This is a genomic window from Methylobacterium sp. E-005, assembly GCF_022829725.1.
Lineage (GTDB): Bacteria > Pseudomonadota > Alphaproteobacteria > Rhizobiales > Beijerinckiaceae > Methylobacterium.
Genome location: NZ_JAKSYG010000073.1, coordinates 56,183 through 110,558, shown reverse-complemented (window position 1 = coordinate 110,558; position 54,376 = coordinate 56,183). Strand labels below are relative to the sequence as shown.

Here is a 54,376-nt window from a genome sequence, read left to right as displayed (position 1 = left end):
CGATGGCCCAGGATGTGCGCGCCTGCGCCCGATACCCGTGGCGTGACCCAATCCTCCATGCGACTTTCGATGAGCGACCGAAATCCCGTTGCCGAACGCGTCCGGGATCGCATCCCACTGGTCGCCGGGCATTGCAGGGACGGTGTTCTCGCGGCGCAGCCGGCGATAAGCTGAGGACCGGCCGATGACGCGATCCGAGCCGTTGCCCCCATACGCGTTCCCCGAGGATGAGGCGGCCGTGCTGGCCCTGGCACGCGCCGTGCGCGAGACCGGCTACACGTTCACCACGGTGACGCCGGCCACCCACGCCCATGTCAACGCGCGGCCCCGCAATGCCGGGGCGAAAAGCCTGCGCGACGTGTTCGGCTGGAGCCGGCCGTTCCAGGCCGATCTGCTGCCCGAGCCGATTCTGCGCCTGATGCGCGAGGCCGGCGCCGTGGCAGAGGACGGGCCGCTCCTGCGGCCCACGATTCGGTTCTCAAGCCTGGACGGTGAGCTCTTCGCCCATTCCGCCTACCCGCCGAGCGCCGCCGATGCGGTGTTCTTCGGACCCGACACGATGCGCTTTGCCAACGCGGTGATCGCCCATCTTGAGAATCGAACCGCGCCGGTGCGCAGGGCCGTCGATCTGGGTTGCGGCTCGGGTGCCGCCGGGATCTGTGTGGCCAAGCGTGCCCCAGGGGCCGAGATCGTGCTCGTCGACATCAACCCCGCCGCCATGCGGGCGTCCCGGGTCAATGCCCGGCTCGCCGGGACCGACGGGGTCACCGTCCGCCGCAGCGACATGCTGCGCGCCGTCGAGGGCCAATTCGATCTCATCGTCTCGAACCCACCCTTCATGGTCGACACCGCCGGACGGGCCTACCGGCACGGCGGAGGCCCGCTCGGGGCCGGCCTGTCACTTGCGGTCGCCGAGCAGGCGGTGGAACGCCTCGCCTCGGGGGGCGGCCTCCTCCTGTTCACCGGCGCCGCCATCGTCGAGGGCGAGGATCCGTTCCGCGACGCCATCGCCGACCTCTGCACCCGCGCCGGGCTGGACTGGACTTACCGCGAGTTCGACCCGGACGAGTATGGTGAGGAGCTGGCGACCGGGGCCTATGACGCGGTTGAACGCCTCGCCCTGGTGGTCCTCACGGTCACACGGCCATGAGCGATGCGTTTCTCCGCGACGCCCTCGTGGGCCTGACCGCCGCGCCGAAGACGCTGCCTGGAAAGTATCTCTGGGACGAGACCGGCTCGGATCTGTTCGACCGGATCTGCCACAGCGCCGACTACTACCCGACCGCCCAGGAGATGACGCTCCTGCCCCGGGCCGCCGCCGAGGTGGCGTGCCACGTCGGTTCGGGCGTGACCGTGGTGGAATTCGGCAGCGGCGCCAGCCGCAAGATCCGCACGCTCCTCGACGCGCTGCCCGCGCCCGCCGCCTACGTGGCCATCGACATCTCGGGCCCGTATCTGGAGGCGGCGATCCGGCGGCTCGCACCGGATTATCCGGGCATCGCCATGGTGCCGGTCTGCGCCGATTATTCGAAGCCGGTCACGCTGCCGATCCAGGCCGGTCCGGGCGGGATCCTGGGCTTCTATCCAGGCACGAGCATCGGCAATTTCGACCCCCGCGAGGCCGGCCAGTTCCTGGAGCGGGCGCGCACGACGCTGGGACCCAGCCTGTTCCTCGTGGGGGCCGACGGGACGACCGATCCCGAGCGCCTGCAACGGGCCTACGGCGCCGCCGACGGGCTGATGGCGGCGTTCCACCGCAACATCCTGACCCGGCTCAACCGCGAATGCGGGGCGGACTTCGACGGCGACAATTTCCGGCACGAGATCCGGCTGCTGCCGGATCCGTTCCGCGTCGAGGCGCATCTGGTGGCGATCCGGCCCGGCACCTACCGGCTGGGCGGGCAGACGATCGGGTTCGCGGCCTCCGAGAGCATCCGGACCGACACCTCGCACAAATACACGGCCGAAGCGTTCCAGGCGCTCGCCCGCGACGCCGGCTGGCGGCCGCGCGCCCTCTGGCAGGCCGAGGGCGGAAGCTTCAACCTGCACCTGTTCCAGGCCGAGGACTGATCCCGACGAGGGATGCCGGCGTCAGGCCATCTCGATCGGCGCGTGCTTGCCGTCGTGGGCCGAGCCGGATTCGAGGCTGCGCGTCTCTGCGGCATGCTGCTGATCGCGCGCCGGCGGCGGGTAATCCGTGAGCGGACGCCACGGTGCCGATGGGACGCCCTGGCGGAAGCCCCCGGGCCTCAGGAACAACCAGGCGGCGACGGCCATCCAGGGGATCACGAAGAAGGCGAAAGCGGCGAGTCCCACGGTGGGCCTCCGGGCTGGGGTGGCGATCCGATAAAACGCCGTAGCGTCGGAGACGGATCCCGCCGCTGGGACTGCCGTCAGAACCGGGCGACGAGACCGACGCCGCCGATCATCAGGGCGCCGCCGAGGATGCGCCACAGGCTCGCCGGGTGGACCTTGAAGCCGACGAGTCCAAAGTTGTCGAGCAGGATCGAGGTGACCACCCCCGCGGTGACGATCAGGCCGAGAAAGGCCGCGGCGCCGATCCGTTTGGAGAGGTAGAGCTGCGCCGCCGTCAGGCCCGCGCTCATCAGGCCGCCCAGCCATGCCCACCAGGGGACCTGGGCGAGGCGGTCCATCCCGGGAAGCCCGAACGCACCGCTCACCACCATGATTACCGCGATGGTGGCGATGCTGACCAGGAGGCTGACGACGCCCGCCCAGAGCGGCCGTCCGAAGGACTTGGCGAGACCCGCGTTCTGGCCCGGCTCGACCGCGCTGGCGAGGCCGGCCAGCAACGCGAACCCATAGAGGAACAGCATGCTGCGATCCTGATCGAACGGGGAGGGGCGTGCGGGCCGTCAGAATGCCGCCACGAGGGCGACGCCGGCGATCATCAGGACACCGCCCGCGATGCGCCAGCGGCCGGCGGGATGGCGCTCGAAGCCCACGAGGCCGTAGTGATCGAGGGCGATCGAGCCGATCACGCCCACCGTGATCACGCAGCCCAGGAAGGGCGCGGCGCCGATCTGCTCCGAGACGTAGAGCTGCGCCAACACGACGAGGGCGCCGAGGATGCCCCCGGGCCAAGCCCACCAGGGGACGGGGGTGGCCTGTTCGGTGGTCGACGGGCTCCGCAGCCGGGCGACCACCATGACACCGAAGAGGCAGACCATCGCCAGGGCGAAGCAGAAGATCCCGGCCAGCATCGGCTGCCCCGTGGCCTTCGCCAGCGTCGCGTTCTGGCCGGGCTCGATGGCGTTCGCGACGCCGGCCAGAAGGGCGAGGCCGTAGAGGTACCACATGGCGGCGTCCGGGTTGTTGCGGGGGAGCCGCCGGCACGGACGGTCTTCTGGCAAACCCACCGGGCCGGCGGATGTCTGCATCACTTCGGTCGCACAACCCAGGACAGATCGCCTCAGGCAGTCTACGACTGCTGATAGAGGCCTCGAAGACCTGTCTCGGGAAAGGTTTGGAGCCTCACGCTGTTTGCGTACGACAGCCAGGGGACCGGATGGACGCCCGCAGCCCGACGACGTCGCCGAAGGCGCAGGATTATCCGGCGGAATTGACCCTGCGCGGCATCGCCCTCGGCGCGGCCATCACGGTCATCTTCATGGCCGCCAACCTGTACATGGGGTTGAAGACCGGGATGACGTTCTCGTCGTCGATCCCGGCCGCCATGATCTCGATGGGCGCGTTCCGGCTGATGGGCGGGGCCGGCATCCTCGAGAACAACAGCGTGCAGACGCAGGCCTCGGCCGCCGGCACGCTGTGCAACGTCATCCTGGCGCTGCCCGGTCTCGTCCTCGTCGGACACTGGCACGGCTTCCCGTTCTGGCAGACCACCGCAGTGTGTCTGCTCGGCGGCCTGCTCGGCGTCGCCTTCTCGATCCCCCTGCGCCGCGCCCTCGTGGCGGGCAGCGACCTCCCCTATCCGGAGGGGATCGCCGCCGCCGAGGTGCTCCGGACCGGCCAGGAGGAGGAGGGCGGCCACGGCCTGCGCGACCTCCTGGCCGCCGCGGGCGTTGCCGGGACGATCGGGTTCGCCACCACCGGGCTGAAGGTTTTGGGCGAGGGCCTCAACGGCGCGATCAGCCTCGGCGGGGCGGCGTTCCGCACCGGCACAGGCTTCTCGCTGGCCCTGGTCGGCGTCGGCTACCTCGTGGGCATCGGCGCCTGCCTCGCGCTGCTGACGGGCGTCGTGATCGCCTGGGGGATCGCGGTGCCCGTGCTGACCGCCCTTTCGCCCGACCCCGCCAAGTCGGCCGGGGCGGCGGCCGAGGCGGTCTGGTCCGATCAGGTCCGGCTGATGGGGGCCGGCATCATCGCGGTGGGCGGCCTGTGGACGGTGGGATCGCTCGCCAAGCCCATCCTGGGAAGCATCCGCGCGGCCCTCTCCGGGGCCGGCGGCCTCGGCAAGGACCATCCCCGCGAGGAGCGCGACCTGCCGATCACCTGGGTCGCCGCCGCGACGCTGGCGCTCGGCGTGCCGCTGGCGGGTCTGTTCTGGGTCTTCGCCAAGCCCGCCGATCTCGGCGGCCTGCTGATCGTGCTGGCGGTCGCCGCGACCCTGTTCACGGTGCTGTTCGGCTTCCTGATGGCGGCAGCCTGCGGCTACCTCGCCGGGCTCCTCGGCTCGTCGTCGAGCCCGATCTCCGGGATCGGGATCCTGACCACGATGGCGACCGCTCTGCTGCTGCCGCTGATCCTCGGCCATTCCGCCGGGCCGGAGGGCGACCGGTTCGTCACCGGTATGACCCTGCTCCTGACCTCCGTCATCGTGACGACCTCCTCGATCGCCAACGACAACCTGCAGGACCTGAAGACCGGGCAGGTTCTGGGTGCCACGCCCTGGCACCAGCAGGTCGCGCTGATCCTCGGCGTCGGGATCGGGGCCGTGGTGATCGCCCCGATCCTGTCGCTGCTGTACGAGGCCTACGGCTTCGTCGGCGCGCCTTTGCGTGAGGGGCAAGATGCGGCGAGCGCCATGCCGGCGCCACAGGCCGCACTGATCACCCAGATCGCCAGCGGCATCGTTCACGGCGAACTGCCCTGGCGCATGGTGATGATCGGGGCGGGGCTCGGTGTGGTGCTGGTCGCCGCCGAGACGTGGCTGAAGCGGCGCAAGCTCACCTTCCCGGCGCTGACGGTCGGGATCGGCATGTACCTGCCGCTCTCCGTGGAGATGACGATCGCCATCGGCGGCGTGCTCGGCTGGGTGGCCGAGCGCCGGCTGCGCGCCCGGGTCGGCGGCAAGGGCGACAAGAACGCCGACAAGGCGGTCGGCGCCGCCCGTCGCCGCGGCGTCCTCCTGGCCTCGGGTTTCCTCGTCGGTGAAAGCTGTGTCGGCGTGCTGCTCGCCGGTGCCGATCTCCTGGCCGGGCACAGCGCGGCGCTCGCCATCGCGGGTCAGGATTTCGCGCCCTACGCGACCGGGCTCGGACTCGTGGTGTTCCTGGCGAGCCTTGCGGTCTACCTGTGGCTGGTCTCGACCCCCGGCCGTCCTGAATCCGGGCCGTGAGCATGGCGCCCCAAAACGCAACGTTTCCACTGAGCGCCGGCATCCTGTTCGGGCTCGGGCTCGGCGGCTTCTTCGACGGGATCGTGCTGCATCAGGTGCTGCAATGGCACCACATGGTGAGCAGCTGGTACCCGATCGACTCGATCGCCAATCTCGAACTCAATACCCTGTGGGACGGCATCTTCCACAGCACGACCTACGTGTTCGTGGTGCTCGGGCTGTTCATCCTGTGGCGCGCGGCGCATCGCGGGCATCTGTTCTGGTCGAGCAGGCTGCTCGCCGGGTCGCTGCTGATCGGCTGGGGCCTGTTCAACACGGTCGAGGGCCTGATCGACCACGAGATCCTGGGCGTCCACCACGTCAACGAGCCGATGCCGCGGGACCAGTGGATCTACTGGGACCTCGGCTTCCTGCTCTGGGGCGCCGCCATGCTGGCCGGCGGCTGGCTGCTGGTCCGGTCCGGCCGGGTGGAACAGGGCGCCGCGCGGATCCCGGCGTGAGGTCGGGCACGGGTCTGCGCCCGGTCCTGCCCTGGCTGGTCCTGGCGGCCGGCCTGATCTGCGCCACCCTGCCGGCCTGGCGGCCGCTGATCTTCGGCACCGCCCTGACGCTCGACGATCTCCTCAGCCTGCGCTGCCGGCCCTGGTGACGGGCGCGGCTGCCGGACCGGCAAGACCGTAGCGCGCCGCAAAGGCTTCGGCGGCCATCGGCCGGCCGAACAGGTAGCCCTGCGCCTCCTGGCAGCCCTTGGCGAGCAGCCGACGCTGCTGCTCCTGCGTCTCGACGCCCTCGGCGATCACGGTCAGGCCGAAGCTGCGGCTGAGGGCGATCACCGCCCGCACGATCGCCGCGTCCCGCCGGTTCTCGCACAAGCCGTTCACGAAGCCCCGGTCGATCTTGAGCCGCGTCAGGGGAAAGCTCTTGAGCAGACTGAGCGAGGCGTAGCCCGTGCCGTAATCGTCGAAGGCGATGCCCACCCCCATGGCCCGCAGCGTCTGGAGGGTGGCATCGACCTGCGGATCGTGGCGCAGGATGATGGTCTCGGTGATCTCGAGCTCCAGGGCGTCTGCCGGCAGCCCGGTCTGGGCGAGGGCGGCGGCGACCCGGGCGGCGAGATCCCCGCCGCGGAACTGTGCCGCGAACAGGTTCACGCCGATCCGGAACGGGTGCAGGCCGCCGGCCCGCCACGCCTGGGCCTGGGCACAGGCCGTGCGCAGGACCCAGTCGCCGATCCCGGCCGCGTCGGGGCTGTTGTCGAGCACGTCCAGGAACGCGGCCGGCGGCAGCAACCCGTGCTCGGGATGCTGCCAGCGGATCAGCGCCTCGGCCCCCACGAGCGCGCCGTCGGAGAGGCGCACCTGCGGCTGGTAGTGGAGGACGAACTCCCCCCGCAGGACCGCACGGCGCAGCCCCTCGCGGCAGGTGCGCTCGCGCTGGAGGGCCTCGCGCAGCTCCGGGGTGAACAGGCGGTGCTGCCCCCGCCCGCGGGCCTTGGCGTCGTAGAGGGCGGCGTCGGCGCAGGCCAGGAGCTCGCTCTCCTCGGTCGCGTGCGACGGGCTGAGCGCGATACCGGTGCTGGCGCCGAGATTCAGGACCAGCCCGTCGACCCGGTAGGGCTCGGCCAGGGCGCGCAGCGCCGCCTCGGCCGCCGCGACCGCCACGAGCGGGTCGCCGAGGCCGGGCAGCACGATGGCGAACTCGTCGCCCCCGAGCCGGGCCGCGGTCCCGTCCGGACCGGCGCAGGCGCGCAGGCGCTCCGCCGTCACCTTGAGCACCGCGTCGCCCACGGCGTGGCCGTGCGCGTCGTTGACCTCCTTGAAGCCGTCGAGATCGAACATCAGCACGGCCGCCGGCTCGGCCTGCGCCAGGGCCGCCTCGATCCGACCGCGCAGCACCAGCCGGTTGGGCAGTTCGGTCAGCGGGTCGAGATGGGCGAGGCGGAACAGCCGCTCCTCGATGGCCCAGCGCTGGCTGACGTCGCGCATGATCGCGCCGTAGGTCGGGGTGCCGTTCTCCTGCCACGTGGACAGGGATAGCTCCACCGGGAATTCCCGGCCGTCGCGATGGGCGCCGGTCATCTCGACGGTGCGCCCGGTCAGGCGCTCCGCCGATCCCTGGGCGAGCCGGCGCAGCAGGCCTTCGCTGCCCCCGGCCATGCGGTCGGGGATCAGCGTGGTGATGGGCCGATTGAGGATCTGCGCGGCGGTATGGCCGAACATCCGCTCGGCGCCCGCGCTCCAGAAGCTGACGAGGCCCTGTGAGTCCGCGCAGACGATGGCGTCGGGGGAGGTGTCGGCGATGTGCGCGAACCGGGCCTGGGAAGCGCGTCGCGCAGCCTCGGCGCGGCGCAGCTCCAGTCGGTCACTCACGAAGCGGGCGAAATCGATGAGGATCTGCCGGTCGAGGTCGGTGAAGGCCTCCCGCGGCTCGGATGCGATGACGCAGAGCGTGCCGACGGCATGACCTTCGTGCGTACGGAGCGCGATCCCCGCATAGAAGCGAACGAATGGCGGCCCGCAGACGAGGGGATTGTCGCAAAAACGCGCGTCGCGATGGGCGTCGCGCACCAGGAGGAGGTCATCCTGCGCGATCGTCGCGTTGCAGAGCGCGAGCGCGCGGGGAATCTCGTCCAGATCCAGTCCGACCTGGGCGTGAAAGACTTGGCGCTCGCAATCGATGAAGGAGGCGAATGCGGTCGGTACGCCGAGCAGGCCGGCGACGATCTCCACGATGTAGGAAATGGTCGCGTCGGGCTCGGCCCCGACCATGTCGAGTTCGGCCAGCGCGTGAAGCCGGGCCTCCTCGTCGGGGTTCACGGGCAAGATCGGCACGCGGCACCTCCCGGTCCGGCGTTTTGGCAGGGGAGACGCTGGGCGGCGCCCCGATGGCGGACGCGGCGATCCGATCCAGACGCTTGCTGTCGGCGACGGCGAAGGCAGTCTTGAGGCCCGCGGAAGCGCATGAGGCGAAATGACACGGCAATTGTGGGGTTTGGCCGAAGACTGTTCGCTCGGCCGATTTCTCCTAGATTTGCCGCGGCAACTTACTGAAAGGCTAATTTCAATTGATGGGTTAGGCGGCGAACAGACGCACGGACGGCCTATTGTCCCGGATCACGGCGGGGCGGCGCCGTCAGGGTCTGACCGAATTCCATCTTCGCCAAGCAGGGTCCGGGTAAAGCGCCGGGTCCGCGGATCCTCCGGCCGGCCGAACAGATCGGCGGGCGTTCCCCGCTCCACGATCGTGCCCCCTTCCAGGAACACCACGGTGTCGGCGACGCGGCGCGCGAGGCGCAGGTCGTGGGTGGCCATCAGCATGGTCATGCCCTCGCCCGCGAGACCGGCCAGCACGTCCACCACCTCGGCGGCGAGTTCCGGATCGAGGGCCGAGGTCGGCTCGTCGCAGAGCAGCAGGCGCGGGGACGGTGCGAGCGCCCAGGCGATGGCCACCCGCTGCTGCTGGCCGCCCGACAGGCTGGCGGGCCAGTCCGCCGCCTTGTGGGCGAGGCCGACGCGCTCCAGCAGGTCCAGGGCCCGGGTGCGTGCCTTGGCCTGCGGCCATTTGGCTACGGTAACGAGCCCCTCCATGACGTTCTCGATCACGGTGCGGTGGGGGAAGAGCTGGAAGTTCTGGAACACCATCCCGGTCTGGCGGCGCACGGCGAGCACGTCCCGCCGGGCAGGCGGATGTCCCGGTCGAAAGGTGAGGGTGGTCTCACCGAGGGTGAGCGTGCCGCCTTGTGGGATCTCCAGGAGGTTCGCGCAGCGCAGGAGCGTCGACTTGCCCGAGCCCGATGGGCCGATCAGCGCCGTCACCTGCCCCTCCGGAATGGCGAGATCGACCCCGCGCAGGACCGGGTTGGCGCCGAAGCTCTTCACGATGGCCGACAGGGCGATCACGCGCGCGCCTCCAGATAGCCGCCGTAGCGCCCGAGGCGCCGTTCCAGGAGCGTCTGGAGTCCGGACAGGAGTGTGGACAGGACGAGGTAGATCAGGGCGGCCTCGGTGTAGAGGATCAGCGGCTCGTAGGTGACCGCGACGATGCGTTGGGCCGCCTGGAACAGCTCGGGCACCGTGATGGCGGCGGCGAGCGAGGTGTCCTTCACGAGGGCGATGAAGGTGTTGGCCAGCGACGGCACCGCCACCCGCGCCGCCTGCGGCAGGATCGTGCGGCGCAGGGTCTGGGCCGGGTCCATGCCGATCGCGTAGGAGGCCTCCCACTGGCCCTTCGGAATGGAGGCGATGGCAGCGCGGATGATCTCCGACGTGTAGGCGCCGACATTCAGCGTGAACCCGATCACCGCGGCCGGGAAGGCGTCGATCAGGATCCCGGCGCTCGGCAGGCCGTAGAAGATCACGAAGAGCTGCACGAGGAGCGGGGTGCCCCGGAAGATCCACACGTAGAGCCACGCGAGCGCCGCCACGGGGCGGGGGGCGAACAAGCGCACGAGGGCGGTCCCGAGCCCCAGGCTAAGCCCCAGTGCGAAGGCGATCAGCGTCAGCGGAACGGTGAAGCGCAAGCCTGCGACGAGCAGCGGCCCGAGCGACTGAAGCATGAGGTCGAGCCAATGCGGCACGGGGCGGTGATTCCTTCCGGGGGGATGCGGTTCTTCACACGGCTGTGTCGGAGAAGGGGCCGGAACCGCGCGTCCGCCATCCCGCCTCTGCAGGCTCGCGAACTCACATGTTCCGGCCGAGCACCAAGGTTCTGAGAAACAAGCGCGTCTCCCGCCCCTTGCGGGGCGGGGTCAGGGGTGGGGGTGGTTCAGGATTGGGCGCAACGGTGCCTTCTGTGCCACCCCCACCTCCAACTCCTCCCCACAAGGGGGAGGAGAGCGCGTCGCGGCTCGCGCGACGTGGATCATGTGGCCCGCAGATGAGAAACCTGGACGAACCTACTTCGACACGTCCGTCCCGAAATACTTCTGCGCGATCGCCGCGTAGCTGCCATCGGCCTTGATGTCCGCCAGCGCCTTGTCGAGGGCGGCCTTCAGCGCGGGGTTGTTCTTGCGCAGGATGATCCCGGAGGCGTCCGCGTCGGCCTGTTCGGCGGCGATCTTCACCGGGGCGTTCGGCTTCTGCTTGCGGAAGTCGAGGAACGACAGGCTGTCATTGACCGTAGCGTCGGCCCGCCCGGTGATGACCAATTGGACCGACTGGTCGAACCCGTCGGTGCCGATGAGCTGCGCCCCGGACTGCTCGGCGAGGCGGGCGAAGTTGCTGGTCAGGCTCTGGGCGGCCTTCTTGCCCTTCAGGTCGGCGAAGGATTGGATGTCGGTCCGGTCGGCCTTCGTGATCAGCACCGCCCGGGAGCGGATGTACGGCTCCGAGAAGTCGAACTTCGCCTGCCGCTCCTTGGTGATGCCGACTTGGTTGATCACCACGTCGTAGCGCCCGCCGTCGAGCCCCGCGATCAGCCCGTCCCACTTGCCTTCGAGGAACTGGGGCGTGACGCCGAGCTTCTCGGCGACCTTGCGGCCGATCTCAACGTCGAACCCGGTCAGAGCCCCGGAGGCATCGTGGAACGTGAAGGGCGCGTAGGTGCCCTCGGTGCCGATGCGCAGGGTCTTGGCGGCCCGGATCGTGTCAAGATCGTCGGCCCGGGCGGGGGCACCCAGGAGAAGGGCCGAGACGGCCAGCACCGCCGCCAGACCGGTCGAGAAAAGTCGCATCCGAAAATACCTCACGCCGATAACAATGTTCTCTCGCGATCACTGAAGTCGATCCCCGCTCAGCGCCCGCATTGCGTCAATGAATCGAGTCGGGCCGTGATGGCAAGAGAGCGGATCGATCGTTCCGAACCCCCATCCCGCCGCACCGGTCTACTCCGGCCGTGTTGGGATTGTTCTGGACCACAGGTCGAAACCAACTGGGCCATCCTGTCACGATGGCGGCTTTGTCGTGCGACACTGCCGCATGGCGTTCGTGCTAGGAGGCGGACCGCCCCAGTCGAGCCCTGATTCGCGGGGCGGAACCCTGGCTCCGCGGCAGAAGGACCGCCCATGACCTCGTTTGCCCAGCCCTATCGCGGCGTCTTCCCGGTCGCCCCCACGGTGTTCGACGCCTCCGGCGCCCTCGACCTCGCCGGGCAGCGCCGGGCGATTGATTTCATGATCGATGCCGGCAGCCACGGCATCTGCATCCTCGCGAATTTTTCCGAGCAGTTCGTCCTCACCGACGACGAGCGCGAGCGCGTGATGCACGCCGTGCTGGACCATGTGGCCGGCCGCGTGCCGGTGATCGTCACGACGACGCACTTCGCCACGCAGGTCTGTGCCGAGCGCTCGCGCCGGGCGGAGGCAGCCGGGGCCAGCATGGTGATGCTCATGCCGCCCTATCACGGCGCCACGATCCGCGTGCCGGAGCTCGGCATCTACGACTTCTTCCGCACCGTCTCGGACGCGATCTCGATCCCGATCATGATTCAGGACGCGCCGGTTTCGGGCACACCGCTCCCGGCCGCGTTCCTGGCGCGCATGGCCCGGGAGATCGCCAACGTCTCCTATTTCAAGATCGAGACCGCCCAGGCGGCCGCGAAGCTGCGCGAGCTGATCGCGCTGGGCGGTGACGCCGTCGTCGGCCCCTGGGATGGCGAGGAGGCGATCACCCTGATGGCCGATCTCGATGCCGGCGCCACCGGGGCGATGACCGGCGGCGCCTATCCGGACGGGATCCGCCAGATCACCGACGCCTACGCGGCCGGCCGCCGGGAGGAGGCTCTCGACGCGTACGAACGCTGGCTGCCGCTGATCAACTACGAGAACCGGCAATGCGGGCTGCTCGCCTGCAAGGCGCTGATGCAGGAGGGCGGGGTGATCGCCCACGAGACCGCGCGCCTGCCGCTCCAGCCGCTCCACCCGGCGACCCGGGCCGGCCTGATCGAGCTCGCCCGGCGGAACGACGCGCTGGTGCTGCGCTGGGGACGGTGAGACTCATCGATGGCGGAGGCGCAGAGGCCTGACAGGCGTGCTGCTCTTCCCTCTCCCCGCTTGCGGGGCGAGGGGGTCCCTACTTTCACGCCGAGCCTGTACCCCGGTCGGTTCACCCGTCTCAACCCAGCACGACGGACAGCCGCTCCACCGCCTCCTGGGCCAAAGCCGGGCTGATGGCGAAGCAGATCCGCACCAGCCCCTCGCCCTCCGGACCGAAGGCGGTGCCGGGCGCGACCCCGACCTTGGCCTCCTGCAGCAGGCGGAGCGCGAGGTCGAGGCTCGGCTCGTCGCCGCCCATCCGGGCCATCAGGTAGAAGGCGCCGTCAGGGGGCGCCACGGTGACGCCGGGCAGCCGGGACAGGCCGTCCACCAGGATCGCCCGGGCCTCGGCGCAGCGGTCGACCATGGTGCGGATGAAGCCGTCGCCCTCGTTCAGCGCCGCGATGCAGGCGTGCTGCACGAAGGTCGAGATCGAGGTGGTGCTGTATTGCCCGAGCTTGGCGAAGGTCGGCGCCAGCCCGCGCGGATAGATGACCCAGCCGGCCCGCCAGCCGGTCATCGCCCAGTTCTTCGAGAAGGTGTTGGTCACGATTAGTCGGTCGTCCGGCTCGCAGATCTGCAGGAACGACGGAGCTATGTGGTTGCCGTAGGTGAAGTGGGCGTAGACCTCGTCCGACAGGATCCAGAGGTTCCGGGCGCGGGCGAGGTCGCGCAGGGCCGTCATCTCGGCGAGCGGCATGGTCCAGCCCGTCGGGTTCGAGGGCGAGTTGATCATGATCACCCGGGTCCGGGGCGTCAGCGCCGCCTCGATATCGGCGAGCGGTAGGGCGAAGCGCCCGTCCGGCTGACGCCGATACGGCACCGCCACCGGCACGCCGCCGGCGATGCGCACCGCCTCCCGCAGGTTCGGCCAGGCCGGGGAGGGGATGATGATCTCGTCGCCCGGCTCCAGCAGCACCTGGGCGGCCTGCATGATCGCGTTCATGCCGCCGGCCGTGACGGCGAACCGGTCGGGCGGGATCTCCACGCCCCAGTGGCGGGCGTGATAGGCGCCGAGCGCCTCGCGCAGGGCCGGCAGGCCCAACGAGGTCGTGTAGCGGGTGTGTCCCGCGAGCATCGCCCGGTGCGCCGCCTCGATGATGAAGGGCGGCGTCGGCAGGTCGCCTTCGCCGATCCAGAGCTTCACCACCTCCGGATCGTCGCGTCCGCGATCCGCCACGAGGCCGATCTGGCTCGTGCCGATGCCGCGGATGCGGTCCGACAGCAGAGTGGCGAGATCGACCGGAGTGGCTTCAGCAAGGGAATCGGCCATGGGGCGCAATGAGTCTCGTGGTGTGCGGGCGCGGCCAACGGGCGGCGCGTCGCGGCCCATTGGCCCGATGCGGCGCTGGGTCTGCAACGCCCCGATCGTGGGGTAGGGGCTGACCCTGCCGCGTTCCGGACCACGCGTCCAGACCTGCCGCAGACCCTGCGTAGCGCACCGGCTCAGACCGACACGCAGAAGTTATCGTCTTTTCAGAAGTTTCTGAAATTGATATAACGCGAGTCGCCAACGCTTGGCTGGAGGCCTGCCGTGCTCGCCCATCTCGATCCGTTGATCCTCGCACGCATGCAGTTCGGGTTCACGGTGGCGTTCCACATCGTGTTTCCGTCCTTCTCGATCGGGCTGGCGAGCTACCTCGCGGTGCTTGAGGGCCTGTGGCTCGCCACCGGGCGGCAGGTGTTCATGGATCTGTTCCGCTACTGGCTGAAGATCTTCGCCATCGCCTTCGCGATGGGCGTCGTGTCGGGGCTGGTGATGTCCTACCAGTTCGGGACCAACTGGTCGGTCTTCTCCGACAAGACTGGGCCGGTGCTCGGGCCGATGATGGCCTACGAGGTGCTGTCAGCCTTCTTCCTGGAGGCCGGCTTCCTCGGGGTGATGCTGTTCGGCATGACGAAGGTCGGCCCGCGGCTCCACTTCGCCGCGACCCTGATGGTGGCCCTCGGGACCTTCTTCTCAGCCTTCTGGATCCTGTCGGTGAATTCGTGGATGCAGACGCCGGCGGGCTACGGCATCAACCCGCAGGGCCAGTTCGTGCCCCTCGACTGGTGCGCGGTGGTGTTCAACCCGTCCTTCCCGGTCCGCCTCGTCCACATGGTGCTGGCGGCCTACCTGACGACGTCCCTGGTGGTGGGCGCGGTCGGAGCCCGCCACCTGCTGCGGGACCGGACCAATCCGGCCGCCCGGACGATGTTCTCGATGGCGATGTGGATGGCGGCCCTGGTGGCCCCCGCCCAGATCCTGGCCGGCGACGCGCACGGGCTCAACACCCTGGAGCACCAGCCCGCCAAGGTCATGGCCATGGAGGGCCATTACCAGAGCCACCCGGACGGGGCGCCGCTGATCCTGTTCGGCCTGCCCGACCAGGAGGCCGGGACGATCCGCTACGCCCTGGAGATCCCGAAACTGTCCTCGCTGGTGCTGAAGCACGCCCTCGACGCGCCGCTCGCCGGCCTCGACAGCCTGCCGCGGACGGATTGGCCGCCGGTGCCGATCGTGTTCTGGTCGTTCCGGGTGATGGTGAGCCTGGGGCTGCTGATGCTCCTGCTGGGCTGCCTCAGCCTGCTCGCCCGCTTCAAGGGTCGGCTCTACGCCTGGGCGCCCTTGCACCGCTTCGCCCTCGCCATGGGGCCGGCCGGCTTCGTGGCGGTGCTGGCCGGCTGGATCACCACCGAGGTCGGGCGCCAGCCCTACACGGTCTACGGCCTGCTGCGCACGGCGGACTCGGCCTCGCCGCTCGCCGGGCCGGCGGTGGCCGCCTCCTTGACCGCCTTCGTGGTGATCTACCTCACGGTGTTTGCCATGGGGACGCTCTACATCCTGCGCCTGATGGCCAAGCCCCCGCAGGCCGGCGAGCCCGGGCTCGAGCCCGGCGCGCCGATCCGGACCGCGGGCATCACGCCCGCCCCCGCGGTCGACCCCGACCGCCATCTTCTTCCGGCCGAGTGAGGCAGCCATGCTGTACAGCGTCGATCTCACCGTTGTCTGGGCGTTCGTGATCGCCTTCGCGGTCTTCGCCTACATCGTCATGGACGGGTTCGATCTCGGCATCGGCATCCTGTTCCCGACCCTGCGGCCGGGACCCGAGCGGGACACTGCCATGAACTCGATCGCCCCGGTCTGGGACGGTAACGAGACCTGGCTGGTGATGGGCGGGGGCGGGCTGTTCGCGGCCTTCCCGCTCGCCTACGCGGTGATCCTGCCGGCCCTTTACGCGCCGATCCTCGCGATGCTGCTGGGATTGGTCTTCCGGGGTGTCGCCTTCGAGTTCCGCTGGCGCGATCCCGGCCACCGGGCGGTCTGGGACGTGGCCTTCACGGTCGGCTCGGTGGTGGCGGCCCTGGCCCAGGGGATCACCCTGGGGGCGCTGCTTCAGGGCATCGCCGTCGAGGGCCGCGCCTATGCGGGCGGCTGGTGGGACTGGCTGACGCCGTTCAGCCTGCTGGTCGGCGTGAGCCTCGCAGTCGCCTACGCGCTGCTCGGGGCCACGTGGCTGGTGATGCGCACCGAGGGCCTGCTCCAGCTTCAGGCCCGGCGCCTCGCCCAGCGCCTCACCGTGGCGACCGTGGCGGCGGTCGCCCTGGTGAGCGCCGCCACCCCGTTCCTCCAGGGGCGCTATTTCGAGCGCTGGTTGGCGATGCCGAACGTGCTCGTCACCGCGCAGGTGCCGCTCCTCGTGGCGCTCGCGGCCTTTGCCCTGGGGCGGACCCTGCGGGCCGGGGCCGAGCGGGCGCCATTCCTGATCGCGCTGGGGCTGTTCGGCCTGTCGTTCTTAGGCCTCGGGATCAGCATCTTCCCCGACATCGTGCCGGGGCGGATCACCATCTGGCAGGCCGCCGCCCCCGAGGCGAGCCAGATCTTCATGCTGGTCGGGGCCGCTGTGCTGATCCCGATCATCCTGGCCTACACCGCGTATTCGTACTGGGTGTTCCGCGGCAAGGTCGACACGCACGGGTATCACTGATGGCCCAAGCCTCGCCGCTGCCCCTGTGGAAGCGCCTCGCCTGGTTCGTGGCGATCTGGGCGCTCAGCATCGCGGCCCTCGGATCGGTCGCGACGCTGCTCCGGTTCTGGCTCAAGACCTGATAGGTTGCGGATCCAGACCCCGTCGGAACGCCCCGTGCAGCTGCCCCCCCTCGTCCAGACCTTCGTGCTCCATTTCGGCGAGATGGGCTCCCGGTGGGGCATCAACCGGACGGTCGGGCAGATCTACGCCGTGCTGTTCGTCTCGGAACGGCCGCTCAACGCCGACGAGATCGTCGAACGGCTCGGCGTGTCGCGCTCCAATGTCAGCATGGGGCTGAAGGAACTGCAGGCCTGGAACCTCGTGCGCCTCCAGCACCGGCCTGGGGACCGGCGGGACTATTTCGCCACCCCCGAGGATGTCTGGCAGATCGTCCGCACCCTGGTCGAGGAGCGTAAGAAGCGCGAGATCGACCCGACGCTGACCATGCTGCGCGAGCTTCTGATGCAGGAGGTCGGGACCGAAGCCGAGCGTCATGCTCAGGCGCGCCTCGGCGAGATGCACGACCTGTTCGAGCTGTTCACCGGCTGGTACGACGACATGCGCCGGCTCGACACCGACCGCCTCATCCAGCTTCTCACCCTCGGCGCGAAGGTCCAGAAGGTGCTGGAGATGAAGGACCGGCTGACCCGCTTCGGCGGCCGGGGCGGCAAGGGGGATTGAGTCGTCCAGCCGGACGCGCCGGCGACGCGCAACCGGTCAGAGTCGGGCCAGCCCGTCCCGGTAGACCGCCACGAGGCACACGCCGACATTCTCGATATGAGCGCGCAGGGCTTCCGCCGCCGCCTCGACCTTCCGGTCCTCGCACAAAGCAAGGATCTGCGCATGTTCGTCATGGGCCCGGGCGACATCGCCCGAGGCCGAGAGTTGCAGGCGCGTCGGGCGGTCGCAATCCTGAAGCAGGCCCGACACGATGGTCAGCGCGCGCGGCCGGTCCGCGTGGCGCAGAAGATCGAAGTGGAAGCGCCGGTTCAACTCGCCCCAGCGCATGACTTCGCCGCCGCTCAGCGCCTCACCATACGCCTTCAGCACCGCGCGGAGGTCCTGAAAATCCTCGTCCGTGAGGTGGGGGACCGAGAGTGGCAGGAGCTGCGGCTCGAGCTGGACGCGCAACCTGAAGATATCCTCCACCTCCTCCACGGACAGGCCCGACACCACGGCACCGCGATGCGGCACGATCTTGACGAGGTTGAGGGCTTCGAGCTGCAGGAGCGCTTCCCGGATCGGGATCCGGCTGATCCCGAATTCCTCGGCCAGCGCGTCCTGGCGGAGCTGGATGCCGGGGCGCAGTTCGCCGTTCAGGATCCGCTGCCGGAGCGAATCGGCTACGGCCGCCGCGACCGTCTTGTGCCGCAACAGTTCAGGCACACGGCGTCCGGGAACCGCTGTGAACATCGACGCCTCGATCGGACTGTATACTCGCATACATAGCATCCTCACGCGGCAAAGTCCCGTTGCCGCGGGGTGGACTATAGTCCTTGCATACGTCAGGTTGCCGCGCAAGTCGAAGGTTAACCTGATGGCACGGTTCCGATGAGATCGGCCAGTCTTGTAAGCCTCTAGGCACGGTTTAGGCCGCGTGTGGCCAGAGCCTGCGCCTCTTGATGCATAAACCGGTCCAGGTGTTTATCGGCTGCGTCATGCGCTGAGCCCAGGCGCCGGGTCGATCGTGGCCCTTTTCCATCCAGCGGTAGTCTATCGATGAAAAAGCTGCCCTAATATGTATTGGGTTCAGCCGGAGACGATGGATGCGTTGCAACCGGCGCGTGCAAATCCGCCCAGGGGGCATGGGAGAGCCCTCGCGCCAGATGAGCCATGAGCGCCGTGACGCGCGCGGGCCGGGGATCGCCAGGTGGCGTCACCAAGTGCAGGGCGATGGGGGGCGGTGACCAGTCGGTCAGGACCCGCTCCAGGCGGCCCGCCTCCAGATCGTCCCAGATCATGAAATCGGGCTGAAGCGCGAGGCCCAGGCCGGCCCGGAGGGCCGGGGTCAGCGCCTCGGCATTGTTGGCCCGCAGCGTCCCGCCGGGTGTGACCACGGCCTCCGCGCCGCTCGCATCCACGAAGCGCCAGCGGTCGGGCGTCGGCAGATGGGCATAGCCCAGACAGGCGTGCCGGGCGAGGTCGTCCGGATGCCGGGGGCGGCCGTGCTGGTCGAGATAGGCGCGGGTCGCCACGAGCGAGCGTCGGACCACGCAGAGCCGGCGGGCACGCAGCGACGAATCCGGCAGGGCCGCGATGCGCAGCCCGATATCGAATCCCCCGCCCACGAGGTCGACGACCGCGTCCGAGAGGTGCAGGTCCACCGACACGGCCGGATGCTGGCGGAGGAAATCCGGCAGCAGCGGCGCGACATGCATCACCCCGAAGGTCATCGGGGCCGCGAGCCGGACCAGACCGCGCGGCTCGGCAGCCCCCGCCATGGCCAGCGCCTCGGCCGCCTCGCCCTCCGCCAGGATGCGCGCCGCGCCCGCCTTGGCGGCCTGCCCCGCCTCGGTGAGGGCGAGCTTGCGCGACGTACGGTTGAACAGCCGGGCACCGATCCGGACCTCCAGCCGGCCGACCGCCTTCGAGACCGTACCCTTCGACAGCCCGAGATCCGCCGCCGCCCGGCCGAAGGAGCCGGTCTCCACCACCTTGGCGAACACCGCCCAGGCCTCGAAATCGGGCAGCCTCATGGGTCGATCACTGTGATCAAATTTGGAAACGATGGGTTTCCATCGTTTCTATTTTCCCGCCTGACGGCAAGGGGCACATTGCGGTCATCGCACAGGCACCGCATCCATCGCGGCAGCCGCAGGAGACAGCGCCATGATCCAGACCGGCCTCCACCACGTCACGGCCTTCTCCGGGCCGGCCCTGCGCAACCTCGATTTCCACACCCGCGTGCTCGGGCTGCGGCTGGTCAAGAAGACCGTCAACTTCGACGATCCGGGCACCTACCACCTCTATTACGGTGACGCGGCCGGGCGCCCCGGGACGATCCTGACCTTCTTCCCGATCGAGCGGGCCGCCCCCGGCCGGGTCGGGGTCGGCGAGACGCAGGAGACCGCCTTCCGGATCCCCCGCGCCTCCATCGGCTGGTGGACCCACCGTCTCATCGAGAAGGGCGTGGCCCACGAGCCGCTGATTCAGGTGTTCGGCGAGCCGACCCTGCGCTTCCGCGACCCGGACGGGATGATGCTGGCTCTGGTCGGCGTCGAGGAGGCCGGCGATGAGGTATGGGCCGCCAGCGAGGTTCCGGCCGAGCACGCCATACGCGGCCTGCACGGGGTCACGCTGCTCCTCGACAAGGCAGAGCCCACGGCCGCGATCCTCACGGAGGTCCTGGGCCTGCGCGAGTCCGGCCGCGAGGGCAACCAGACCCGCTTCGCGGGCAGCGCCGCGCTCGGCGGCCTCGTGACCCTGCGGGCGGTGGGCGGCTTCCTGCCCGGCCGGCCCGGCGCGGGCTCGGTCCACCACATCGCGTTCCGGGCGGCGGACGACGCCGCGCAGGCCGCGATGGGCGAAGCGCTTGCCGCCCGGGGCCTCCACGTCACCGAGCAGCGCGACCGGCAGTACTTCCGGTCGATCTACTTCCGCGAGCCGGGCGGCGTGCTGTTCGAGATCGCGACGGACGCGCCCGGCTTCGCGGTGGACGAGCCGATCGAGGCCCTCGGGTCCGATCTGAAGCTGCCCGCCGGGCTGGAGCCGCACCGGGCCGAGATCGAGGCGGTTCTGCCCAAGGTCGCCTGACGCCAGCGCCCGCTCCGCATCCCGCGGGGCGGCAATCCTCCCCCTTGCCAGGAGGTCGCCATGACCAACGAAAGCCTCGGTTTCATCCACCGCTTCGAGCCCGGCCCGGATACGGCCCACCCGCTGCTGCTCCTGCATGGGACCGGCGGCGACGAGAACGACCTCCCGCCGCTCGGCCGGATGCTCGCCCCGAACGCCGCGCTCCTCTCGCCCCGTGGGGCAGTGTCCGAGAACGGCATGCCGCGCTTCTTCCGACGCTTGGCGGAGGGCGTGTTCGACGAGGCCGATTTGCGCCGCCGCACCCACGACCTCGCCGGCTTCGTGGCGGCGGCGCGCGACCATTACGAGCTCGGCGCGCCGCTGGCGCTGGGCTTCTCCAACGGCGCCAACATCGCCGCCGCGCTGCTGATGCTGCGGCCGGAGATCCTGGCGGGTGCCGTGCTGATGCGCCCGATGGTGCCCTTCACCGATCCCCCGGCGGCCGATCTCGCGGGAAAACCGGTCCTGATTCTCTCCGGTGCCATGGACCCGATCGTACCGGTGGAGAATGCCCGCCGCCTCGCGGCGCAGCTCATGGCCGCCGGCGCGCAGGTCGAGCACCGGATCCTGCCCGCCGGCCACGGCCTGTCGCAGGCCGATCTCGACCGCGCGGCGGACTGGCTGCGCGACATCGCGCTTCCGCGCGCAGCCTGAATCGCGCGCACGCACCGCAGGGAAGGACAATGCCCATGGCCGCCTCGATCTCCCCCGTTCCGACCGCCGCCGGAGCGACCCTCATGGCCCTGCTGCCGCTGACCGGCCGGGTCCTGATGAGCGCGCTCTTCCTCGTGAGCGGGGTCGGCAAGCTCGCCGCGCCCGCCGCGACCCTCGCCACCATCCAGGCCGCCGGCCTGCCGCTGCCCCCGCTCTCCTATGGGGCGGCGACGCTGGTGGAGATCGGCGGCGGCCTTCTGTTGATCGCCGGCTATCGTACCCGGCTCGTCGCCCTGGCGCTGGCGCTCTTCGCTTTGGCCAACGCGGTGACCTTCCACGCGGCTCTGGGGGATCAGAACCAGATGTTCCACTTCCTGAAGAACCTCGCCGTCACCGGCGGTCTGCTGCAGTTCGCGGCCTTCGGGGCCGGCCGGTTCAGCCTCGACGCCCGCCAGGGCCGAGCCTGATGGTTGTGTGCGTCGGCGGTCTTTCCCGCGTCGATCGAGATCCGTATGGCTGCGCCGGGACGCGCATCCGCGCCGTCCGAGACGCGGGATCCTCCATGACGGCCACCGACGCCACGCTTGCCCTCGGGATCATCGGCGCGGGAATCATGGGCGAGCGCCTGCTCGGTGCCATCCACGGGGCGCCGGATTCGCCCGTCCGGGTCGGCGCGATCTGGGACCCGTCGCCGGAGGCCCTGGCCCGCATCGGCGCGGCCTTCCCCCTGGTGCCCCGCGTCGCCGATGCCGAATCCGTCGTGACGGCGAGCGATTGCCTCTACGTCGCCTCGCCACCGGCCTCGCATCTCGGCTACGCCCGGGCAGCCCTGACGGCGGGACGAAGCGTCTTCTGCGAGAAGCCGCTCGCCATCGATCTGGCCGAGGCCCGCGCCTTCGTGGCGGAGGCCGGACCCGCCGGCGCGGTGAACTTCCCCTTCGCCTCATCGCCCGGCGTGGCGGTGCTGCAGCGCTGGATCGCCGAGGGGGCCGTGGGTACGCCGCGCCGCCTCGCCATCGCGGTGGACTTCGCCCGCTGGCCGCGCCCCTGGCAGGCAGATGCGGCGCGCTGGCTCGACGCGCGGGCGGAGGGCGGCTTCACCCGCGAGGTCGTCTCGCACTTCCTGTTCCTCGCCCGCCGCCTGCTCGGCCCCCTGGAGGGAATCGGCGGCCGGGTCGACTTTCCGGAGCCCGGCCGATCCGAGCGTGGAATCGCCGTGACCCTGACGGCCGGCGGCATCCCCGTCACGCTGACCGGCCGGGTCGGCGGCACCGACAGGGACGACCACAACACGTGGACGCTGGAGGGTGATGCGGGCGCCGTCCGCCTGCGCGACTGGGCCATCGCCGAGCGCCTCGGCCCGGATGGGCGCTTCGAGCCGGAGCCCGACGCGATCCCCAATGAGAAGCTGCGTCCGATCACCCTGCGGCGCCAGCTCGAGGGCGTCGTCCGCATGGCGCGGGGCGAACCGCACCACCTCGCTACCTTCGCGGAGGCGCTGGCCGTGCAGGAGGCGGTCGAGGCGATCCTGGCGCTGTGAGGCGGCCTCAGACCTCCAGCAGATCAATCAGGAACGGGATCAGCGGCGCATCGGCGGGCGGCATCGCGAGGTCGCGGAGGGCCTTCGGCCGGACCCATTTCAACGCCTGCCCCTCTATCGATTGCGGCGTGCCGGTCCAGCGGCGGCAGACATAGAGCGGCATCAGGAGGTGGAACTCCGGATAGGCGTGGCTGGCGAAGGTCAGGGGCGCGAGGCACGGTTCCTCGACCCCGATGCCGAGTTCCTCGGAAAGCTCCCGGATGAGCGTCTCCTCCGGCCGCTCGCCCGGCTCGACCTTGCCGCCGGGAAATTCCCACAATCCGGCGAGCTGCTTGCCCGCCGGGCGCTCGCTCACCAGCACGCGGCCGTCGACATCGACCAAGGCCACAGCAACCACAAGGAGGAGGCGGGGGCCGGCACCCCCGGGGGCGCTCACGGTGCCACCGCGAAGGTGACGGCGACTTCGGAGGACATCTGGATCGTGCCGGCCTCGATCGGGACGCGCCGGCCCTTCGCCGCCATCGGTGCTGCCAGGGCGCGGTTCGCCATGGGATAGGGGGCGCCGCCCGCAGGCCCGAGCGTGCAGAGCGGGCCGAGCTTGACGCCGAGGGCGTCGGCGAGCGCTACGGCCCGGGCGCGGGCGTCGCGGGCTGCGGCGACTTGGAGGGCCGCATCAAGCGTGTCGGGATCGCGCAGGCCGAAGCTGACGCCGTCGATCCGGTTCGCCCCGGCATCGAGGGCTTGGCGGAGGAGGTCGCCGAGCCGGTCCATGTCGGCGAGGCGGACGCTCACGAGGTTGCTCGCCCGGTAGCCGTCCGGCTCCTCGGCGAGGCCGCCCGGCCGGGCCACCGACCGCGTGTCGGCCTGCAGCGAGACGGCTGCGGTCCCAATATCCGTCGCCGGCACGCCGAGTGCGCGGGCCTGCGCCGAGACGCCCGCCACCGCCTTCGAGGCCGCATCGAGGGCCGCCGCCGCATTGGGCGCGCGCGCCTCGATGCCCATCGTCACCTCGGCAAAATCCGGCGCCCGCGCCTCCGCGGCGCGGGCGAGCACGCTGATCTGGCGGGTGCAGGCCGAATCGTCGGCCCGGGCCCCGGCGGAGAGCGCGGCAATCAGGAGAGCGCCGGCCAGGACCACCCTCACGAGCGGTAATCCCCGTTGATCTCGATATAGGCCTTGGTCAGATCGCAGGTCCAAACCCGGGCTTGGCCATCGCCGAGCCCCAGATCCACCCGGATCTCGATCTCCGGCTCGCGCATCACGGCGCTCGCGGCCGCTTCGCTGTAATCCGGATCCCGGGCGCCATCCACGGCCACCCGCACGTCGCCGAACCAGATCGCCAGCCGGTCGCGGTCGGCGGGCTCGCCGGCCTTGCCGACCGCCATCACGACCCGGCCCCAATTGGCGTCCTCGCCCGCCACCGCGGTCTTCACCAGCGGCGAGTTGGCGATCGACATGGCGATGCGGTGCGCCGAAGCATCGCTCTCGGCCCCCGTGACCCGGACGGTGACGAACTTGCGCGCACCCTCGCCATCCTTGGCGACGAGCTGTGCCAGCTCGACGAGGAGGCCCTCCAGCGCCGCACGGAAGCCTGCGAGTCGCGGATCGGCTGGGTCCGACAAAGCCGCGTGACCGGCCTTGGCGGTCGCGAACAGCATCAGCGTGTCAGAGGTGGAGGTGTCGCCGTCCACCGTCACGCAGTTGAAGCTGGTCTTCGTCCCCGCGGAGAGAAGCGCCTGAAGCACCGCCTGCGGCAGGGCGGCGTCGGTGAAGACGAAGGACAGCATCGTGGCCATGTCGGGGGCGATCATGCCGGCGCCCTTGGCGATGCCGTTGAGCGTCACCGTCACGCCGTCGATCATGGCCGTGCGGGTCGCGAGCTTCGGGAAGGTGTCGGTGGTCATGATGGCGCGGGCCGCCTCGGCCCAGGCGGCGGAGCCGTCCGTGGCCCGGGCCGCGCAATCGTCCAGCACGCCCTCGAAGCGCTCGGCCGGCAGCGGCTCGCCGATCACGCCGGTCGAGGCGACGTAGACCTCGCGGGTGCCGCAGCCCGCTGCTTGCGCGGCGATCGCGACGGTGCGGGCCACCGCCTCTCGACCCAGCCGTCCCGTGAAGGCGTTGGCGTTGCCGGAATTCACGACCAGTGTCCGGGCGGAACCCTCGGCCAGGGCCTCGCGGCACCAATCCACCGGCGCCGAGGGGCATTTCGAGCGGGTGAACACGCCGGCCGCCTGCGTGCCGGCCTCCAGCGCGACGTAGAGCACGTCGGTCCGGCCGCTGTAGCGGATCCCGGCCTGGGCGGTGGCGATTCGCACCCCCGGCAGGGGCGGCAGCTCCGGCACCGCACTCGGCGCCAGCGGGGAGACGGGCGGGGATTTCGCGGACGACATCGGCTCGGGCTCCGGCAGCGCGCGGTTTGTCCCGCGGGCGGCCCGGTGTTGAGCGCAGGACCCCGGCGGCGTCAACCGCATGCCCGGCCTATGGTCAGGGATCCCGATTGCCGGCTCTTTGAGCGGAGGCGCCACGAAATGCGGCGTCTTCGCGGCGGCAGGCTTGCGTCAGGATTGCAACCCGGCATAGCATGCTGCATCGCAAAGCCAGCGCGAAGTCGAGTGCGGAATGTCCACGGCCGACATCGGGACTGCTTCCGGCACGATGCCCCATGGCGGGTGCTACCGCATCCAGGTTCTGGTCGTCGGCCGCCATAAGCGCTGGCGGGACGAGGTGGCCGCGCAGGTTCGCCTTCTAGGCTATCAGGTCACCGCCTGCGACCGGGGGGTCGACGCCATGACGGTCCTGGCGCTGGGCCTGCCGGTGGACGTGATGGTGGTGGATTCCGGCCTTCAGGGCGGATTGTGCTGTGCACAGCTGGCCGTCGAGGCCCGGACCCTTCGCCCGGGGCTGCGCATCGTGCTCGCCGGGGACGCGCTCGACGATCCGGAGCCGGAGGCACCGGGCCATATCCCCGACGCGCTGCGCGTCCGGCACGACCAGCTCCAGAACGGGATGGTGGCCACCCTGATGCGCGAAGCGCTGGCCGATCGCGCCGCCTGAGCCTGCCCATACCATCCAGGATCGTTGGACGCCGGGCCGTTCTGCGCCGAATGGGCGATAGCGGCGCGCGACGCGTCGGTTGGCCGAGCGAGGCGTGATTCGCGATCCTGCCAATCCGCTGTGCCCTGTGAAACGCAGCGCAGACCTATTGATCGATCGATCCGGGTTCTGGATGCCGTGCCCGAACCTCAGTCGGCATCTCCGTGAGACCGGAGAATCCCACGGCTCAGCATTGAAGGTCCGGACCGCTGAAGCGGCGTCTTTCCCGCGTCGCTCAGGTTGTGCGGTGGAATGATAGGGCGTGTGGAGCAAAATTTCGAAATATTTGCTTGTGGCGCGTGGAATAATGCAGCCGGGTATCGTGTCTTTACATCCCGGCATTCCAAACTAGAGATTTATATACTATTGGCGACAGCATTTATAGAGCAAAATAAACTTCAGGTTATAACCGAAATGTGACACAGCAGTGTCACTTGCAACTCGCTTGCTGGGGAGGCTTGATCTGAAAAATCCCTCCCAGTGCAAGGATCTTTGTCTTGAAGATCGGAATACGTATTCGCCTGTATGCCGGGTTCGCCATACTCGTTGCAGTTGCGGCGATTATCGGTGCGTTTGCGACATATCAGCAAGACAGTCTGAATCAGGATTACGCAAGGCTGATCTTCGTCGGAGAGAGCGCACAGGAAATCATTGCGATGGACGGCCTTGCCGCCCAGCTCTCCGCCAAAGCCGAGCATTACCGCGTCGCGCCGGACACGGCGCAGATCACCGCCATGCAGGAGGTGCGGCGCTTGATCGAGGAAACCGCCGAGCGCCGCACGGCCAAGGCCATGACCGATGAGGGGAGAAGCCGCTATGCCGCCATCCTCGGCAGCGCGGCGGCGATGAAGGCCGACTTGGATCATCTTGCGGAGGCCGGGACCCGGCTCGACGGCGCGCGGTTGCGCCTCATCAAGGCCGGCAACAGCCTGACGCATCTGCGCGAAGGGATGATCACCGACATAAACCAAAGCGGCAACACCGAAGCGAAGCTGCAGGCGACTCGCATCGAGAGCGCCATCCTCGACTCACGCCTCGCGGCCGCGCGCTCTGTCATCAATCCGGATCCCCGCTTTCGGGCGGAATTTCAGGAGAAGGTCGAGCAGGCCCGCATCGCCCTGCAGGCTCTCGAGGGCGATGGAGCCGTTGCCGGTCGGATCCGGGAACTCGCGGATACGCTGGCTGTCTACAAGGCGGAACTCACCGGCTATCACGAGGCCATGATCGCATCGAAGGCGATTTCCGAAACCGGCATCAAGCCACGGACGGACGCCATCGCGACGAACTGCGCCAAGCTCCGGGAACGGATCGTGGCGGCGTCGACGGAGATCAAGGCGGAGACCGAAGAACGTGTTCTGCGTGCTTGGCGCATCGAGGTCGGCCTCGGCGCGCTGGCCCTGATCATCGGTGTCGCCCTGGCCGCCATCATCGCCAGCAGTATCATCCGCCCCATCGACGGCATGGTGAAAGCCATGGAGCGCCTGGCCGAAGGCCATACGGATCTCGTGGTTCCCTCGCAGGATGCCGCAGCCGAACTCGGCGCCATGGCCAAGGCCGTGGAGGTGTTTCGGAAGAACGCCATCGTCCGGGCCGAACTGGAGGCTGCCCAGGCCAATGCGCGGGCGGCCAGCCAGCGCAGGGCCGAGCGTCGCGAGCAGCTCGTCGAGATCTTCGATCAGAAGATCGCCGCGTCCCTCGAGATCGTCACGCTGGCGACCAGCGAGCTCGACGCCACGGCCCGCTCGATGACGCAGATCGCCGACGACACCAACACCCAGGCGGTCGCGTCCAGCACGGCCGCCGATCTGGCGTCCATGAACGTGGAGACGGTGGCGGCGGCGGCCGAGGAGATGGTGTCCTCGCTGCAGGAGATCGAGCGGCAGGTGCTCCGCGCCAACGAGGCGGCCGGCCTCGCCGCCCACGAGGCCGAGGCGAGCAACACCGCCATGGCGAGCCTGCGCGCGGCCTCCAAGCAGATCGGTGCGGCCGTGACGACGATCTCCGGGATCGCGGCGCAAACGAACCTGCTCGCGCTCAACGCCACGATCGAGGCGGCCCGCGCCGGCGAGGCGGGCCGGGGCTTCGCGGTGGTCGCCGCCGAGGTGAAGGAACTGGCGGGCCAGACCGCCAAGGCGACCGACCAGATCGGCGGGCTGATCTTCGCCATCCAGGGGGCCACCACCCAGGCCGCCGAGGCGATGCAGCAGATCGCGCGCACGATCACGAGCGTGAACGAGATCAGCGGGGCCATCGCCTCGACGGTTGTGGAGCAGACGGCGGCGACCAGCGAGATCTCGCGCAACGCCACCGAGGCGGCTCAGGGCACGCAACACGTGTCGTCCAACGTCTCGCAGGTGTTGTCGGCGTCCCGCGAAACCGGCAACGCCGCGTCGCAGGTGCTGAACGCGGCGGCCGAACTGGCCAAGCAGTCGCTTGCCGTCAAGCAGGAGGTGGACGGCTTCCTGCGCGACATCCAGGCGGTGTGAGTCCGGGCGCGGCCCCTGAACGCGCCGCGCGCCGGCATCGGCGGCCACGCCCCGAGCCCCCCGGCCGCATCCCGGCAAAGTCGCCACATTATCCTGGGATCATCCCGGCTTCGGCATTCGCTTTCCGCCCATCCGCCTGCCGCCGCCATGGACACATCCGTGATGATCAGATCGACGCTTGCCCTGCTCCTGCTGATCGGTCCCGCCGCGGCGGCGGGACCGATCAGCGGCCCGGCGACGGTGATCGATGGGGATACGATCGAGATCCAGGGGACCCGCCTCCACCTCTACGGCATCGACGCGCCCGAGACGGCGCAGAATTGCGAGACCGCGACAGGGCTGGAATACCGCTGCGGCCGGTCGGCCGCGCAGGCCCTGCGGGCACGGATCGGCGGTGCGGTGGTCACCTGCGAGCGACGGGACCCGCCGGTCGCGGGCCGTCTGACCGGCCGCTGCCAGGTCCACGGGGAAGATCTGTCAGCCTGGATGGCCACCCAGGGCTTCGCGCTGGCCAGCCGTCACGTGACCACGGCCTACGCCGCCCAGGAGAGTCATGCCTGGGCGACCCGCCGTGGGATCTGGGCCGGCACCTTCGAGAAGCCGGCGGATTGGCGCCGGGACCGGCGCCGGGTCGAAGCTTCGGCCGGAGCGGGCGCGGAGGAATAGAGGCGGCCTCAAGCCTTCTCGTCGTGGCCCTGGGTAAACTCCCGCCACAGGAGCACCAGGGCGGCCATCACGGCCGGGCCGACGAACAGGCCGAGCAGCCCGAAGGTCTCGACGCCGCCGAGGATACCGAGCAGCACCCACAGGAACGGCAGCTTCGTGGTGCCGCCGATCAGGGCCGGGCGCACGAAGTGGTCCGCCACGAAGGTCACGACGAGGCCCGCCGCCGCCACCACGATGGCGGCCTTCGTCGCGCCCGCCGCCACCAGCAGGAGCGCCGCGATGGCGATGGCGAGGGCCGCGCCGAACGGGATCATCGCCGCGACCGCCGTGAAGGCGCCGAGCAGCACCGGGTGCGGGACGCCGGCGAAGTAGTAGACGATCCCGAGCAGGACACCTTCGCCGAGGCCGACGAGGACGAGGCCATCGACGGTGCCGTGCACCGAGGCGACCATCTGGCGGGCGACGCGCTCGCCACGGGGCCCGAACAGCTTCTGGCAGGCTATCAACGATTGGTCCCGCACGGTGCGCCAGTCGCGGAACAGGAAAAACAGGGCCACCAAGCTGAAGCCGAACAGCACGATCCGCCGGACGATCTCCCGTCCGACATTGCGCGAGGTGCCGATCACCGAGTGGTTCTCGAACCTGTGAAGCAGGTCCGAGCCCGCCTGCGCGTGGCCAAGATTGTCGTTCCACCACGCGGTCGCCTGCGCGGCGCCGTAGGGCAGATGCTGGAGGAATTCAGGCGCCGGGATGCCGTTGGCCTCGGCGTTGCGCACGAAGTCGGCCACGTCGTGGGCTTCCCGGGCCGCCTGGACACCGAGGATCGCGAGCGGTGCCAGGAAGACCAGGGCGACGGCCGCGGTCATCAGAGAGGGCAGCAGCAGGTTGTGCTTGCCGGGCGGGAAACGGCGCTCCAGCCGGTTGTAGACCGGGAACAGGGCGATCGCGAGCACCACCGCCCAAGCCAGGGCCGGCAGGAACCGGTGCAGGATCCACAGGCCGAGGGCCGTGAGCACCAGGACCAGCAGGACGCGCGCCGCCCCCTGCGAGCGGGCCCGCTCGTGCGGCGGCAGCGACGGTGCCTCCTCGATCCGCGCCGGCGGGCGCGCGGGTTTGGTGATCGGTGGCATCCGTCTCGTCTCCTGGGAACGCGGCTTCTGTCCCGTCCCTCAGCTAGGGCCGATGGGGCGGGAGCGGTACGATTGCCCGCAGACGCCGCGACGGCTGCCTGGGGATAGCCGCTGAAACGCCGGGCGGCCCGCCAAGGTTGCCGCCTCTGACACCCTCGTGTAGAGGTCGCCGCCATCCCACGGGGCCGCGTATCGGGACCCGTAGACGCTGAGGGTGGTCGCGCGGGGCGTGCCGGGGCTGTCCGGCGGCGAGGGGGCTCCCGCCCGACCGATCCGGAATCCGACCAGCCCGCGAGAAGACATGTCCGACGAGCCCGCCCACGGCAGCGCCACCTTCGAGCGCGTGGCCGACATCATAGCCGAGACGGCCGACATCCCGCGGGAGAAGATCACCCCGGAGAGTCACGCCATCGACGACCTTGGCATCGACAGCCTCGCCTTCCTCGACATCGCCTTCGCGGTCGACAAGGCCTTCGGGATCAAGCTGCCGCTGGAGCGCTGGACCCAGGAGGTCAACGAGGGCAAGGTCCCGGCCGAGCAGTATTTCGTGCTCAAGAACCTGTGCGCGCGCATCGACGCCCTGGTGGCCGAGAAGGCCGCCAAGGTCTGATCCGCGCCGGCTGATCGTCCCGCCATGCGCCTCGAATATTTCGAGATGATCGACTCCGTGCGGCTCCTCGACCGGGCCGCCGGTCGGATCGAGGCGCTCGCCCGGGTGCCGCTGGAGAGCCCCGTCTTCGAGGGGCACTTCCCTGGCCATCCCCTGGTGCCCGGCGTGCTTCTCACCGAGACCATGGCGCAGGCTTCCGGCTACCTCGTGCTCGCCCATCTCGATTTCACCCGCATGCCGTTCCTCACCGGGGTCGACAAGGCGCGGTTCCGCTCCTTCGTCGGGCCGGGGGCGGAGCTCGTCGTGACCGCGCGCCTGGAGCATGATGGCTCGGGCTACGCGGTGACCAAGGCCGCGATCAGCCATGCCGGCAAGGCACTCTGCGACGCGGAGCTGCGCTTCCGCACCATGCCGTTCCCGGACGGGCTCGATGCGCCGATGCGGGAACGGGCGCGGGCGATCGGCCTGTTTTCCGATCCGGTGCAGCCGTGAATCGGGCCGTCGTCGTCACCGGCCTCGGCCTCGTTTCCTGCGCGGGTGAGGGCGTCGACACCCATCTCGCAGCCCTCGACGCGGGGGCGGCGCCCCGCACCGACGCCGAAACCTTCGCGCCCTACCCGGTGCATCCGGCCCCCGCGATCGCCTGGGACGGCCAGATCCCCAAGCGCAGCGATCAGCGCCAGATGGAGGCGTGGCAGCGCCTCGGCGTTTACGCCGCGGGCCTCGCCCTCGACGCCGCTGGGGTGAAGGACGATGCGGCCTTCAAGCAGGCGCTCCACCTCGTGGTGGCGGCGGGCGGCGGCGAGCGCGATTACGCGGTCGATGGCGCGATTCTGACGGGTCTGCGTGAGGCCGATGATCCCGGTGCCTACCTGAACGAGCGGTTGCAGAACGACCTGCGCCCGACCCTGTTCCTGGCCCAGCTCTCGAACCTGCTCGCCGGCAACATCGCGATCGTCCACGGGGTGACGGGGGCCTCCCGGACCTTCATGGGTGAGGAGGCCGCCGGGATCGACGCCCTGCGGATTGCCCAGGCGCGGGTGGCCTCGGGTCAGATCGACGCGATCCTGGTCGGCGGTTCGTACAGCGCTGAGCGGCCCGATGTGCTGGTCATTCACGCGATGGGCGGCTTTCTCGCCCGGGACGCGTACCGACCGGTGTTCGAGCGTGGCGCGCAGGGCGGGTTCATCCTCGGCAGCTGCGCGGCGTTCCTGATGCTCGAATCGGAATCCCACGTCGCCGCCCGGGGCGCCCGGGCGCTCGCCCGGCTCGACGCCGTGGCCTGTGATCGCACCTGTCGCGCGCCCGGAAGCGTCTTGGCGAGCCTCGAAGCCCTGTGGCGACAGGCCGGGCTGGCGGCGCCCGATCATGTCCTGTCGGCCGCGACCGGCGGCGCGCCGATCACCGCCGAGGAGCGGGACGCCTTGGGGCGTCTCGCGCCGGCGGCCCGCCTGCAGGCGCTGGGCGACGTGATCGGTCATGGGCTCGAAGTCGCGGCGCCGTTCGGTGCGGCCCTCGCGGCCGCCCTCGTGGCCGCAGGCGGCGCCCGCGAGGTGGCGGTGACGGCGGTGGGGCATCGTCGCGGTGAGGGGGTCCTGCGCCTCAGCCCGGCCTGAGCCAGCGGCATCGATCCGCGCCAAGTGACGGCACTGGAACACAGATCTTGGGCGCAGCCGCGCCGTTGAATTTCGTCCGATCGCCGCTCAGTCGGCCCCAGCACCGACAATCGTCGCCGTTTCTAAGCCGCCAAAGCGCGCCCAACTCGGCCAGTAAGTGCGAGAAATATTTCTCCAGGCTTGCCAAGACAGCGCGATCAGTCTAACTATACGGGATCGGCACGTGTCCGGATATCTTGGACCGTTACGCCTTCGCAGGGCGGTTCTGACTTTCCTATCGCTATCGGTCGATGCCGGCGCTGGCCCGCACAGGGTGGTGCCATCTCTCACTATGCCTGCGAAGATCAAGGACTTCCATGAGCACCGGAACCGTCAAGTGGTTCAACGAGACCAAGGGCTACGGCTTCATCCAGCCGGATGATGGTGGCAAGGACGTGTTCGTCCATATCTCCGCCGTCGAGCGCGCCGGCCTGCGCAATCTGGCCGAGGGCCAGAAGGTCAGCTACGAGCTGGAGACCGACCGCCGCAGCGGCAAGCAGTCCGCCGGTCAGCTCCAGACGGCCTGATCCCCGACCGAACGTCTTTTGTGGAAGCCGCTCCCCCCGGAGCGGCTTCTTCGTATTTGCCATCCCTCGGGGTGCCGGCCTCTGCCGCGCCCGACCCAGGAGTGTCTGTGAGCTTTCCCAATAAGCAGGGCGTCGCCGATCGCCTTGAGACGGCCGCCAAGGCGCGGTCGGAGATGCTGGCCCGGTTCCGGGCGCGTCCGTCCGCCGACGATCCGGCCGTCCTCGCCCGGCAATCGGCCCGCCGTGCCGTCGCCGATGCCCGCGAGGCCCGCACCGCCGAGCGCGAGGCGCAGCGCCAGGCTGAGGTCGCGCGCGCCGCAGCCCAGGCCGAGGCCGATCGCCTCGCCGAGATCGAGCGCAAGCACGCCGAGCAACTCGCCGCTCAGGAGCGCGCCAAGGCGCTGCAGGCCGAGCAGAAGGCCCAGCGCGACGCGCGCTACCTCGCCCGCAAGGCGAAGGCCCAGAAACGGCGCTGAGGCGCCGCCACCCCGACACCGCGTCCCAGGAGCCCGCCATGTCCCACAAGTTCAAGGTCGGCCAGCGGGTCTGCCGCCCCAGTCATGGACTTCCGGGCGACGGGGGCACGGGCGAGGTGTTCGAGGTGCTCCGGCTGATGCCGGAGGATCAGACGGGCGAGCCGGGTTACCGCATCCGCACCCAGGGCGGCGAGCGCGCGGTCCGCGAGAGCGACCTCGTGGCGGCGCCGCAAGCCTGATCCGGACGCGGCCGCAAGGCCTCCGGGGCGTCCCAGGTCTCAGAGCGTCCGGAACATCACCAAGGCGTCGACACATCCGAGGCTTGGATGCCGGAAGGCGCCCGGAAGTCGTCCGACCACGGCGAAGCCGAGGCTCTCCCAGAGCCGCACGGCCCGGACGTTGGTGCTCACCACGAAATTGAACTGCATCGCCGTGAAGCCGCATGCCCGGGCCCGGTCGAGCGCATGCGCCCCCATGGACCGGGCTATCCCGCGGCCTGACGCCGCCGGGTCGGTCATGAAGCCGCAATTGGCGACGTGGGCGCCGAAGCCCGCTTGGTTAGCCCGCAGGTAATAGGTGCCGCGCACCGCCCCTTCCTGCTCGGCCACGTAGGTCTCGCGGTCGGCGCCGGTCCAGTAGGTGAGGGCGGCCCCCTCGCTGAGGTCGCGGTCGAGGGCGTAGGTCTCCCCGGCGCGGATGGTCGGCACGATGATCCGAGCGATCGCCGCGTGATCGGCCTGTGCGGCGCGCCTGATCTGCACGCTCACCCGAACTGCTCCCGCAGGATGCGCTCGTCGAGGCTGTGGCCGGGATCGTGCAGCAGCACCAGCTCGGTGGAACGGTCGAGCGAGGTCTCGACCGTGCAGACCCGGCGGAACTCGGTGTGGTCGGCCACCGCCGCCACGGGGCGGTGGGGCGCGTCGAGCACGTCGATCCGGATCTTCGCGTAATCCGGCAGGAGCGCGCCGCGCCAGCGCCGGGGCCGGAAGGCCGAGATCGGGGTCAGCGCCAGGAGCTTCGCGTCCAGCGGCAGGATCGGGCCGCCCACCGACAGGTTGTAGGCGGTCGAGCCGGCGGCGGTGGCGACCAGCACGCCGTCGGCGATCAGCAGGTCAAGCCGGACGTTCCCGTCCACGGCGATCTTCAGCTTGGCGGTCTGGTGGGTCTGGCGCAACAGGTAGACCTCGTTGATCGCCCGCGCCCGGTGCGAGCGGCCCTCGGTGTCCAGCACATCCATCACCAGCGGGTGAATGACGCTGCGATGCGCCGCGTCCAGATGCTCCAGGAGATCGTCGTCCCGGAACTCGTTCATCAGGAAACCGACCGTCCCGCGATTCATCCCGTAGATCGGCTTCGGGTTGTCCATGAACCGGTGCAGCACCTGAAGCATCAGCCCGTCGCCGCCGAGTGCCACCACGACATCCGCCTCTTCGGGCGGGACGTGATCGTAGCGGCGCATCAGGGCGGCGGCCGCCTCGCGGGCGTAGCCGGTCGGGCTCGCCACGAAGGCGATTTTCTTGACATGCGGCATGGGTCAGGCGGGGCCGGGCAGGCGCGTCGCGTCAGGCGTCATCACGTCACGGCTCCAGTGCTGACGAGCGAACCGCCCGGTTGACGTCGGTGCCCCGCATGCCCCCACTCTCCGGGACCGCGCGACCCGGAGGCATAGCATGGAGCGTCCGCTCCTCGTCTACACCACCTTTCCCGATCTGGCCTCGGCCCTCAATATCGGCGAGTTTCTCGTCCGCGAACGGTTGATCGCCTGCATCAACGTGCTGCCGGGCATGCGCTCGGTCTACAGCTGGAAGGGCGCGATCGAGCGAAGCGAGGAGGTCGCCGCCATCCTCAAGAGCCGCGAGGGCTTGGCCGACGCTCTGGCAGCCGCCTTGAAGGCGCGTCATCCCTACGACACGCCGATCATCCTGCATCTCCCGGTCGCCGGGGCGGATGCCGATACGGCGGCCTGGATCCTGGCGGAGACCGGCCTTGGGGCGTCGCCCGCGACCGGCTGAACGGGCGCAGGCTGTGCGGCGCTCGCGCGCACCCGCCCACGTCTCCGCAGGGCATTGCGTTGTCAGACGCCAAAGGGCTGTCGCCTCGCCAGCGGCGGCAGACTGAGCAGGTTGCGCGGCGCGCGGGATAGGGGCTTGGAACGATGGTCGCATCGCACAACCGGGCACGCGTCGTGTCTCTCCTGATCGCGGTTCTCCCGAGCATCGGGAATGCCTGGGCGGCAGGAGACACCCCGGCGCTGAGCGTCGTGCCGGCCCCGTCCGGTCCGGCGGGTCTGGCAACGGTCGATCCGCCCGCTCTGCGCTACGGCGTGCTCTATGCCGACGCGGAGGGGCGCAGCCATGTCCAATATTGCGATCTCAAGAATTTCGCCTTCAAGAGCTACGCGCCGCCCGCACCGCCGCAATATGTCGGCGCGCCACCCGGTGACGTGGCGTCGATCGCCTACGCAATCCTCCCGGTCGGCTATGTCGGCCCGTGGCACGCGGCGCCCGGCCCGCAATGGGTGATCACCTTGTCGGGGCGCTGGTCGGTGGAGGCCACGGACGGAACCGTGATGGAGCAGGGTCCCGGCGAGATTCAGTTCAACGCCGACTCTGGGTCGAAACCGCAGGCGCCTGACGGCCGGGCTGGCCACCTGACCCGGCAGATCGGCACTGTGCCGACCGTGCAGCTCATCGTCTCGGTGAAGCCGCAACCGGATGGAGGCGGCACCAAGGCCTGCCAACCCTTGCCATGAAGACTGCTCCGGCGAGTCGCGGGTCAGGCCGCCTCAGACCCCGCTGACCGGATAGCTGCGACCCTTCCACGTGGCGGCCCCGGCCCGCTCCCGCCGCAGCAGCACGTTCCATTGGATCGCCAGCGCCACCGCGACTGCGGCCGGGTGGAGCGGGATCGTCGCGAGTGGCGCCCGGACCGCCAGGGTGATCGCGACGCGCGTCGCCAGCGAGAAGGCGAGGGCCCCCGCGGCTGGGATCAGGGCTGAAGTCGGGATCAGACCGGACAGGCCGGCCAGGACGAGGAACAGCGGGAGTAGCTGCCCGGCTCCGAGCAGCAGGGTCCAGACCGGCAATGCCCGAAGCGTTGCCATGCCCTCGTGGGCGTTCTTGGAGAAGCCCGCCCAGGCCTGCACGAAGCCGTCATACATCCGGCAGGTGGCGAGCGAAGCGGCGGCCACGAGATCCGTCCGGTGGCCGGCCGCACGGAACAGGCGCGGCAGGCGAACCCCATCGTGAAGCGAGGTGCGGATCGATCCGTGACCGCCGGTGGCGGCGTAAGCCTCGCCCTCGACCAGGATGAGCTGGCCGCAAGCCGCCCCGAGCGACGGGTCGCGCAGGCGGCGCATCAGCGGCACCGGCAGGTAGCCCAAGAGCAAAAAATCGATCATCGGCACGGTCAGCATCTCGCCGAGCGTGCCCAGATCCTGCCGTGGCACGCCGCTGACCAGGGCCGCGCCGGTGCGGCGCGCCTGCGCCGCCAGGGACGCGGCGGCCTCGGGCGCGAGGCGCACGTCGGCGTCGATGAACAGGAGGTGGCGCCCCCGTGCGAGGCCGGCCATGTGGAAGCAGGCGTGGTTCTTGCCGGTCCAGCCCTCGGGCAGCGCCGGCACGGCGACGAGGCGCAGGCGCGGATCGCCGATGGCGCGCACGATCTCCGGGGTCGCGTCGGTGGAATGGTCGTCGCCGACGATCACCTCGACCGGCACCTGCGTGCTGGCGAGCGCCGCGCGAACCGTGGCTTCGATGTTGCCGGCTTCGTTGCGCGCCGGGATCAGGATCGAGACGAGGCCGGGATCCGCCTCCGGCTCCGGCCGGCGCAGGGCCGCGAGGTTCACGGCCGCCAGCACGGCCGGGAGGAGGGCCAGGGCGAGACCGAGCAGGGCCAGGGCCGTCAGGATCGTATCGGTCATGGTCCGTGCCGGAGATGGGTCCCGTCCGGTCCCTGCATCGCACGGGGGCGGCGTGGAGTCGAAATCCTCACGCGGCGCGATCCTGCCCGTCGGTGGCCCGGTGGGCGGGATCGAAGCGCCGGCCGGAGAGCCGGGCCGCCAGGCTTCGCCAGAGGTCGTAGATGCCCCCGACACCCTTGCGGCCGGAGACGAGGGCGCGAAAACGCGCCGGCTCGCGGCTGATCACGTCGGCGCTGAGACGGTCCAGGGTGACGGTCAGGTCGGATTCCAGCCGGACGAGGCGCTGCGGTCGGGACAGGGCGGCGAGGTCCGAGGCCGGGATGCCGGGCCCGAAGGCCGCGAAGGCCCCGGCGCCGCGCTCGTCCCAGAAGGCGTATTCGACGGCCATCGGCACGACCAGGGCATCGGGGGCGATCTCGGCGAGCCGCGCCACGCCGGGCCGCAACGCGAGGGGTCGCGCGCGGGCATCGGCGAAGCGGCCCTGCGCGGTGATCCAGAGCATCCCGTCCGGCGCGGCCAGGATCGTCCGGGCGGCGGCCAGGAATTGCGCGGCACCCCGAGGACTGTCGAGATCCACCCCGAAGGCGCCGATCCGCTCGAAGATCCGGTAGCGCGCCAGCATCGCGGCATCGAAGGGCGCCCGGCTCGGCCGCTCCGGGTAGAGGCGCCCGGCCAGCACGATGATCAGGGCCGCATCCCACCACGCGGGATGGTTGCAGTAGACCACGATGGGCCCGCGATGGTTGCGGTCGGGGGGCGTGCTCCAGAGCGGCAGGCGTAGGGCGTCGAGATGGCGGTGCAGGTAGCGCTCGAACCACGCCACCATGAAACGGCGGATCGTGGGAGAGACCTGCGGGAGATGCGCCGCTCTCCCTCCCCCCTCTGCGGGGGAGGGTACCCTGCGCAGCAGGGGGGGAGAGGGGAGCGACGGTGCAGAATACGGCTCGGCCTTCGCGGCGGGCGAGGCTTTGCCTGAACCGCCGCTCCCCTCTCCCGACCCCCTTCGAGGGCTTCCCTCCCCCGCAGCGGGGGGAGGGAGGGGCCTGGAGGATGTCACGCCGTCGCGCGCAGGGTGCCGCGCGCGTCCTGGTCGTGCGCGTCGGCGGCGATCCAGCCGGACATCATCACCATCGGCATGCCGGGTCCCGGATGGGCGGCGCCGCCCGCGAGGTAGAGCCCGCGCACCTGCCGCGAGCGGTTGCCGGGCTTGAACGCCCCCATCACCCGCCCGTGCGAGGCCAGCCCATAGATCGCGCCGTTCAGCACCTTGTACCGCTCGTGGATGTCCTGCGGCGTCAGGTGGCGTTCGACGACGATGCGCTCCTCCAGATCCGGCATGTTGGCGGTGCGCTTGAGCTTGTCGAGGATCGTCCGGCGGTAGTTCTGGAACAGAGGCCCGTCCGGGCGCCAGTCGTGGTGCGGGCGCAGGTAGGGTGTGTGGACCAGGACGTAGAGCGCCTCGCCGCCCTCCGGCGCCACGCTCGGATCGGTGGAGGAGGGGGCCGCCAGATAGGCGGTCGGGTCCGGCGCCGGCTCGCCCTTGTTGTAGATGAAGTCGAACTCCTCCTCCGGGTCGCGGGAGAAGACGAAATCGTGGTGGTTCAGGTGCTCGTAGCGCTTGTTCAGCCCGAGATAGAGCACCACCCCCGAGCAGGCCGGCTCCGGGTTCTTCTTGGCGTAGGCCTTGGCGGCGTCGCCACCGACGAGCTCGCGGTAGGTGCGCACCGAATCCATGTTGGAGATCACCGCGTCGAAGGGCGTGACGCCCGCGGCGGTGCGGACCCCGCGGACCGCGCCGTTGGCGGTCTCGATCCCCGTCACCTCGGTGTCGGTCTTGCAGGTGGCGCCGAGCTCCTGGGCGAGCTTGGCGAGCCCCTCGGCGACTGCCCGTGTGCCGCCCATCGGGTACCAGACGCCGTCCGCCGTCTGCATATGCGCGATGGCGCAGAGCACCGCCGGCGCACCGTAGGGCGAGGAGCCGACATACTGCACGAAGTGATCGAGCATCTGCGCCAGCCGGGCGTCCTTCACCTTGCCGCGGATCGTCGAGGCCACGGAGGCGTGCATGCGCAGGGATAGCACGTCGCGCAGCGTGCCGGGATTCATGTTGGCGCGGATGTTGATCGTGTCGAACAGATCCTCGACCGGCTTCCAGAAGAAGAATTTTTCGGAAACCCCGTGCAGATGCTCGGAGATGGTGAGGAACTTCTTGTAGCCCTCGCCGGTGCCCGGAGCGAAGCGCTCCATGTCGCCGGCCATCCGCTCGACGTCCTGCATCAGGTCGATATGGGTGCCGTCGTCGAAGAAGCAGCGCCATTGCGGGTCGAGGCGGCGCAGGTCCATGTAGTCGTGAACCGAGCGGCCGGCCTCCGCGAAGATGCGCTCCAGAACCCGGGGGACCGTCAGGATGGTCGGGCCCATGTCGAAGCGGAAGCCGCCCTCGTGCAGCACCGCGGCCTTGCCGCCGAGCCAGCCGTTCTTGTCGTAGACCGTCACGCGGTGGCCCCGCGCGGCAGCGACACACGCGGCCGCGAGTCCGCCGAGCCCGCTGCCGATGACGGCGACCGTGGAATCCTGGGTCATCCTGATGGGTCGCTCCCGGGGCCGTCGAGCCGACCCACCGTGGTGAAGCTAGACCCGGGACCGGGCGGGTCAACGCGCCACCCGGTCGCGGCGTGGGCGACTCAGCCCGCGTCTGTGGACAATTGGGCCAGGAAATTACCGATTTCCCGGCGGCGCAGCGTCGCGTCCAGGATCTCGGGTCCGATCCCATGGCGCCATGCGAGGCGCCGGGCCGCCTCCGGATCCGGCCCCTGGAGCCCAGCGATCTCGTCGGCATAGGCTCCCACTTCGTGCGGATCCTCGGCGAGGCCTGCCTCCACGACAGCCGAATCGCACAGACGCAGCATCGCGGCCAGCTCATCGAGATCGAGTTCCGGATGGTACTGTGTTCCCCAGAACCAGCCGGCGCCGTGCCGGATCTCGATCGCCTGGATGCCGAGCAAACGGTTGCCGGCGAGCACGCGGGCGCCTGGCGGCGGCTCCAGGACGGCGTCCGAATGGATGGCCGGGGCGTCCCAGCTGGCCGGGCGCCCGGCGAGAAGCGGGTGCGTCCGGCCCTCCTCGGTCGGGGTGATCGCCCGGGCGAAGCCGTATTCGGGGCCGCGGGGATTCTCGCCGGCCTTGCCGCCCGCCACCGTGGCGGCAACCTGCACGCCCCAGCACGAGCCGAAGACCGGCCGGCCCGCCGCCAGGGCCGCGCGCATCAGATCGAGCTGACGGGTCACCTCGGGCGTGCCCTCGGAAACCTTGAGGGTCGATCCGGTGAAGATCAGGCCGTCGAAATCGTCGAGGCCCGCCGGCAGGGCGGCGTCCGCATCGGCCGGGCTGACGAGCCGGCAGGCTGTTCCGGGGGCGAGATCCCGCACGACCGACGCATAGGATTCGGCCGAGGTCTGGCCGGTGGCCGCGACGTGCCGATCGCGCGCCGCGCGATCGTTGCCGTCGGCGATGAGCAGGCGGAGCATGAAGTTCCTTCGTCAAGCGGGACCGGACCGTGCCCGATCGCGGCACGGCTGTCCGCGCGCCCCTGGTCGCAGGGCGAGCGCGGATCGTCGCGCCTCCGGTTCGGTGAAGGCCTCTGGATGGGTGCAGGACTCGGGCTTGGTCGACGGAAGTATCGAGTTTTGAGATCTGGCAATCGCTCCCCGCATCCCAGTCGCAGGGCGCACACGGGAAGGTGATCAGCACCGGATCGCGATGCCCCCCAAACAGAGGATGTGTCCCTGCCGATCACGGCCGTATTCGTTGGGGTCGAATACTCAAAAGCGATCGGCGCGGAGGTTGAGATGCCAGATCTCGCGGAGATGGAGCTTTACTGTGTGGAAGCTCGGGGGTTGATCGCGCGCGCCGAGGCGGCCGTTCTTGCCATGAACGCGAACGGCGCGTGCCAGGGTCATCGCCTGATGGCGGCGCAGGGCCTCACGGCGATGAAGCACCTCAACCGGATCATCGAACTGCATCACAATCGCCTCGCCTTCGCGGCCCTTCCGAACGCCGCGAGCCCGCCGGTTGCACCCCGCCGGAACTGGCTTTCCGCCCTGCGTCAGCGCCTCGCGATCAGCGGTCCCGCGCTGGAGACCCGGGCCTGACGAGATCCGCCGCGTGACTGGAAACCGCAGGCTGCTTCGGTGAGGCGAAGCCATGGTGAGAGCCCTGTTGATGTCGCTCGCGCTGCTGCTGATCGGCGTCGCGCTGCCGGCCTTCGGACATCGGTCGCGACCGGTCTCCCACCAAGCCGTGGAGATCGAGACCCTCGTCAACAAGGCCGCCGATATCCTGGAGGAGCGCGGGCCCGCCGCCTTCGTGGAGTTCCGCCGCAAGGGCAGCTTGTGGCGCTACGGAGACGTCTACCTGTTCGTGGTCGACATGCGGGGGGTCGTGCTGTTCAACGCGTCCCACCCCAACCGCGAGGGGCGGGATCTGCTCCACGAGCGCGACGCCGATGGGAAGCAGTTTCACCAGGACTTCATCGACACGGTCAGCCGGTTCGGTTCGGGCTGGGTCGATTACATGTTTCCGCGACCGGGACAGTCGGTTCCGATCGTGAAATGGAGCTATGTCTGCGAGACGCACGTCGCGGGCGCGGAGGCGCTGATCGGGGCCGGCGTCTACATCGAGTAGCGTGGTCCAATCAGGCCGTGCGCCGGGCCGCAAGCGCGAGGGCGAGGCCGAGGCCGGCGAGCGCCAGCGCCCCCAGGACGGCCAAAGCGGGCGCGGCATCCGCGAAACCCTCGCCCAGCGCATCCTGATAGGCGGTGATCGCCCAGGCATTCGGGGTCAGCCAGCCTGCCTGCTGCAGCCAGGGGGGCATCAGGAAGCGCGGCACCATCGATCCGCCCACCGCCGAGAGCAGCAGCACCCCGAAGGTCGAGGCGAGGTGTGCCTGCTGGCGCGTCGAGGCGAGCGCGCAGGCGGCCAGCGCCAGTCCCGCCGCCATGGCGGAGACCAGCAGGCAGGTAAGCAGGAAGGCCGGCCAGTGGGGCCCGATTTCCACGCCGTAGAGCACCCCGGCGGCCAGGAAGATCAGCCCCGCCTGCACGACACCCTGAAGCGTCAGGAATCCGAACTTGCCGAGCACCACCACCGGCAGGCCGCCGGGCCCCGCCATCAGCCGCTCGGCAAGGCCGGTCTCGCGCTCCTCGACCAGCGACATCGCCCCCTGCATGGCGGCAAACAGCAGGAACACCGCCGTGATCGCCCCCGCGTAGTAGCTGATCCGGGCATTCGCCGTGCCGGTGGCCGTGCTGCGCCGCTCGACCATGTCGGCGAAGCTGAACGGCTGTTTCTTGGCCCGCTGCTCGGCGAAGGCCTCTTCGAGGAAGCGGCGCTCGTCCGGGCCGATCTTGCCGCTGCGCTCCACGTCGGCGACGATCCGCGACAACACCACGTCGGGCAAGGCCGCGTTCAGCACGCGCTGGAGCTGGCCGAGGGCGATCGGCGTCGCCAGGGCCTTGGCGGGATTCTCAACCAGAACCACCGGCTGGTCGGTAGGGCTGGGTGCGCCGTCGGCGGGTGCCGCGATCAGGTCACCCCGCAGAGCCAGCGCCACGTCGACCTCGCCAGAGCGTACCGCCTCGGCGACACCGGTGAGGTCTGTCACGGTCAGGCGCGTGACCCGCAGGGACGGATCGGCTGCCAGCGCATCGGTGAGGCGCTGCGTGGCGGCGGTGTGGGCGAGGTCGGCGAGACCCAGATGGATGCGGATCCGGTCACCGGTCGCCCCCGAGAAGATCGCGGCAAAGATCGAAAAGATCACGGTCGGCAGCACGAAGGCCATGACCAGGGCGGCGCGATCACGCAGCAGGCTGAGCGCCATCACACGGAACGCGGCGCCGATCATCCGGCGATCCCCGCCCATAGCGTGGCGGTCGCGGCATCGTTCGCCTCGCGGAGCCGGAGCGCGTCGCGGTAGAGCGCCTCGAGCCGCGGGGCGCGTACCCGGACCTCACCCACCGGCACACCCTGGGCGCGCAGGGCTCCGAGCAGGGCCGCGCCGTCGAGGCCGGCACGCTCCACCGAGCGCCAGATGAGGCCGCCCGGCTCGGCGGCCGCGAAGCCGGCCCGGCGCAGGGACGCGGCCGCGGCGCTGTCGGCCGGGACGGTGAGGCTCAGTTCCCGTTCGGGCGCCCCGGCGCGCAGTTGCGCCAGCAGGTCGGCGAGGCGGCCGGCGCGTACGATCCGCCCCTGTGCCAGGAACGCCACCTGTGAGGCCAAGCGCTCGGCTTCCGCGAAATCGTGGGTGGCGATCAGGATCGCGGTGCCGGCCGCCTTCAGCCGGTCGAGGACGGTGTGGATCGCCGCCCGGGCGGCGAGGTCGACGCCGCTGGTCGGCTCGTCGAGCAGGACGAGGCGCGGCTGATTCATGAGGCTCGCCGCGATGTTGACCCGGCGCCGGTAGCCCCCCGACAGGGTTCCCACCGGGCGCCCGGCGACCTCGGCGATGTCGGCCATCGCGAGCGCGGCGGCCACGGCCGCCTTCCGGTCGCGCCTTGCCACGCCCGCGAGCTGGCCGAAGACGCCGAGATTCTCGGCCACCGTCAGCTTCGGGTAGAGGGCGATCTCCTGCGGCACCCAGCCGATGGCGCGGCGGGCGCTGCCCGCCCGGTGGGGATCCGCACCGTCCACTCGCACGGATCCGACGCTCGGGCCGAGCCGGCCCGCCACGAGGCGCATCAGCGAGGACTTGCCGGCCCCGTTCGGTCCGAGGAGCGCCAGGGTCTCGCCGGCTTCGAGGTCGAGGTCGACGTGGTCCAGAACCCGCCGTCCACCGAGGTCCAGGCCGACGCCCGCGAGCCGGACCAGGGGGTCCATGCGCGTCAGCGCCGGGGCAGCGCGCGGGCGAGGCGGACCCGCAGGGTGCCGCCCGGCTCCCGCAGGCCGAAGGCGGCCTCGGCGAAGTCCGGCCGCGTGCGGCGTCCGACGGACCCCGAGAAGCCGTAGGGCTCGAGCGGCAGACCGAGGCCGGTGCGGTCGAGGCGGCCGTTGCCGTTCGCGTCCTGATAGGCCGCCACGGCGTAGGTTCCCGGCGGCACGCCCTGGAAGGTGAACAGGATCCGGCCCGCTGAAGCCGGCGCTTCGTCGCCCCGGGCGCAGGCAGCCTCCGAAAGTCCGCCCTGGCACAGGGTGACGCGTACCGGGCCACCGCCGGGCTCGATCCCGTCGACCTCGACCTGCACGGTGGCGGCCGCCGCCGGCAGGGCGGTCCAGAGCGCGCCCGCGAGGATGAGCCCGGCGAGAGGAAGCGGTCGACCCGGCCGCCTCACGAGGCCTCGCCGGAGGTGGCGAGCGGCGCGGTCTCGGGGATGCCGGCCGAGGCGGCCGCGCGGGCGCCGGCCAGTTCCTCGATCAGCAGACGGGCCGAGATGCGGGCACCCTCGTAGATCACCGGCAGGCCGGAGCCCGGATGGGTGCCGCCGCCCACGATGTAGAGTCCTGGCCCGAAGCGGTTATGCGGCCGGAAATACAGCATCTGCATCAGGTCGTGGGCGAGGTTGAAGGTGGCGCCCTCGTGGACGGCGAAATCCTCCTCCCACTGGGTCGGGTCGATGATCCGCTCGTAGCGGATCCGGGATTCGAGATCCTCGATCCCGAGGAGCTTGAGGCGCTCCAGCACCAAAGCGCGGTAGCTCTCGCGCTTTGCGGCCCAATCGATCCCGGCCTTCAGGTTCGGCACCGGCACGAGCACGTACAGGGCGGTGTGGCCGGGGGGGGCCATGCCGCCGTCGGTGTAGCCGGCATGCTGCACGTAGAGCGAGGGCTGCATCGGCAGCGTGCCCTCGGTGATCTCGCGGATGTTCTTCTCGTAGCCATCCGCCAGCAGGATCGTGTGATGCCCCAGGCTCGCGGGCATTTTCCCCTCGATGCCGAGATAGAGCATGAAGGTCGAGCAGGAGAGCCGCGCCTTCTGGATCTTGGCGTCGCGCCAGCGCGGACGGTGCCGCTCCGGCACCAGGGCGCGGACCACCTTGGCGAAGTCGCCATTGATCAGCACAGCGTCGGCGTTGAAGGTCTCGCCGTCCGCCACCACGCCGGTGGCGCGCTTGCCGTCGAACAGTACCCGCTCGACGTTGCTGTTCAGCCGCAGATCGACGCCCATGCGCCCGGCCAGACCCGCCATCGCGTCCGAGACCGCGCCGCAGCCGCCCACGGGGTGATAGACCCCGTGCTCGTATTCGAGGAACGACAGGATCGTGAACAGGCTCGGGCACCGGAACGGCGACATGCCGAGGTACTTGGTCTGGAACGAGAAGGCGAGGCGCACCCGCGGGTCGGCGAAGTGGCGCTTGAGGTCGCGGTTGACGCTCCGGCCGGGGTGCAGATAGGGCAGGGCGGCCAGCATCGCCGGGCTCGCGAGGCTGCGCAGGGTGTGGAAGGCCTGCTGCAGGATCGGCTTGAAATATTCGAGCTTGGTCCGGTTCTCGGTGAAGAACGCCTGCACGTTCTTGGCGTCGTCCGGCGCGAGGCGGGCGATCTCCTGCTCCATCCGGGCGATGTCGCCGGTCGCCCGGATCGTCCCGGAGATCCCGTCCTCACCCTCGAACACGAGGTGGTATTGCGGATCGAGCCGTTCGAGCTTGACGTGATCCTCCAGCCGCTCGCCGCAGCTCGCGAAGATATCGGCCAGGATCTGGGGATACAGGAAGAAGGTCGGCCCGATATCGAACTTGTAGCCGCCCGGTGCCGACACCGTCTTGGTCCGGCCGCCGACCTGGGCATCCTTCTCGAAGAGCGTGACGTGGATCCCGGCCCGCGCCAGCAGCAGGGCGGAAGCCAAGCCCCCCGGACCGGCACCGACCACGGCCACCCGGCGTCCGGTCAGCGCCCGCAACCCATTCCCTGACTGAAGCAACGCCGCCGACTCCCTGCCGAATCCCCCGCCAGCACAATGGTCAAGCTAGGCCCGACTTCGCGCGTGGCAATTGCTGCCGTTTGTCGCGCGCAGAATATCGCAGATGGTTATACCGGGATTATCGGACTACCGCAGAGAGTCCGTCGACCCAGATCCCGTCAGGCCGGCTGGCTCTCGAGCGCGGGCTGCGCCGCCCGCCACAGCCACGTTGCCGTCAGGATCAGCAGGAGCGTGGCGAGCGCTCCGGTCCAGCCCAGTGCATCCCAGCCGCCCCAGTGGCCGGACCCGATGGCACGCACCAGCAGCGGGCCGGCGATTTGCCCGGCCGCGAAGGCGGCGGTCATGCGCGCCAGCAGCGGCGTCGGATTGTCGGGGCGCGTCTCGCGGGCCAATTGCAGGCCCGCCATGGTGGCGACCATGAAGGTTCCGCCCACGAGAACCGCCGACAGGGCGATGGCCGGAAGTGTCTGGACGACCAGGGGCAGGGCGGTGCCGAGCGCCATGACGCCCTGCGCCAGGGCCCAGATCCGCTGGCGGGACCTGTTGGGCAGGAAGCGCGCCACCGCGGCGACCGAGAGGGCGGCCGCGAGGCCGAAGAGCGGCCAGGTCAGCCCGAAGACCAGGGGATCGGGGGCCAGCGCCCGGGCCATGGTGGGGAGGAACGTCGCCGGGACGATGTAGCCGAACCCGAAGGTTCCATAGCAGACCACCAGGGCAAGCTCCCGCCCCCGTGAGAGCGGCGCGACGGAGGCGGCCTCGCGTTCGGCGACACGGGCCGGCCGCGTGTCGGCGCCTGCGGATCGCCCGGAGGATTGCGACCCGACGAACAGGGCGCCTGAGCCGGCGACCACGCCCAACTCCAGCCACAGCCAATGCGCCGGCTGGCGTCCCCCAAGCCACGTCAGCAGTCCGGCGAGGGCGATGCCGAGCCCGACGCCCGTATAGATCCAGGCCCCCGCCTGTCCGGCCTGCCGCCGGGCCAGTTCGGCGAGGCACCAGCCGCTCGCGCAAACCAGCGCCCAGGCGCTGAACACCCCGGCGGCGCCGCGCAGTCCGAGGCCGAGCAGCGGGATCGTCCCGGCATCGACCGTTGCCGTCGCCAGCGTCGTCAGCGCCACCCCGAGCAGGCTCAGAAGCAGGCCGCGCCGCGGGTCGCCCGCGAACCGCGAGGCGGTCAGGGCACCGAGAAGATAGCCACCGTAATTCACCGCCGCCCATGCCGCACCGGTCGCCGGGCTCAAAGAGCCGTCGCGCACCATCAGCGGCAGGAGCGGCGTGAAGGCAAAACGGCCGATCCCCATGGCGGCCGCCAGGGCGACGAGGCCGGAGGCTACGATCGGCCGGATCGTGCCCTGCGGATCTGCGGTGGGAGGCTTCGTTTTCATGGTGCCCGGTTCAACACGGACCGGTCCGTGTTGGAAAATGAATTCTCGTGATGTATCGTTCTCGCAATGAGAATGATCGACCTGGACGACCTGCACATTTTCCGCTGCGTCGTGCGGGAAGGCGGGGTGACGCGGGCTGCGGCGCAGCTGCACCGGGTGCCCTCCAACGTGACGACTCGGATCAAGCAGTTCGAGGAGCGGCTTGGGGTCGCGCTGTTCCGCCGACAGGGGCGCAGCCTCACCCTGACGGAGGCGGGGCGTGTTTTGCTCGGCCATGCTGAAAAGCTGCTGCAGATGGCCGACGAGGCCGAGCGGGATCTGCGCGGCGGGACCGTGCGGGGCGTGCTCCGCCTCGGCTCCCTGGAGAGCGCCGCCGGCGCGAGGCTGCCGCCGATCCTGTCGGCGTTCTACGCCCGGTATCCGGACGTCGCCATCGCGTTGCAGACCGGCACGACGCAGGCGCTGCTGCGCCAACTCGACCGGTTCGAGATCGAGGCCGCCTTCGTGTCAGAGCCGTTCGAGCGTCGAAGCCTCTCGTCGATCCCCGCCTTCGACGAGGAACTGGTCCTGATCACCGGCAAGGGGGTGACGACGATCCGTGAGGCGGTCGCGCTGGGCGGGCGGACCGTGGTGGCCTTTCCGCAGGGCTGCTCCTATCGCGCCCACCTCGTCGCGTGGCTGGCAGGGGAGGGCGCATCGCCCGAGCGGGTGCTCGAGATGAATTCCTACCACGCCATCGTAGCCTGCGTGGCGGCCGGCACCGGAGCGGCGATCGTGCCGGGCGAGATGCTCGACCATGCCGTCCTGAGCGATGCGGTGCAGCGCCATCCGCTGCCTGAGCGCCTGCGCCGCAATCGCACGCATCTCGTCTGGTCCGGAGAGGCGAGCGCGCCGCTGACGGCGCTCATGGCGCTGCTGCCGAAGCCGGCTGCCGATGCCCGGGCGGCGTGAGCCGGCGTGGATGGCCAGCATCAAGTCCCTGTGCGTGAATACGTGCCCGTCTGGCGTGCGGGACCAGGGTGCGCGACCCGTCGCTCGTTTCGTCGGCCATCCGCGTATGGGAGGGCCCGAGACGGATCGGCCTCCCGGCGATCAATTGCTGAGTCGGACGGACGCGACGGCGGTCGAGAAGAGCTGGAGCATGGCGGCCGTGATATCGCCGCCGGAGGCGACGGGAAAGTACAGGCCGTCCGACGCGCAGGCTTTCAGCATCGGTCCGATCTGGTTCTCGTAGGGTTGGACATAGGCGTTATAGAAGGGATTGTCGTAGATTGGCAGATACTGCGTGTAGACGATGCCGATACGGACGTTGTTACTCTTCAACGCGTTGCAGGTCGACGGGCTGAATGGGCCGATGAAGCGATTGCCGCTGATCTGGAACCCCGCACTCTGATTCGTGACGGTGCCGCCAGTATCTTCCACGCCGTCGGTCACGAGGAACAGGAGCCGGATCGGTGATGCGGATGACGTCCCGATGCCGCTGGCTGGGATCGCCGCGTTCATCTTCGCGATGGCGCGTTCGAAATCGGTCTGATTGTCGGACTGATTGTAATACGCGTAGGCGATGTCGATGTTGGCTGCCGCTGTTTTGATCTGGCTCAAGGTCGGGGTCATGGCCTGCAAACGCGTCTGCGTCGTGGAGTCGTTGAAGGTCCACATCTCCATCTGGAATTGCTGACTCAGCGACATGCTGGCATTGGCCTGATCGACCAGCGCGGAGACCGCATCCCGCAGGACCTGGATACGCAGCTTGATGTTGTTCTTCTGGGCGATGTGATAATAGTCGTTCAGGTTGTCGCCGGTTACATTGCCCTGGCTGTCGTAGGTGTGTTCGTGACAGGCGAAGGCGCAGCGGTCGGGCGTCGCGTTCTTCATGTTGTTGACATCGGTATCGGTTGCCGCGAGCCCCATCGACGGGGAATTGTCCAGCAGCAGGTAAAAGTTGATGTATTGAAAGAGATTGCGGGTACTGGACGCGCTCGCGCCGATGTTCATGCTGGCGACCTTCATCATGGAGGCCAGACTGGTCTTCACGGTGGCCGTGTAGCTCGCCGTCAGGCTTACGGTCGAGGTTCCGTTGATCGGGGTCCCAGGATTGAAGGAGGTGACGGTCACACCGGGTACTTTGGCGGCCTCCGTGCGGAACTGCGTCTCCATATTCTGGAGATTGGTCGACGTGATGGTGTTGGTCTTCTGGGACATGACCGCGAGGACGGCCCCGTCGAGGGCGGCGTCGAGCCGGGCCTTCGCGGCGTTGCGCCGGCCGTAATCGATGGCTGCGGCCGAGGCGAACAGGATCGGCATCGCCACGAGGGCGAGGGTCACCGCGACCTGGCCGGAGCGCGCACGCCTGTAACGCCGCGCGTGCGCGCGGAGGAAGCGGATGGCGCGTTCAGGAAACGGCGACATGGTATCTTCCTGCAATCGGCCAAGACTCTGAATTTTTGGGGTGTGACGCGCTCTTGCGCCGAACCGGCGGCCATTCCGGCGGAGAGCGCTTCAGTAGGTCGGGCAGATGATGCCGCCCGGCATGACGATCTCGTTGATGGTTCGCTCCGACCACGGGATCTGTCGCGTGAAGACCAGACCCTGGGATCCGAAGATCCAGCGGTAGAGCGCGCTCCCGATGATCGGCGTGTAGGCCATCGAGACCTCCGCCAGGATGTAGCGGGCTCCGTTGAACTGATAGGCCGCTGGCGTGGCCGGTAGGCCGTTCGTCCCGTTGATCTGCTTTGGCGGTCGCTGGGTCGCGTTCTGGGCCCAGCTGGAACAGACACCGCCGTAGAACGCGCCGTTGTAGGAGAGAACGCCCATGGCGTTGACGACGATCTGGAGGCCCGAGGCGTCCAGCGGCCGAAGGATCGCGGTCGCGGCGCTGGCGATCCCCGCCATGTCGGCGGCCGAGGGCTTCGGGTTGTCCGCGCGCCCCGAACGGTCGCCGAGCGTCCGTGCGAACAGTGTCAGCTTGCGGTTCGCATCGAGGATGCGGGTCAATTCGACGGTGCCGAAATAGATGACGATGAGGATCGGAAGGACGAGGGCGAACTCCACGGCCGCGACGCCGCGCCGGTCGCCGATCCAACGTCTCAGACGTGTCGCGGGGGCCATCATCACGAGCAGACGGACTGGGTGGTGTAGGGTTCGATCTTGAAGACGGTGGCGGCCCGAAGCGCGCGCCGCCTGTTGGGCAGGTTTGCCGTTGCCGCGCCCAGAAACGGGAAGAAGACCGGGACGTCCACGGCGGCCTGAACCACCATGATCGCCGAGGCGCCCCCGCAGGTGTAGCTCTGGAACTTCGGGTTCCAGTCGCTGACGTTGCTGCTGTTGATGGCGACGGGGGAGACCGTCGTGGCGCCCGCATAGCTGGAGGCCGTCGTGATGCTGACGCGGACGTTGGCGCAGGTGAAGATCGTCACCCGCGCGGCGCCGCTCGGCTGCGTGCAGAGCGCGGTCCGGAACCGGCCGATCAGCGTCGCGGGGTCAGTCGTGCCGGAATTCGCTGTCTGGAAGGAGCCCGTGTAGATCTGGCGCCCGGCCTCGACGACGGCCTGTTGCAGGATCTCCTGCTCCCAGGCGACCAGGCCATTCTCCAGGCAGGCCCCGATCAGGGCGATGAAGGGCAGCGCAACGAGGCCGAACTCGACCGCCGTCGCACCGCTCCGCTCACGGAACAGCCGTGCAACAGGATGCGGCGGCCTCAGCCAACGGGGCGCGACATGGCTCGATAATCTCACGGTCCGACCCGGCGGGTTTGGGTACTTGCGCCGGATAGACCATAGGAATCTTACGTTTCCTTCTATGCGACCGCAGAAACTCGGGCGGCGGATTGATATTTCTATCTTCTGTGGTTGTGTGGCCCGATCTCTTGCAACCAAAGATTAGAGCCACGTCCTGAACGGGGTGAAACCTGGGCCTTGGGTGCGCCGTCCCCACTCAGGACTTATCGTCTGCGGTCGAGGCGTCCCTGGCCGCGTGCGATCGTGTGGAGGGCGATTCCAGCCGCGGTGGCGACGTTGAGGGAATCAAAGCCCGTCGCCATCGGGATGCGGATTGGCCGCGCCCGGGCGAGGAACGCCGCGGCGAGGCCGGGCCCCTCCGTCCCCAGGATCAGGAGCGCCCGCGCGGGTGCGGCGCGGTCCTCCAGGGTCTCGGTTGCGCCCGGGCTGAGCGCCAGCGCCTGGAGGTCGAGCGATTCGGAGAACCGCAGCCAGTCCTGGTCCGCCGCGAGCCGCGCGAAGGGCTGGATCAGCGCCGCGCCGGCCGAGACCCGGATGCTCTTGCGGTAGAGCGGATCGCAACTCGCCGCGTCGAGCAGAACTCCATCCGCCCCGAAGGCGGCGGCGTTGCGGAAGGCGGCGCCGACATTGTCGTGGTTGGTCAAGCCCGCGAGCGCGAGCACCAGGGCCGGTGCGGGCGCCGGCGGTACCAGCGCCGCCGCGTCCAGCTCCGGTCCGCGCAGGCCGACCGCCAGCACGCCGCGGTGGATCGGGAAGCCCGCCACGGCGCTCATCACGGCGCGGGTGGCGAGGAAGACCGGCGGTGGCGCCGGGCAGGCGGCAATGGTTGCGGCGAGGCCCGGCCACCGTTCCGGCAGGAGCAGGATCGACTCGGCGCGGAAGCGGCTGCGCGGGCCGAGCAGCAGCCGCAGGGTCACCTCGCCCTCGGCGATGAAGCGCCCGGCGCGGCCCACGAGGTCGCGCTCGCGCATCCGGGTATAGGGTTCGAGGCGCGGGTCGTCCGGGTCGGTGACCGTCTCCGGGACGGAATTCACCTCAGCCCTGCTGGCGCTCGGTGCGGCTGGCGAGCGGGTCGGCCTCGGCCCTGGTCGGCACCTTCACCAGCGCCTCGCCGTCGAGGACGGTCTCCCCCGCCACCGAGCATTGGCAGGCGAGCCGCGCCCGCCGCCGCTCGGGCATCAGTTCGGCGACCGTCACGGTGACCTCCACGACGTCGCCGATCCGCACCGGCGCGCGGAAGTTGAGGGTCTGCGAGATGTAGACCGCCCCAGGCCCCGGGAGGCGGGTGCCGAGCACCGCCGAGATCAGCCCGGCGGTGTAGAGGCCGTGGGCGATGCGGGTGCCGAAGGGCGTGCGCGCGGCGAAGTGTTCGGACAGGTGGATCGGGTTGCGGTCGCCGGTGATCTCGGCGAAGCCCACCACGTCCGAAGACGCGATGGTCTTCGACAGGGTCTCCGACAGCCCGACCTCGAGATCCTCGAAATAGAGCACGCGCAATTCGGGCAGCATGACTCGGCAGACCTCCGCTTCCGGCCTGTGACGCCTTGCGCGCCCGGCCCTGCTGCTGGCCTCGCACGATCGCGGGGCCGAATCCACCCGGACGAAGGCGTAAGAGCGTCGAACTTTCTTGAGGCGCCGACAGGGTTTTCTCAACAGCCCTCGACAGGCGCCCCCGGACCGGCGAAGACGCCCCCCGTGATCGCCGATGATGCCGCCGGGCCCGCGCCGCCCGCCCTCCGCCCCGTCGTTGCCCGCGTGGCGGCGCTGAACCTCGGCTATTTCGGGATCGAGATCGCGGTGGCGCTCGCCATCGGCTCGGTGGCGCTGATCGCCGACAGCCTCGATTTCCTGGAGGATGCGGCGATCAACCTGCTGATCTTCGCCGGCCTCGGCTGGAGCGCGCGCAACCGCGCCCGGCTCGGCACCGCCATGGCGGGCATCCTGCTCCTGCCGGCGCTGGCGGGCGCCTGGGCGGCCTACGGCAAGGTCTCGGATTTCGTGGCCCCGGCCGCCCTGCCGCTGACGCTCGCCGGCCTCGGGGCGCTCGCCGTGAACCTGACCTGTGCCCTCATGCTCGCCCGGCACCGGACCGGCTCGGGCAGCCTGACGCGGGCGGCCTATCTCTCGGCGCGCAACGACGCCTTCGCCAACGTCGCGATCATCGCGGCCGGGCTGGTGACGGCCCTCTATCCCTCGCCCTGGCCGGATCTTGTGGTGGCAGCGGGCATCGCCATCCTCAACGCCGATTCCGCCGCCGACATCCTCAAGGCCGCCGCGGCCGAACGCCGGGCGGCCCGGTAACCCCCATGCGCATCTTCCCGATCTCGGACCTCCACCTCGAACGGCGGCGCCTCGACCTGATCGCGCCGCCGAGCGAGCCGTTCGACCTGCTCGCCTGCCCGGGCGATCTCTACGAGGGGCACCCCGAGCGCGGCTTGGCGGGCCTGCTGCACCTCGCGCAGGGTCGGCCCATCGTGCTGGTCCCCGGAAACCACGAGCGCTACGCCCCGACCGGCGACGGGCGCACTGCACCGGACTTGCTGGCGGCCCTCGAGGCGGAGGTCGAGCGCCTGAACGGCCTCGGCGCCCGGATCCATCTGCTCCAGCGGGCGCAGGCCTGCATCATCGACGGGGTGCGCTTCGTCGGCACGACCCTGTGGAGCGACTGGTCCCTCGCCGGCCGCTGGCTCGATGCCGAGACGCCGGGGCGCCCGGAGGATCCTGTCGCCTACGCAGCCGCGCGCATGACTGACCCCGTCACCGGCTCGCGGGAATATCTCGGCTCGATCCGGAAGGCCGACGGCAGCCCCTGGCAGCCTGCGGATGCGATGGCCGAGCACCAGACCGAGCGGGCGGCGCTGCACGCGGCGCTCCGGTCACCGCATGACGGCCCGACCGTGGTGGTGACCCATCACCCAGCGAGTCCGCTCGCGGCGGATGCTTACCGGGGCGAACCCGGCGTCCCCTGGTGGGTGCCGGCCTTCTACGCCTCCACGGCGCTCGACGACCTCGCCGATGCCGAACGCCCGGATGCGTGGATCTCCGGGCATTTCCACGCCGGCAACGATAGGACGGTCGGGCGCTGCCGCTGGGTCTCGAACCCCGTGGAGGGGACGACCTACCGGCCGGACTTCGCCCTGGCGGTCGGGACGGAGATCTAATCCCGGGCCAAGCGCCCGTCGGACCGGTGCCGTGCCGGACCGCACGGCTTGGCCGTGACGCGGGGATGCGCACGCGCGCGGCGTCCGTCCCATCCTGATCGGCCCCGGCTGT

General features: G+C 70.0%; 60 protein-coding genes. 30 read left to right on the top strand and 30 right to left on the bottom strand.

All coding sequences use genetic code 11. The features are described from left to right. Positions 1–184: 184 nt before the first annotated feature. Both MKK88_RS08150 and egtD read left to right on the top strand, forming a co-directional pair. Positions 185–1,150, top strand: coding sequence for a methyltransferase (locus MKK88_RS08150; protein WP_243998646.1), 966 nt, complete (start codon positions 185–187; stop codon positions 1,148–1,150). Beyond that, positions 1,147–2,070, top strand: coding sequence for an L-histidine N(alpha)-methyltransferase (egtD, locus tag MKK88_RS08145; protein ID WP_243998644.1), 924 nt, complete (start codon positions 1,147–1,149; stop codon positions 2,068–2,070). Before MKK88_RS08150 ends, egtD begins: the two co-directional genes overlap by 4 nt. 21 nt (positions 2,071–2,091) lie before the next feature. On the opposite strand, the gene MKK88_RS08140 is transcribed toward egtD, so the two are convergent. The 3 genes from MKK88_RS08140 to MKK88_RS08130 all read right to left on the bottom strand — a co-directional run bounded on the left by MKK88_RS08140 (position 2,092) and on the right by MKK88_RS08130 (position 3,320). After that, the gene (locus MKK88_RS08140) at positions 2,092–2,316 is read right to left on the bottom strand and encodes a hypothetical protein (protein ID WP_243998642.1); all 225 of its coding nucleotides are present in this window, start codon (positions 2,314–2,316) and stop codon (positions 2,092–2,094) included. A gap of 77 nt (positions 2,317–2,393) precedes the next feature. Further along, complete coding sequence (locus MKK88_RS08135; RefSeq protein WP_243998640.1) at positions 2,394–2,837, bottom strand: DMT family transporter; 444 nt, start codon at positions 2,835–2,837, stop codon at positions 2,394–2,396. Positions 2,838–2,876: 39 nt separating this feature from the next. After that, positions 2,877–3,320 carry a DMT family transporter gene (locus MKK88_RS08130; protein WP_243998708.1) on the bottom strand — a complete coding sequence of 148 codons (444 nt, stop codon included), beginning with the start codon at positions 3,318–3,320 and terminating at the stop codon, positions 2,877–2,879. 209 nt (positions 3,321–3,529) lie between these two features. Between MKK88_RS08130 and MKK88_RS08125 the strand changes: the two genes are divergently transcribed. The 3 genes from MKK88_RS08125 to MKK88_RS08115 are packed head-to-tail and all read left to right on the top strand — an operon-like array spanning position 3,530 to position 6,188. After that, positions 3,530–5,539 (top strand): OPT family oligopeptide transporter, encoded by a 2,010-nt coding sequence (locus MKK88_RS08125; RefSeq protein ID WP_243998638.1) that lies wholly within the window; start codon positions 3,530–3,532, stop codon positions 5,537–5,539. A 2-nt stretch (positions 5,540–5,541) separates the two neighbouring features. Then, a complete protein-coding gene (locus tag MKK88_RS08120; protein ID WP_243998636.1) occupies positions 5,542–6,039 on the top strand; it encodes a DUF2243 domain-containing protein in 498 nt (165 codons plus the stop codon). After that, a complete protein-coding gene (locus MKK88_RS08115) occupies positions 6,036–6,188 on the top strand; it encodes a hypothetical protein (RefSeq protein WP_243998633.1) in 153 nt (50 codons plus the stop codon). The genes MKK88_RS08120 and MKK88_RS08115 overlap by 4 nt, the downstream gene beginning before the upstream one ends. Here the strand turns inward: MKK88_RS08115 and MKK88_RS08110 are convergent. The 4 genes from MKK88_RS08110 to MKK88_RS08095 all read right to left on the bottom strand — a co-directional run bounded on the left by MKK88_RS08110 (position 6,163) and on the right by MKK88_RS08095 (position 11,210). Continuing rightward, positions 6,163–8,370, bottom strand: coding sequence for a putative bifunctional diguanylate cyclase/phosphodiesterase (locus MKK88_RS08110; protein ID WP_243998631.1), 2,208 nt, complete (start codon positions 8,368–8,370; stop codon positions 6,163–6,165). The genes MKK88_RS08115 and MKK88_RS08110 overlap by 26 nt on opposite strands. Positions 8,371–8,652: 282 nt before the next feature. Then, positions 8,653–9,438: an amino acid ABC transporter ATP-binding protein gene (locus tag MKK88_RS08105; protein WP_243998629.1), complete on the bottom strand. Its 786-nt coding sequence runs from the start codon at positions 9,436–9,438 to the stop codon at positions 8,653–8,655. Next, positions 9,435–10,115: an amino acid ABC transporter permease gene (locus MKK88_RS08100; RefSeq protein ID WP_243998627.1), complete on the bottom strand. Its 681-nt coding sequence runs from the start codon at positions 10,113–10,115 to the stop codon at positions 9,435–9,437. The genes MKK88_RS08105 and MKK88_RS08100 overlap by 4 nt, the downstream gene beginning before the upstream one ends. A gap of 318 nt (positions 10,116–10,433) precedes the next feature. Then, complete coding sequence (locus MKK88_RS08095; protein ID WP_243998625.1) at positions 10,434–11,210, bottom strand: amino acid ABC transporter substrate-binding protein; 777 nt, start codon at positions 11,208–11,210, stop codon at positions 10,434–10,436. Positions 11,211–11,540: 330 nt separating this feature from the next. Between MKK88_RS08095 and MKK88_RS08090 the strand changes: the two genes are divergently transcribed. Next, positions 11,541–12,467, top strand: coding sequence for a dihydrodipicolinate synthase family protein (locus MKK88_RS08090; protein ID WP_243998623.1), 927 nt, complete (start codon positions 11,541–11,543; stop codon positions 12,465–12,467). A gap of 121 nt (positions 12,468–12,588) precedes the next feature. Here the strand turns inward: MKK88_RS08090 and MKK88_RS08085 are convergent, their stop codons facing one another. Then, positions 12,589–13,782, bottom strand: a complete 1,194-nt coding sequence (locus tag MKK88_RS08085; RefSeq protein ID WP_243998622.1) for a pyridoxal phosphate-dependent aminotransferase — start codon at positions 13,780–13,782, stop codon at positions 12,589–12,591. Positions 13,783–14,043: 261 nt separating this feature from the next. Here MKK88_RS08085 and MKK88_RS08080 point away from each other — a divergent pair, with 261 nt between their 5' ends. From MKK88_RS08080 to MKK88_RS08065, 4 genes are read left to right on the top strand one after another with little or no spacing between them, the layout of a single operon-like run. After that, a complete protein-coding gene (locus tag MKK88_RS08080) occupies positions 14,044–15,462 on the top strand; it encodes a cytochrome ubiquinol oxidase subunit I (RefSeq protein WP_243998620.1) in 1,419 nt (472 codons plus the stop codon). A 7-nt stretch (positions 15,463–15,469) separates the two neighbouring features. After that, complete coding sequence (gene cydB, locus MKK88_RS08075; RefSeq protein WP_243998618.1) at positions 15,470–16,477, top strand: cytochrome d ubiquinol oxidase subunit II; 1,008 nt, start codon at positions 15,470–15,472, stop codon at positions 16,475–16,477. Then, positions 16,477–16,599 carry a DUF2474 family protein gene (locus MKK88_RS08070; RefSeq protein ID WP_243998616.1) on the top strand — a complete coding sequence of 41 codons (123 nt, stop codon included), beginning with the start codon at positions 16,477–16,479 and terminating at the stop codon, positions 16,597–16,599. Before cydB ends, MKK88_RS08070 begins: the two co-directional genes overlap by 1 nt. Positions 16,600–16,633: 34 nt before the next feature. After that, a complete protein-coding gene (locus MKK88_RS08065; protein WP_243998614.1) occupies positions 16,634–17,200 on the top strand; it encodes a GbsR/MarR family transcriptional regulator in 567 nt (188 codons plus the stop codon). A gap of 36 nt (positions 17,201–17,236) precedes the next feature. On the opposite strand, the gene MKK88_RS08060 is transcribed toward MKK88_RS08065, so the two are convergent. After that, positions 17,237–17,932 (bottom strand): GntR family transcriptional regulator, encoded by a 696-nt coding sequence (locus MKK88_RS08060; RefSeq protein WP_243998612.1) that lies wholly within the window; start codon positions 17,930–17,932, stop codon positions 17,237–17,239. A 320-nt stretch (positions 17,933–18,252) separates the two neighbouring features. After that, positions 18,253–19,215 (bottom strand): LysR family transcriptional regulator, encoded by a 963-nt coding sequence (locus tag MKK88_RS08055; protein WP_243998610.1) that lies wholly within the window; start codon positions 19,213–19,215, stop codon positions 18,253–18,255. Between the two features lie 133 nt (positions 19,216–19,348). Between MKK88_RS08055 and MKK88_RS08050 the strand changes: the two genes are divergently transcribed. The 4 genes from MKK88_RS08050 to MKK88_RS08035 all read left to right on the top strand — a co-directional run bounded on the left by MKK88_RS08050 (position 19,349) and on the right by MKK88_RS08035 (position 22,505). Beyond that, positions 19,349–20,272 carry a ring-cleaving dioxygenase gene (locus MKK88_RS08050; protein WP_243998608.1) on the top strand — a complete coding sequence of 308 codons (924 nt, stop codon included), beginning with the start codon at positions 19,349–19,351 and terminating at the stop codon, positions 20,270–20,272. A 60-nt stretch (positions 20,273–20,332) separates the two neighbouring features. Next, a complete protein-coding gene (locus tag MKK88_RS08045) occupies positions 20,333–20,965 on the top strand; it encodes an alpha/beta hydrolase (RefSeq protein ID WP_243998606.1) in 633 nt (210 codons plus the stop codon). 35 nt (positions 20,966–21,000) lie between these two features. Continuing rightward, positions 21,001–21,432, top strand: coding sequence for a DoxX family protein (locus tag MKK88_RS08040; protein ID WP_243998604.1), 432 nt, complete (start codon positions 21,001–21,003; stop codon positions 21,430–21,432). Positions 21,433–21,527: 95 nt separating this feature from the next. Further along, positions 21,528–22,505, top strand: coding sequence for a Gfo/Idh/MocA family protein (locus MKK88_RS08035; protein ID WP_243998602.1), 978 nt, complete (start codon positions 21,528–21,530; stop codon positions 22,503–22,505). A 7-nt stretch (positions 22,506–22,512) separates the two neighbouring features. Here MKK88_RS08035 and MKK88_RS08030 read toward each other — a convergent pair whose 3' ends face one another. The 3 genes from MKK88_RS08030 to argJ are packed head-to-tail and all read right to left on the bottom strand — an operon-like array spanning position 22,513 to position 24,895. After that, entirely contained in the window at positions 22,513–22,941 is a 429-nt protein-coding gene (locus MKK88_RS08030; protein WP_313902303.1) for a (deoxy)nucleoside triphosphate pyrophosphohydrolase, read from the bottom strand. After that, positions 22,938–23,648: an SIMPL domain-containing protein gene (locus MKK88_RS08025; protein WP_243998599.1), complete on the bottom strand. Its 711-nt coding sequence runs from the start codon at positions 23,646–23,648 to the stop codon at positions 22,938–22,940. Before MKK88_RS08025 ends, MKK88_RS08030 begins: the two co-directional genes overlap by 4 nt. Next, complete coding sequence (gene argJ, locus MKK88_RS08020) at positions 23,645–24,895, bottom strand: bifunctional glutamate N-acetyltransferase/amino-acid acetyltransferase ArgJ (protein WP_243998597.1); 1,251 nt, start codon at positions 24,893–24,895, stop codon at positions 23,645–23,647. The genes MKK88_RS08025 and argJ overlap by 4 nt, the downstream gene beginning before the upstream one ends. 229 nt (positions 24,896–25,124) lie before the next feature. On the opposite strand from argJ, the gene MKK88_RS08015 reads away from it, so the two are divergent. The 3 genes from MKK88_RS08015 (at position 25,125) to MKK88_RS08005 (ending at position 28,750) form a co-directional block, all read left to right on the top strand. Further along, the gene (locus MKK88_RS08015; RefSeq protein WP_243998595.1) at positions 25,125–25,559 is read left to right on the top strand and encodes a histidine kinase; all 435 of its coding nucleotides are present in this window, start codon (positions 25,125–25,127) and stop codon (positions 25,557–25,559) included. 695 nt (positions 25,560–26,254) lie between these two features. Then, positions 26,255–28,084 carry a methyl-accepting chemotaxis protein gene (locus MKK88_RS08010; RefSeq protein ID WP_243998593.1) on the top strand — a complete coding sequence of 610 codons (1,830 nt, stop codon included), beginning with the start codon at positions 26,255–26,257 and terminating at the stop codon, positions 28,082–28,084. A gap of 162 nt (positions 28,085–28,246) precedes the next feature. Continuing rightward, positions 28,247–28,750: a thermonuclease family protein gene (locus MKK88_RS08005; protein WP_243998591.1), complete on the top strand. Its 504-nt coding sequence runs from the start codon at positions 28,247–28,249 to the stop codon at positions 28,748–28,750. 8 nt (positions 28,751–28,758) lie between these two features. On the opposite strand, the gene MKK88_RS08000 is transcribed toward MKK88_RS08005, so the two are convergent. After that, positions 28,759–29,880: an AI-2E family transporter gene (locus MKK88_RS08000; protein WP_243998589.1), complete on the bottom strand. Its 1,122-nt coding sequence runs from the start codon at positions 29,878–29,880 to the stop codon at positions 28,759–28,761. Positions 29,881–30,181: 301 nt separating this feature from the next. Here MKK88_RS08000 and MKK88_RS07995 point away from each other — a divergent pair, with 301 nt between their 5' ends. The 6 genes from MKK88_RS07995 to MKK88_RS07970 all read left to right on the top strand — a co-directional run bounded on the left by MKK88_RS07995 (position 30,182) and on the right by MKK88_RS07970 (position 33,387). Further along, positions 30,182–30,490: an acyl carrier protein gene (locus tag MKK88_RS07995; protein WP_160533596.1), complete on the top strand. Its 309-nt coding sequence runs from the start codon at positions 30,182–30,184 to the stop codon at positions 30,488–30,490. Positions 30,491–30,514: 24 nt separating this feature from the next. Continuing rightward, complete coding sequence (locus MKK88_RS07990; protein WP_243998587.1) at positions 30,515–30,982, top strand: 3-hydroxyacyl-ACP dehydratase FabZ family protein; 468 nt, start codon at positions 30,515–30,517, stop codon at positions 30,980–30,982. Beyond that, entirely contained in the window at positions 30,979–32,106 is a 1,128-nt protein-coding gene (locus MKK88_RS07985; RefSeq protein ID WP_243998585.1) for a beta-ketoacyl-ACP synthase, read from the top strand. The genes MKK88_RS07990 and MKK88_RS07985 overlap by 4 nt, the downstream gene beginning before the upstream one ends. Before the next feature lie 356 nt (positions 32,107–32,462). Further along, a complete protein-coding gene (locus MKK88_RS07980; protein ID WP_091715064.1) occupies positions 32,463–32,672 on the top strand; it encodes a cold-shock protein in 210 nt (69 codons plus the stop codon). Positions 32,673–32,779: 107 nt separating this feature from the next. Beyond that, complete coding sequence (locus MKK88_RS07975) at positions 32,780–33,148, top strand: DUF6481 family protein (protein ID WP_243998583.1); 369 nt, start codon at positions 32,780–32,782, stop codon at positions 33,146–33,148. 38 nt (positions 33,149–33,186) lie between these two features. Continuing rightward, positions 33,187–33,387: a hypothetical protein gene (locus tag MKK88_RS07970; protein WP_243998581.1), complete on the top strand. Its 201-nt coding sequence runs from the start codon at positions 33,187–33,189 to the stop codon at positions 33,385–33,387. Positions 33,388–33,426: 39 nt separating this feature from the next. Here MKK88_RS07970 and MKK88_RS07965 read toward each other — a convergent pair whose 3' ends face one another. Further along, positions 33,427–33,909, bottom strand: coding sequence for a GNAT family N-acetyltransferase (locus MKK88_RS07965; RefSeq protein WP_243998704.1), 483 nt, complete (start codon positions 33,907–33,909; stop codon positions 33,427–33,429). 2 nt (positions 33,910–33,911) lie between these two features. Then, positions 33,912–34,679, bottom strand: a complete 768-nt coding sequence (locus MKK88_RS07960) for an NAD kinase (protein ID WP_243998579.1) — start codon at positions 34,677–34,679, stop codon at positions 33,912–33,914. 139 nt (positions 34,680–34,818) lie between these two features. Here MKK88_RS07960 and cutA point away from each other — a divergent pair, with 139 nt between their 5' ends. Then, the gene (cutA, locus tag MKK88_RS07955; protein WP_243998577.1) at positions 34,819–35,160 is read left to right on the top strand and encodes a divalent-cation tolerance protein CutA; all 342 of its coding nucleotides are present in this window, start codon (positions 34,819–34,821) and stop codon (positions 35,158–35,160) included. Between the two features lie 143 nt (positions 35,161–35,303). Continuing rightward, the gene (locus tag MKK88_RS07950; protein ID WP_243998575.1) at positions 35,304–35,900 is read left to right on the top strand and encodes a hypothetical protein; all 597 of its coding nucleotides are present in this window, start codon (positions 35,304–35,306) and stop codon (positions 35,898–35,900) included. Between the two features lie 33 nt (positions 35,901–35,933). Here MKK88_RS07950 and MKK88_RS07945 read toward each other — a convergent pair whose 3' ends face one another. The 4 genes from MKK88_RS07945 to MKK88_RS07930 form a co-directional block, all read right to left on the bottom strand. Further along, on the bottom strand, positions 35,934–37,070 hold the full coding sequence (locus MKK88_RS07945) for a glycosyltransferase (RefSeq protein WP_243998573.1): 1,137 nt from the start codon (positions 37,068–37,070) through the stop codon (positions 35,934–35,936). 67 nt (positions 37,071–37,137) lie between these two features. Then, complete coding sequence (locus tag MKK88_RS07940) at positions 37,138–37,896, bottom strand: lysophospholipid acyltransferase family protein (RefSeq protein WP_243998571.1); 759 nt, start codon at positions 37,894–37,896, stop codon at positions 37,138–37,140. Between the two features lie 227 nt (positions 37,897–38,123). Further along, positions 38,124–39,653: a phytoene desaturase family protein gene (locus MKK88_RS07935; RefSeq protein WP_243998570.1), complete on the bottom strand. Its 1,530-nt coding sequence runs from the start codon at positions 39,651–39,653 to the stop codon at positions 38,124–38,126. 101 nt (positions 39,654–39,754) lie between these two features. Beyond that, complete coding sequence (locus tag MKK88_RS07930; RefSeq protein WP_243998567.1) at positions 39,755–40,597, bottom strand: type 1 glutamine amidotransferase; 843 nt, start codon at positions 40,595–40,597, stop codon at positions 39,755–39,757. A 252-nt stretch (positions 40,598–40,849) separates the two neighbouring features. Between MKK88_RS07930 and MKK88_RS07925 the strand changes: the two genes are divergently transcribed. Beyond that, positions 40,850–41,221: a hypothetical protein gene (locus MKK88_RS07925; protein ID WP_243998566.1), complete on the top strand. Its 372-nt coding sequence runs from the start codon at positions 40,850–40,852 to the stop codon at positions 41,219–41,221. 52 nt (positions 41,222–41,273) lie between these two features. After that, complete coding sequence (locus tag MKK88_RS07920; protein WP_243998563.1) at positions 41,274–41,753, top strand: cache domain-containing protein; 480 nt, start codon at positions 41,274–41,276, stop codon at positions 41,751–41,753. Between the two features lie 10 nt (positions 41,754–41,763). On the opposite strand, the gene MKK88_RS07915 is transcribed toward MKK88_RS07920, so the two are convergent. From MKK88_RS07915 to MKK88_RS07895, 5 genes are all read right to left on the bottom strand, one after another. Next, positions 41,764–42,972 carry an ABC transporter permease gene (locus MKK88_RS07915; RefSeq protein ID WP_243998561.1) on the bottom strand — a complete coding sequence of 403 codons (1,209 nt, stop codon included), beginning with the start codon at positions 42,970–42,972 and terminating at the stop codon, positions 41,764–41,766. Then, entirely contained in the window at positions 42,969–43,943 is a 975-nt protein-coding gene (locus tag MKK88_RS07910) for an ABC transporter ATP-binding protein (RefSeq protein ID WP_243998559.1), read from the bottom strand. Before MKK88_RS07910 ends, MKK88_RS07915 begins: the two co-directional genes overlap by 4 nt. A 5-nt stretch (positions 43,944–43,948) precedes the next feature. Next, complete coding sequence (locus MKK88_RS07905) at positions 43,949–44,356, bottom strand: DUF2141 domain-containing protein (protein ID WP_409566628.1); 408 nt, start codon at positions 44,354–44,356, stop codon at positions 43,949–43,951. 35 nt (positions 44,357–44,391) lie between these two features. Continuing rightward, positions 44,392–45,981, bottom strand: coding sequence for a phytoene desaturase family protein (gene crtI / locus MKK88_RS07900; protein WP_243998557.1), 1,590 nt, complete (start codon positions 45,979–45,981; stop codon positions 44,392–44,394). A gap of 158 nt (positions 45,982–46,139) precedes the next feature. Further along, complete coding sequence (locus tag MKK88_RS07895; RefSeq protein WP_243998555.1) at positions 46,140–47,366, bottom strand: YbfB/YjiJ family MFS transporter; 1,227 nt, start codon at positions 47,364–47,366, stop codon at positions 46,140–46,142. Positions 47,367–47,438: 72 nt separating this feature from the next. Here MKK88_RS07895 and MKK88_RS07890 point away from each other — a divergent pair, with 72 nt between their 5' ends. Continuing rightward, on the top strand, positions 47,439–48,317 hold the full coding sequence (locus tag MKK88_RS07890) for a LysR family transcriptional regulator (protein ID WP_243998553.1): 879 nt from the start codon (positions 47,439–47,441) through the stop codon (positions 48,315–48,317). Between the two features lie 141 nt (positions 48,318–48,458). Here the strand turns inward: MKK88_RS07890 and MKK88_RS07885 are convergent, their stop codons facing one another. From MKK88_RS07885 to croR, 5 genes are all read right to left on the bottom strand, one after another. Beyond that, on the bottom strand, positions 48,459–49,790 hold the full coding sequence (locus MKK88_RS07885; RefSeq protein WP_243998551.1) for a TadE/TadG family type IV pilus assembly protein: 1,332 nt from the start codon (positions 49,788–49,790) through the stop codon (positions 48,459–48,461). Between the two features lie 75 nt (positions 49,791–49,865). Then, the gene (locus MKK88_RS07880; protein ID WP_243998549.1) at positions 49,866–50,477 is read right to left on the bottom strand and encodes a TadE/TadG family type IV pilus assembly protein; all 612 of its coding nucleotides are present in this window, start codon (positions 50,475–50,477) and stop codon (positions 49,866–49,868) included. Continuing rightward, positions 50,477–51,100: a TadE/TadG family type IV pilus assembly protein gene (locus MKK88_RS07875; RefSeq protein WP_243998547.1), complete on the bottom strand. Its 624-nt coding sequence runs from the start codon at positions 51,098–51,100 to the stop codon at positions 50,477–50,479. Before MKK88_RS07875 ends, MKK88_RS07880 begins: the two co-directional genes overlap by 1 nt. 206 nt (positions 51,101–51,306) lie before the next feature. Then, positions 51,307–52,137 (bottom strand): TrmH family RNA methyltransferase, encoded by an 831-nt coding sequence (locus MKK88_RS07870; protein WP_243998545.1) that lies wholly within the window; start codon positions 52,135–52,137, stop codon positions 51,307–51,309. 1 nt (position 52,138) lies between these two features. After that, entirely contained in the window at positions 52,139–52,612 is a 474-nt protein-coding gene (gene croR / locus MKK88_RS07865) for a MaoC family dehydratase (RefSeq protein ID WP_243998543.1), read from the bottom strand. A 186-nt stretch (positions 52,613–52,798) separates the two neighbouring features. Between croR and MKK88_RS07860 the strand changes: the two genes are divergently transcribed. Together MKK88_RS07860 and MKK88_RS07855 are read left to right on the top strand one after the other, a co-directional pair. Continuing rightward, positions 52,799–53,404 (top strand): cation transporter, encoded by a 606-nt coding sequence (locus tag MKK88_RS07860; RefSeq protein WP_243998542.1) that lies wholly within the window; start codon positions 52,799–52,801, stop codon positions 53,402–53,404. 5 nt (positions 53,405–53,409) lie between these two features. After that, positions 53,410–54,264 carry a metallophosphoesterase gene (locus MKK88_RS07855; protein WP_243998540.1) on the top strand — a complete coding sequence of 285 codons (855 nt, stop codon included), beginning with the start codon at positions 53,410–53,412 and terminating at the stop codon, positions 54,262–54,264. The last annotated feature ends 112 nt before the right edge of the window (positions 54,265–54,376 follow it).

Coding starts and splice junctions, on each gene's coding strand:
- MKK88_RS08035 (WP_243998602.1), top strand. CDS start 21,528: ATGACGGCCACCGACGCCACGCTTGCCCTCGGGATCATCGGCGCGGGA.
- MKK88_RS07880 (WP_243998549.1), bottom strand. CDS start 50,477: ATGATGGCCCCCGCGACACGTCTGAGACGTTGGATCGGCGACCGGCGC.
- MKK88_RS08050 (WP_243998608.1), top strand. CDS start 19,349: ATGATCCAGACCGGCCTCCACCACGTCACGGCCTTCTCCGGGCCGGCC.
- MKK88_RS08095 (WP_243998625.1), bottom strand. CDS start 11,210: ATGCGACTTTTCTCGACCGGTCTGGCGGCGGTGCTGGCCGTCTCGGCC.
- MKK88_RS07995 (WP_160533596.1), top strand. CDS start 30,182: ATGTCCGACGAGCCCGCCCACGGCAGCGCCACCTTCGAGCGCGTGGCC.
- MKK88_RS07855 (WP_243998540.1), top strand. CDS start 53,410: ATGCGCATCTTCCCGATCTCGGACCTCCACCTCGAACGGCGGCGCCTC.
- MKK88_RS07915 (WP_243998561.1), bottom strand. CDS start 42,972: ATGATCGGCGCCGCGTTCCGTGTGATGGCGCTCAGCCTGCTGCGTGAT.
- MKK88_RS08090 (WP_243998623.1), top strand. CDS start 11,541: ATGACCTCGTTTGCCCAGCCCTATCGCGGCGTCTTCCCGGTCGCCCCC.
- MKK88_RS08005 (WP_243998591.1), top strand. CDS start 28,247: ATGATCAGATCGACGCTTGCCCTGCTCCTGCTGATCGGTCCCGCCGCG.
- MKK88_RS08135 (WP_243998640.1), bottom strand. CDS start 2,837: ATGCTGTTCCTCTATGGGTTCGCGTTGCTGGCCGGCCTCGCCAGCGCG.
- cutA (WP_243998577.1), top strand. CDS start 34,819: ATGGAGCGTCCGCTCCTCGTCTACACCACCTTTCCCGATCTGGCCTCG.
- MKK88_RS08045 (WP_243998606.1), top strand. CDS start 20,333: ATGACCAACGAAAGCCTCGGTTTCATCCACCGCTTCGAGCCCGGCCCG.
- MKK88_RS08085 (WP_243998622.1), bottom strand. CDS start 13,782: ATGGCCGATTCCCTTGCTGAAGCCACTCCGGTCGATCTCGCCACTCTG.
- MKK88_RS07890 (WP_243998553.1), top strand. CDS start 47,439: ATGATCGACCTGGACGACCTGCACATTTTCCGCTGCGTCGTGCGGGAA.
- MKK88_RS07920 (WP_243998563.1), top strand. CDS start 41,274: ATGGTGAGAGCCCTGTTGATGTCGCTCGCGCTGCTGCTGATCGGCGTC.
- MKK88_RS08000 (WP_243998589.1), bottom strand. CDS start 29,880: ATGCCACCGATCACCAAACCCGCGCGCCCGCCGGCGCGGATCGAGGAG.
- MKK88_RS08010 (WP_243998593.1), top strand. CDS start 26,255: ATGGACGGCCTTGCCGCCCAGCTCTCCGCCAAAGCCGAGCATTACCGC.
- MKK88_RS07980 (WP_091715064.1), top strand. CDS start 32,463: ATGAGCACCGGAACCGTCAAGTGGTTCAACGAGACCAAGGGCTACGGC.
- MKK88_RS07930 (WP_243998567.1), bottom strand. CDS start 40,597: ATGCTCCGCCTGCTCATCGCCGACGGCAACGATCGCGCGGCGCGCGAT.
- MKK88_RS07950 (WP_243998575.1), top strand. CDS start 35,304: ATGGTCGCATCGCACAACCGGGCACGCGTCGTGTCTCTCCTGATCGCG.
- MKK88_RS07990 (WP_243998587.1), top strand. CDS start 30,515: ATGCGCCTCGAATATTTCGAGATGATCGACTCCGTGCGGCTCCTCGAC.
- egtD (WP_243998644.1), top strand. CDS start 1,147: ATGAGCGATGCGTTTCTCCGCGACGCCCTCGTGGGCCTGACCGCCGCG.
- argJ (WP_243998597.1), bottom strand. CDS start 24,895: ATGTCGTCCGCGAAATCCCCGCCCGTCTCCCCGCTGGCGCCGAGTGCG.
- MKK88_RS08130 (WP_243998708.1), bottom strand. CDS start 3,320: ATGTGGTACCTCTACGGCCTCGCCCTTCTGGCCGGCGTCGCGAACGCC.
- MKK88_RS08055 (WP_243998610.1), bottom strand. CDS start 19,215: ATGAGGCTGCCCGATTTCGAGGCCTGGGCGGTGTTCGCCAAGGTGGTG.
- MKK88_RS07910 (WP_243998559.1), bottom strand. CDS start 43,943: ATGGACCCCCTGGTCCGGCTCGCGGGCGTCGGCCTGGACCTCGGTGGA.
- MKK88_RS08125 (WP_243998638.1), top strand. CDS start 3,530: ATGGACGCCCGCAGCCCGACGACGTCGCCGAAGGCGCAGGATTATCCG.
- MKK88_RS08150 (WP_243998646.1), top strand. CDS start 185: ATGACGCGATCCGAGCCGTTGCCCCCATACGCGTTCCCCGAGGATGAG.
- MKK88_RS08060 (WP_243998612.1), bottom strand. CDS start 17,932: ATGTTCACAGCGGTTCCCGGACGCCGTGTGCCTGAACTGTTGCGGCAC.
- MKK88_RS07940 (WP_243998571.1), bottom strand. CDS start 37,896: ATGGTGGCGTGGTTCGAGCGCTACCTGCACCGCCATCTCGACGCCCTA.
- croR (WP_243998543.1), bottom strand. CDS start 52,612: ATGCTGCCCGAATTGCGCGTGCTCTATTTCGAGGATCTCGAGGTCGGG.
- MKK88_RS08120 (WP_243998636.1), top strand. CDS start 5,542: ATGGCGCCCCAAAACGCAACGTTTCCACTGAGCGCCGGCATCCTGTTC.
- MKK88_RS07935 (WP_243998570.1), bottom strand. CDS start 39,653: ATGACCCAGGATTCCACGGTCGCCGTCATCGGCAGCGGGCTCGGCGGA.
- MKK88_RS07960 (WP_243998579.1), bottom strand. CDS start 34,679: ATGCCGCATGTCAAGAAAATCGCCTTCGTGGCGAGCCCGACCGGCTAC.
- MKK88_RS08070 (WP_243998616.1), top strand. CDS start 16,477: ATGGCCCAAGCCTCGCCGCTGCCCCTGTGGAAGCGCCTCGCCTGGTTC.
- MKK88_RS08015 (WP_243998595.1), top strand. CDS start 25,125: ATGTCCACGGCCGACATCGGGACTGCTTCCGGCACGATGCCCCATGGC.
- MKK88_RS07945 (WP_243998573.1), bottom strand. CDS start 37,070: ATGACCGATACGATCCTGACGGCCCTGGCCCTGCTCGGTCTCGCCCTG.
- MKK88_RS08040 (WP_243998604.1), top strand. CDS start 21,001: ATGGCCGCCTCGATCTCCCCCGTTCCGACCGCCGCCGGAGCGACCCTC.
- MKK88_RS07970 (WP_243998581.1), top strand. CDS start 33,187: ATGTCCCACAAGTTCAAGGTCGGCCAGCGGGTCTGCCGCCCCAGTCAT.
- cydB (WP_243998618.1), top strand. CDS start 15,470: ATGCTGTACAGCGTCGATCTCACCGTTGTCTGGGCGTTCGTGATCGCC.
- MKK88_RS07895 (WP_243998555.1), bottom strand. CDS start 47,366: ATGAAAACGAAGCCTCCCACCGCAGATCCGCAGGGCACGATCCGGCCG.